Origin of the sequence: Kribbella sp. NPDC056861, assembly GCF_040687575.1 — a bacterium.
GTDB lineage: Bacteria > Actinomycetota > Actinomycetes > Propionibacteriales > Kribbellaceae > Kribbella.
Genome location: NZ_JBFBNQ010000006.1, coordinates 333,262 through 390,502, shown reverse-complemented (window position 1 = coordinate 390,502; position 57,241 = coordinate 333,262). Strand labels below are relative to the sequence as shown.

51 protein-coding genes, 1 tRNA gene and 1 other RNA gene (1 of these 53 cut by a window edge) are annotated in these 57,241 nt (G+C 68.1%); 35 read left to right on the top strand and 18 right to left on the bottom strand.

The features are described 5' to 3' along the window. The first annotated feature begins 105 nt into the window (after positions 1-105). Positions 106-429, top strand: coding sequence for a YciI family protein (locus AB0P21_RS30030; RefSeq protein WP_363700647.1), 324 nt, complete (start codon positions 106-108; stop codon positions 427-429). Then, positions 426-1,655, top strand: coding sequence for an RNA polymerase sigma factor (locus AB0P21_RS30025; protein ID WP_363700645.1), 1,230 nt, complete (start codon positions 426-428; stop codon positions 1,653-1,655). The genes AB0P21_RS30030 and AB0P21_RS30025 overlap by 4 nt, the downstream gene beginning before the upstream one ends. Positions 1,656-2,053: 398 nt before the next feature. On the opposite strand, the gene AB0P21_RS30020 is transcribed toward AB0P21_RS30025, so the two are convergent. The 5 genes from AB0P21_RS30020 to AB0P21_RS30000 form a co-directional block, all read right to left on the bottom strand. Continuing rightward, entirely contained in the window at positions 2,054-2,794 is a 741-nt protein-coding gene (locus AB0P21_RS30020) for a hypothetical protein (RefSeq protein WP_363700643.1), read from the bottom strand. Positions 2,795-2,960: 166 nt separating this feature from the next. Further along, a complete protein-coding gene (locus AB0P21_RS30015) occupies positions 2,961-3,716 on the bottom strand; it encodes a class I SAM-dependent methyltransferase (RefSeq protein ID WP_363700641.1) in 756 nt (251 codons plus the stop codon). Next, the gene (locus tag AB0P21_RS30010) at positions 3,713-3,835 is read right to left on the bottom strand and encodes a hypothetical protein (RefSeq protein ID WP_363700639.1); all 123 of its coding nucleotides are present in this window, start codon (positions 3,833-3,835) and stop codon (positions 3,713-3,715) included. The genes AB0P21_RS30015 and AB0P21_RS30010 overlap by 4 nt, the downstream gene beginning before the upstream one ends. A 62-nt stretch (positions 3,836-3,897) precedes the next feature. After that, positions 3,898-4,344 (bottom strand): hypothetical protein, encoded by a 447-nt coding sequence (locus tag AB0P21_RS30005; RefSeq protein WP_363700637.1) that lies wholly within the window; start codon positions 4,342-4,344, stop codon positions 3,898-3,900. A gap of 178 nt (positions 4,345-4,522) precedes the next feature. Next, positions 4,523-4,610 (bottom strand) — tRNA-Ser (locus tag AB0P21_RS30000). A gap of 84 nt (positions 4,611-4,694) precedes the next feature. On the opposite strand from AB0P21_RS30000, the gene AB0P21_RS29995 reads away from it, so the two are divergent. Further along, positions 4,695-5,216, top strand: a complete 522-nt coding sequence (locus AB0P21_RS29995; RefSeq protein ID WP_363700635.1) for a GNAT family N-acetyltransferase — start codon at positions 4,695-4,697, stop codon at positions 5,214-5,216. Here the strand turns inward: AB0P21_RS29995 and AB0P21_RS29990 are convergent. Beyond that, complete coding sequence (locus AB0P21_RS29990; protein ID WP_363700634.1) at positions 5,193-6,080, bottom strand: TIGR03620 family F420-dependent LLM class oxidoreductase; 888 nt, start codon at positions 6,078-6,080, stop codon at positions 5,193-5,195. The two genes, AB0P21_RS29995 and AB0P21_RS29990, sit on opposite strands and share 24 nt — an antisense overlap. 168 nt (positions 6,081-6,248) lie before the next feature. Between AB0P21_RS29990 and ffs the strand changes: the two genes are divergently transcribed. Then, positions 6,249-6,345, top strand: an RNA gene (gene ffs / locus AB0P21_RS29985) — signal recognition particle sRNA small type. A gap of 77 nt (positions 6,346-6,422) precedes the next feature. Beyond that, a complete protein-coding gene (gene nadE, locus AB0P21_RS29980; RefSeq protein WP_363700631.1) occupies positions 6,423-7,241 on the top strand; it encodes an ammonia-dependent NAD(+) synthetase in 819 nt (272 codons plus the stop codon). Here nadE and AB0P21_RS29975 read toward each other — a convergent pair whose 3' ends face one another. Further along, the gene (locus AB0P21_RS29975) at positions 7,242-8,111 is read right to left on the bottom strand and encodes an alpha/beta hydrolase (protein ID WP_363700629.1); all 870 of its coding nucleotides are present in this window, start codon (positions 8,109-8,111) and stop codon (positions 7,242-7,244) included. Between the two features lie 97 nt (positions 8,112-8,208). Between AB0P21_RS29975 and AB0P21_RS29970 the strand changes: the two genes are divergently transcribed. After that, complete coding sequence (locus AB0P21_RS29970; protein WP_363700627.1) at positions 8,209-9,381, top strand: acyl-CoA dehydrogenase family protein; 1,173 nt, start codon at positions 8,209-8,211, stop codon at positions 9,379-9,381. Here the strand turns inward: AB0P21_RS29970 and AB0P21_RS29965 are convergent, their stop codons facing one another. Then, entirely contained in the window at positions 9,382-9,690 is a 309-nt protein-coding gene (locus AB0P21_RS29965; protein ID WP_363700625.1) for a hypothetical protein, read from the bottom strand. A gap of 135 nt (positions 9,691-9,825) precedes the next feature. On the opposite strand from AB0P21_RS29965, the gene AB0P21_RS29960 reads away from it, so the two are divergent. From AB0P21_RS29960 to AB0P21_RS29950, 3 genes are all read left to right on the top strand, one after another. Beyond that, positions 9,826-11,769 (top strand): histidine kinase, encoded by a 1,944-nt coding sequence (locus tag AB0P21_RS29960; RefSeq protein WP_363700623.1) that lies wholly within the window; start codon positions 9,826-9,828, stop codon positions 11,767-11,769. After that, positions 11,757-12,395: a response regulator transcription factor gene (locus AB0P21_RS29955; RefSeq protein WP_363700620.1), complete on the top strand. Its 639-nt coding sequence runs from the start codon at positions 11,757-11,759 to the stop codon at positions 12,393-12,395. The genes AB0P21_RS29960 and AB0P21_RS29955 overlap by 13 nt, the downstream gene beginning before the upstream one ends. Positions 12,396-12,469: 74 nt before the next feature. Next, positions 12,470-14,098 carry a long-chain fatty acid--CoA ligase gene (locus tag AB0P21_RS29950; RefSeq protein ID WP_363700618.1) on the top strand — a complete coding sequence of 543 codons (1,629 nt, stop codon included), beginning with the start codon at positions 12,470-12,472 and terminating at the stop codon, positions 14,096-14,098. A gap of 962 nt (positions 14,099-15,060) precedes the next feature. Here AB0P21_RS29950 and AB0P21_RS29945 read toward each other — a convergent pair. Beyond that, the gene (locus AB0P21_RS29945) at positions 15,061-15,924 is read right to left on the bottom strand and encodes an aminoglycoside 6-adenylyltransferase (RefSeq protein ID WP_363700616.1); all 864 of its coding nucleotides are present in this window, start codon (positions 15,922-15,924) and stop codon (positions 15,061-15,063) included. A 36-nt stretch (positions 15,925-15,960) separates the two neighbouring features. Here AB0P21_RS29945 and rfbA point away from each other — a divergent pair, with 36 nt between their 5' ends. Both rfbA and AB0P21_RS29935 read left to right on the top strand, forming a co-directional pair. After that, on the top strand, positions 15,961-16,833 hold the full coding sequence (rfbA, locus tag AB0P21_RS29940; protein ID WP_363700614.1) for a glucose-1-phosphate thymidylyltransferase RfbA: 873 nt from the start codon (positions 15,961-15,963) through the stop codon (positions 16,831-16,833). 225 nt (positions 16,834-17,058) lie between these two features. After that, positions 17,059-20,202: a DNA polymerase III subunit gamma and tau gene (locus AB0P21_RS29935; RefSeq protein WP_363700612.1), complete on the top strand. Its 3,144-nt coding sequence runs from the start codon at positions 17,059-17,061 to the stop codon at positions 20,200-20,202. A gap of 13 nt (positions 20,203-20,215) precedes the next feature. Here the strand turns inward: AB0P21_RS29935 and AB0P21_RS29930 are convergent, their stop codons facing one another. Further along, on the bottom strand, positions 20,216-23,122 hold the full coding sequence (locus AB0P21_RS29930; RefSeq protein ID WP_363700610.1) for a P-loop NTPase fold protein: 2,907 nt from the start codon (positions 23,120-23,122) through the stop codon (positions 20,216-20,218). 365 nt (positions 23,123-23,487) lie between these two features. Here AB0P21_RS29930 and AB0P21_RS29925 point away from each other — a divergent pair, with 365 nt between their 5' ends. From AB0P21_RS29925 to AB0P21_RS29910, 4 genes are all read left to right on the top strand, one after another. Next, positions 23,488-23,910, top strand: a complete 423-nt coding sequence (locus AB0P21_RS29925; RefSeq protein WP_363700608.1) for a YbaB/EbfC family nucleoid-associated protein — start codon at positions 23,488-23,490, stop codon at positions 23,908-23,910. A gap of 1 nt (position 23,911) precedes the next feature. Further along, positions 23,912-24,511, top strand: a complete 600-nt coding sequence (recR, locus tag AB0P21_RS29920) for a recombination mediator RecR (RefSeq protein ID WP_363700606.1) — start codon at positions 23,912-23,914, stop codon at positions 24,509-24,511. Next, entirely contained in the window at positions 24,504-25,148 is a 645-nt protein-coding gene (locus tag AB0P21_RS29915) for a DUF5063 domain-containing protein (protein ID WP_363700604.1), read from the top strand. Before recR ends, AB0P21_RS29915 begins: the two co-directional genes overlap by 8 nt. A 199-nt stretch (positions 25,149-25,347) precedes the next feature. Further along, complete coding sequence (locus AB0P21_RS29910) at positions 25,348-26,004, top strand: hypothetical protein (protein ID WP_363700602.1); 657 nt, start codon at positions 25,348-25,350, stop codon at positions 26,002-26,004. A 15-nt stretch (positions 26,005-26,019) separates the two neighbouring features. On the opposite strand, the gene dinB is transcribed toward AB0P21_RS29910, so the two are convergent. Continuing rightward, positions 26,020-27,219 carry a DNA polymerase IV gene (gene dinB, locus AB0P21_RS29905; RefSeq protein ID WP_363700600.1) on the bottom strand — a complete coding sequence of 400 codons (1,200 nt, stop codon included), beginning with the start codon at positions 27,217-27,219 and terminating at the stop codon, positions 26,020-26,022. A gap of 80 nt (positions 27,220-27,299) precedes the next feature. Between dinB and AB0P21_RS29900 the strand changes: the two genes are divergently transcribed. After that, positions 27,300-28,523 (top strand): MFS transporter, encoded by a 1,224-nt coding sequence (locus tag AB0P21_RS29900; RefSeq protein ID WP_363700598.1) that lies wholly within the window; start codon positions 27,300-27,302, stop codon positions 28,521-28,523. Here AB0P21_RS29900 and AB0P21_RS29895 read toward each other — a convergent pair. Next, entirely contained in the window at positions 28,520-28,894 is a 375-nt protein-coding gene (locus AB0P21_RS29895) for a dihydrofolate reductase family protein (protein ID WP_363700596.1), read from the bottom strand. The two genes, AB0P21_RS29900 and AB0P21_RS29895, sit on opposite strands and share 4 nt — an antisense overlap. 115 nt (positions 28,895-29,009) lie before the next feature. Then, on the bottom strand, positions 29,010-29,339 hold the full coding sequence (locus tag AB0P21_RS29890; RefSeq protein WP_363700594.1) for a metalloregulator ArsR/SmtB family transcription factor: 330 nt from the start codon (positions 29,337-29,339) through the stop codon (positions 29,010-29,012). 259 nt (positions 29,340-29,598) lie between these two features. Between AB0P21_RS29890 and AB0P21_RS29885 the strand changes: the two genes are divergently transcribed. After that, positions 29,599-30,867, top strand: coding sequence for an aspartate kinase (locus tag AB0P21_RS29885; protein WP_363700592.1), 1,269 nt, complete (start codon positions 29,599-29,601; stop codon positions 30,865-30,867). Continuing rightward, positions 30,864-31,967 (top strand): aspartate-semialdehyde dehydrogenase, encoded by a 1,104-nt coding sequence (locus tag AB0P21_RS29880; RefSeq protein ID WP_363700590.1) that lies wholly within the window; start codon positions 30,864-30,866, stop codon positions 31,965-31,967. The genes AB0P21_RS29885 and AB0P21_RS29880 overlap by 4 nt, the downstream gene beginning before the upstream one ends. A gap of 54 nt (positions 31,968-32,021) precedes the next feature. Here AB0P21_RS29880 and AB0P21_RS29875 read toward each other — a convergent pair whose 3' ends face one another. After that, positions 32,022-33,014, bottom strand: coding sequence for a helix-turn-helix domain-containing protein (locus AB0P21_RS29875; protein ID WP_363700588.1), 993 nt, complete (start codon positions 33,012-33,014; stop codon positions 32,022-32,024). 400 nt (positions 33,015-33,414) lie between these two features. Between AB0P21_RS29875 and AB0P21_RS29870 the strand changes: the two genes are divergently transcribed. The 15 genes from AB0P21_RS29870 (at position 33,415) to AB0P21_RS29800 (ending at position 50,399) form a co-directional block, all read left to right on the top strand. Next, positions 33,415-33,771, top strand: a complete 357-nt coding sequence (locus AB0P21_RS29870; protein WP_363700586.1) for a hypothetical protein — start codon at positions 33,415-33,417, stop codon at positions 33,769-33,771. A gap of 371 nt (positions 33,772-34,142) precedes the next feature. Next, complete coding sequence (locus AB0P21_RS29865) at positions 34,143-35,009, top strand: ABC transporter permease (protein ID WP_363700584.1); 867 nt, start codon at positions 34,143-34,145, stop codon at positions 35,007-35,009. A 16-nt stretch (positions 35,010-35,025) separates the two neighbouring features. Next, positions 35,026-35,811: an ABC transporter ATP-binding protein gene (locus AB0P21_RS29860; protein ID WP_363700582.1), complete on the top strand. Its 786-nt coding sequence runs from the start codon at positions 35,026-35,028 to the stop codon at positions 35,809-35,811. 2 nt (positions 35,812-35,813) lie between these two features. Further along, the gene (locus tag AB0P21_RS29855; RefSeq protein WP_363700580.1) at positions 35,814-36,908 is read left to right on the top strand and encodes a glycosyltransferase family 4 protein; all 1,095 of its coding nucleotides are present in this window, start codon (positions 35,814-35,816) and stop codon (positions 36,906-36,908) included. Further along, on the top strand, positions 36,905-38,230 hold the full coding sequence (locus AB0P21_RS29850; protein ID WP_363700578.1) for a glycosyltransferase: 1,326 nt from the start codon (positions 36,905-36,907) through the stop codon (positions 38,228-38,230). The genes AB0P21_RS29855 and AB0P21_RS29850 overlap by 4 nt, the downstream gene beginning before the upstream one ends. Position 38,231: 1 nt before the next feature. After that, the gene (locus AB0P21_RS29845; protein ID WP_363700577.1) at positions 38,232-39,080 is read left to right on the top strand and encodes a hypothetical protein; all 849 of its coding nucleotides are present in this window, start codon (positions 38,232-38,234) and stop codon (positions 39,078-39,080) included. Positions 39,081-39,084: 4 nt separating this feature from the next. Continuing rightward, a complete protein-coding gene (locus AB0P21_RS29840) occupies positions 39,085-40,293 on the top strand; it encodes a hypothetical protein (protein WP_363700575.1) in 1,209 nt (402 codons plus the stop codon). Continuing rightward, entirely contained in the window at positions 40,290-40,901 is a 612-nt protein-coding gene (locus AB0P21_RS29835; RefSeq protein WP_363700573.1) for an acyltransferase, read from the top strand. The genes AB0P21_RS29840 and AB0P21_RS29835 overlap by 4 nt, the downstream gene beginning before the upstream one ends. Next, positions 40,898-41,989, top strand: coding sequence for a DegT/DnrJ/EryC1/StrS family aminotransferase (locus tag AB0P21_RS29830; RefSeq protein WP_363701265.1), 1,092 nt, complete (start codon positions 40,898-40,900; stop codon positions 41,987-41,989). Before AB0P21_RS29835 ends, AB0P21_RS29830 begins: the two co-directional genes overlap by 4 nt. Position 41,990: 1 nt before the next feature. Next, a complete protein-coding gene (locus AB0P21_RS29825) occupies positions 41,991-43,034 on the top strand; it encodes a Gfo/Idh/MocA family oxidoreductase (protein WP_363700572.1) in 1,044 nt (347 codons plus the stop codon). Beyond that, on the top strand, positions 43,031-44,092 hold the full coding sequence (gene wecB, locus AB0P21_RS29820) for a UDP-N-acetylglucosamine 2-epimerase (non-hydrolyzing) (RefSeq protein WP_363700570.1): 1,062 nt from the start codon (positions 43,031-43,033) through the stop codon (positions 44,090-44,092). Before AB0P21_RS29825 ends, wecB begins: the two co-directional genes overlap by 4 nt. Before the next feature lie 12 nt (positions 44,093-44,104). Next, positions 44,105-45,292, top strand: a complete 1,188-nt coding sequence (locus AB0P21_RS29815; RefSeq protein WP_363700568.1) for an acyltransferase — start codon at positions 44,105-44,107, stop codon at positions 45,290-45,292. A 25-nt stretch (positions 45,293-45,317) separates the two neighbouring features. Then, complete coding sequence (locus AB0P21_RS29810; RefSeq protein WP_363700566.1) at positions 45,318-46,619, top strand: nucleotide sugar dehydrogenase; 1,302 nt, start codon at positions 45,318-45,320, stop codon at positions 46,617-46,619. Next, positions 46,616-49,222 carry a glycosyltransferase gene (locus tag AB0P21_RS29805; RefSeq protein ID WP_363700564.1) on the top strand — a complete coding sequence of 869 codons (2,607 nt, stop codon included), beginning with the start codon at positions 46,616-46,618 and terminating at the stop codon, positions 49,220-49,222. Before AB0P21_RS29810 ends, AB0P21_RS29805 begins: the two co-directional genes overlap by 4 nt. A 1-nt stretch (position 49,223) precedes the next feature. Beyond that, a complete protein-coding gene (locus tag AB0P21_RS29800; RefSeq protein ID WP_363700562.1) occupies positions 49,224-50,399 on the top strand; it encodes a glycosyltransferase in 1,176 nt (391 codons plus the stop codon). A 39-nt stretch (positions 50,400-50,438) separates the two neighbouring features. On the opposite strand, the gene AB0P21_RS29795 is transcribed toward AB0P21_RS29800, so the two are convergent. After that, entirely contained in the window at positions 50,439-52,421 is a 1,983-nt protein-coding gene (locus tag AB0P21_RS29795; protein WP_363700560.1) for a CocE/NonD family hydrolase, read from the bottom strand. Between the two features lie 585 nt (positions 52,422-53,006). On the opposite strand from AB0P21_RS29795, the gene AB0P21_RS29790 reads away from it, so the two are divergent. Then, positions 53,007-53,621: a hypothetical protein gene (locus AB0P21_RS29790; protein WP_363700558.1), complete on the top strand. Its 615-nt coding sequence runs from the start codon at positions 53,007-53,009 to the stop codon at positions 53,619-53,621. Between the two features lie 155 nt (positions 53,622-53,776). Here the strand turns inward: AB0P21_RS29790 and AB0P21_RS29785 are convergent, their stop codons facing one another. Continuing rightward, positions 53,777-54,250: a hypothetical protein gene (locus tag AB0P21_RS29785; protein WP_363700556.1), complete on the bottom strand. Its 474-nt coding sequence runs from the start codon at positions 54,248-54,250 to the stop codon at positions 53,777-53,779. Between the two features lie 309 nt (positions 54,251-54,559). Next, positions 54,560-55,099 (bottom strand): helix-turn-helix transcriptional regulator, encoded by a 540-nt coding sequence (locus tag AB0P21_RS29780; RefSeq protein ID WP_363700554.1) that lies wholly within the window; start codon positions 55,097-55,099, stop codon positions 54,560-54,562. Positions 55,100-55,185: 86 nt separating this feature from the next. Between AB0P21_RS29780 and AB0P21_RS29775 the strand changes: the two genes are divergently transcribed. Next, the gene (locus tag AB0P21_RS29775; protein ID WP_363700552.1) at positions 55,186-57,189 is read left to right on the top strand and encodes a VWA domain-containing protein; all 2,004 of its coding nucleotides are present in this window, start codon (positions 55,186-55,188) and stop codon (positions 57,187-57,189) included. Here AB0P21_RS29775 and AB0P21_RS29770 read toward each other — a convergent pair. After that, positions 57,176-57,241, bottom strand: the 3' end of a protein-coding gene (locus AB0P21_RS29770) for a serine/threonine-protein kinase (RefSeq protein WP_363700550.1). Its footprint extends 1,278 nt past the window's final position; 66 of the gene's 1,344 nt are visible here — the last part of the coding sequence; its start codon lies beyond the right edge, outside the window — the gene reads right to left on this strand; the stop codon is at positions 57,176-57,178. The genes AB0P21_RS29775 and AB0P21_RS29770 overlap by 14 nt on opposite strands.

The window sequence follows — 57,241 nt, the reverse complement described above, 5'->3', positions numbered from 1 at the left end:
TTTATGCCCTGATTCGGGTGCTGTTGTCGGATCGGGGCGATGGGGTTCGTAGTACGGGTAACAGGCCGCCTACGAACGGGCGACCCCGGAGCACGGGAGACGAGCATGCAGTACTTGGTTTCGGTGATCGACGACAAGGTCAACCCCGGCAGCACCGACCGGCAGCCGGAGATCAGCGCGTTCAACGAGAAGCTGATCGCGGAGGGCTACTGGGTGTTCGCGGGCGGTCTGGCGGACACCAACGCGGCCACGGTGATCGACAACCGGGGCGATCAGGCGGTGTTCAGCGACGGGCCGTTCGTGGAGTCGAAGGAGTACCTGGCCGGCGTCTGGGTGTGGGAGGCCCCCGACCTGGACGTGGCGCTCAAGCTCGCCACCGAGGCGTCGAAGGCCTGCGACCGCAAGATCGAGGTGCGACCGTTCCAGTGAGCGATGTCGACGAGGCGATCATCCGGGTGCACCACGAGGAGTGGGCACGGGTGGTGGCATCCCTGACCAAGCGGTTCGGCGATCTCGACATCGCCGAGGAGGCGGCGGCCGAGGCGTTCGCGGTCGCCGTCGAGAAGTGGCCGGCGGACGGCGTACCGCCCAATCCCGGCGCCTGGCTGACCACCACCGCGAACCGCAAGGCGATCGACCGGATCCGGCGCGAGAGCAAGCGCGACGACAAGCAGAAGGAGGCTCAGATGACGTACGACGACGACCCGCCCGAGTCTCTGGGCGCCATCGACGACGAGCGGCTCCGGCTGATCTTCACTTGCTGTCACCCGGCGCTGGCGATGGAGACCCGGATGGCGCTCACGCTGCGCATGGTCGGCGGCCTGACCGTGCCCGAGATCGCCCGCGCCTTCTTGGTCCAGGAAACGGCGATGGGGCAACGAATCACCCGCGCGAAGTCGAAGATCAAGGCGGCCGGCATCCCGTACCGCGTGCCCTCCGCCGAGGACCTCCCGACCCGCGTCTCCGGCGTACTCGCCGTGCTCTTCCTTGTCTTCAACGAGGGCTACCTGGCGACCAGTGCCGACACCGACCCGGTCCGCCACGAACTGACCGCCGAAGCGATCCGCCTCACCCGCCTGATCCGCGCCCTGATGCCCGACGACGGCGAGGTGGCCGGCCTGCTGGCCCTGATGCTCCTCACCGAAGCCCGCCGTACTGCGCGCATCTCAGCCACCGGCGAACTGGTCACCCTGGTCGAGCAGGACCGCGGCTCCTGGGACACCGCCCTGATTGCCGAAGGCCACCACTTGGTCCGCGAACGCCTGGCCACCGGCGTACGCCCCGGCCGCTATCAGGTCCTTGCCGCGATCAACGCCGTCCACACCTACGCCCGCGCCGTCGCGGACACCGACTGGTCGCAGATCGTTGCCCTGTACGACCAACTGACCCGCCTCGACCCCTCACCCATCGTCGCGCTCAACCGCGCTATCGCAGTCGCCGAACTCGACGGCCCTGAGGTCGCGCTGTCTGCTGTCGACCGGCTGGACGACAAGCTCTCGACGTACCACGCCTACCACGCCACCCGCGCCGACCTCCTCCGCCGCCTGGGCCGCAGCGCGGAGTCCCGCAAGGCCTACGACCAGGCGATCTCCTTGGCCGGCAACACCGCCGAGACGGCATATTTGACCCGCCGCCGCGACCAACTGGGCTTATGATGCTCGAGATGAAGAACAACGCCTCATATGGAACGGAGGAATCGTTCGCGCAAGGTGAGTGCTGATGCACCCTTCCGCAGACACGATTTCTCCCCGCTTGTTGATGTGGCACCGCGTACGCGAGTACGCCGTGCCACCCGCCATGATCGAGACCGCGACCGCACGCCGTAAGGTGCTCCGGCTTTGCCCAGGCACTCCGATCGCGGACTCGCCCTGACGTGATCGTCGCCCTGACAGACGGTCAGACGCCTTGGCCCACCGCCCGGCCAACCTGCCGGACTGTTGTCGGTCTGTTCGCGCGCCCAGTGAGCGAGGTAGACGAGGAAGACCCGGACTATGCCCCGGACACCCCACCGCACTGGGCTCGCGTCATCACCATCAACTGAGGTCTGGTCGGATCAGGACTTCCCGCTGGCGGTGACGTTGGCGGAGAAGTTGGTGACGGCCAGCCCTGTGCCGCCGTTCCAGGGTTCGAATCCGGCTTGGATGCTGGTCAGGTACCAGGCGGTGGTGACCTGGGTCCGGGCGTCGACGTCCCGGACGAAGTCCAGCACGTTGAACGACAGACTGGCGATCGTCGAGGGTGCGACGTACGAGACGACGTCGTTGCCGCCGTTGTTGCCGCGCCAGACCTGCCACGACCTGCCCGCGATCGTGGTGGTGCCGACCGCGCTGCCGACCGGCTGGATCGGCCCTTGGCGGTTGAGCCAGATCATGATCTCCATCTGGTTGACGCCGGTCGTCTTCGGCGTCGGGTCGAGCCAGATGTCATAACTGGCGTCGTAGGTGCCGCCGACATACGTGTAGTTGATCGAGGTGTTCGCGCTGCTGATCCGGCTCACCTGCCGCGGCAGGTTGGTTCCCGGCGAGCAGTTGCCGTAGTGGCAACCGAGATAGACCGACGGGTACGACACCGGCGCGCCGTTGGTCGGCGCCGATCCCTGCTGAGACGTGATCCGGAAACCGGTCGAGGTGACGTTGATGCACTGCTCGGCGCTCGTACCCCACCGGTTGTTCTGTACGACGTACTTCCCGCCGATGGTGGTGGAGCCGTACTGCTGGCAAATGAGGGTGTCGGCCTGCGCCGGCCCGGTCGAGATCAGCGAAACGGCCACGGTCGCCGCGGCCATGAGCAACATTGCGGGCTTCTTGAACACACGCGCCTCCAGGTGAGGTCGGCCTGCCTGACCTCACCAGAGTCGCCAGGCAGCAGCCGCATCCGGACTTCCGCGGCCTCGGCCAACCTCGCACTTCACTCGATGACCGCGGCAGTGGGTGAAACGTTTAGGAAGCCATCGCCTGCGATCAGGCGGACTCGCAGACGCAGAGTTGAATCGGCGCGTCCAAGGCAAAGGGCCGACCGGACCAGTCGCCGAGGCGCTCGACCAGCCGAAGGCCGCCGAGCGAGACGAGCAGCGGCAGTTCCTGCGGGAAGATGCTCCTTATTTCGAGCGGTGCGACCACGAAGTCGGGTGCGGCATCGGTCGAGAGGTACCACGTGCCGCGGGTGACCTGCGCGGCCGCATCGTAGGTCTCGGCGACATCGACGCTGACGGTGCCGCGGTCAGGATCCAGGAACGACAACGACTCCCGGGTACGCCGTACGCCGTCCGCTTCGGCGAGGAGTCGCACGCTCGGATTGAACACGTCGAAGACGAACCGCGCGCCAGGTGCCAGGTGTCCGCGAACCGACCGGAAGCAGCTCACCAGATCCTCAGCCTCCTGGAGATGCAGGAGAGAATTGGCGGTAATGAACACAAGGCCGAAGGTGCCGTCCAGATCGAAGTCCCGCATGTCGCCCTGCGTCCACTCGACCGCTACACCGCGCTCGTCCGCCTTGCGCTGAGCCTCGGCCAGCATGTCCGCCGAGAAGTCCAGGCCGACGCTCGGATGCCCGTCGGCCGCGATCGGGATCAGCTTGTGCCCGGTACCGCACCCGAGTTCCAGTACGCGCCCACCCTGCCGATCGGCCTCGGCCCGGTAGTAGTCGACCGCCGGCCCACCACCCGGGAACATCAGGTCGTACAGCCTCGCGTGCGAGTAGAACTCCGCACTCGTCAAGCGCCCGCTCGTTCCTGCTCGGCCTTCGTCCTGGTGAGAAGGACGACCGTACTGCCGGCCTCGTCGGCCGGCACGTACGGCGTGAGCAGCAACCGCGCGGTCCGCAGCGTCGGAGTCATGCGCCGGACGCTATCCGCACCTCAACCGGCCGGCAACAGAATTCGTCCGCTGCGGACAACGGTCAGTGGTCGTTGGTGAAGCACTTTTTGGTGTCGAGAGCGATGATCACGATGTTGGACCCGTTCCGATCGACGATGCCGGCGTACATGCACACCCGCGCGCCTTCGGCGAGATCCAGGTTGCAGACTCCCGCATGCCCCTGCCCGTACGGGTTGTAGCACGCACCGGTGCGACCGTACCCGGTCTCGAAGTACGCGACCGCCGAGGAGCTGTCCTCGTGCTGGTCCACGACGAAGAAGTTGTCGCCGTACTTCTGGAAACACACGTACGCCTGGAAGTTCCCGGTACACACGTCGTTCTGAATGATGCTGACCTCGGTCGCCCGGAACATCGGCGGATTGTTGATCGTGGCCGCGGACGCGACGCCGGGGCTGAGCAGCAACAACATGAGCGCGGTGAAAAGTGTGGCGGTCACGCCGAGCAGCCGGCGGATGGGGTGGCGGTTCATGATCTCGGTCCTCACTGTGGGCGGGGACAGCAGCTTGCCACCCCACCTCCGCCCTGACCAGACGTGAAAGGTGGGCCGGCCGCAGCTGCGACCGACCCACCTTTGTGTTCATCCCCTGCAAGCTGCCACGTCCTGCGCTGACCAGCGGAAACACCGGTCGGGTGGCTACTCGTCAGAGTGGCGGAGGATACGAGATTCGAACTCGTGAGGGGTTGCCCCCAACACGCTTTCCAAGCGTGCGCCCTAGGCCACTAGGCGAATCCTCCACGCGAGAGGATACGCGAGGTGGGGGTGGGGAACGAAATCGGGGGTGAGCATGGGTGGGGAGCGTCGGAGATGGAGGTGGTGGGGTGGCTGTGTTGCGGGAGGTTGTGTCGGGTGATGTGGATGCTCTGCAGGAGCTGATCGAGTCGGATCCGGGGTATGCGGAGCGGGTGACCGGTTATCCGCCGGGTGCGGCGGATGCGCAGAGTCTGTTGATGATGCGGCCGGAGGGGTTGGCTGAAGAGGGTAAGAGGGTGCTTGGGGTTTGGGAGGAGGGGCAGTTGGTCGCGGTGGTTGATCTGCTGCGCGGGTATCCCGTGGGGCACACGGCGTTCATTGGGCTGTTGGAGGTGCACGGGGAGCATCGGGGGCGGGGTGTGGGGGCAGCGGCGTACGGGTTGGCGGAGGAGTACGTCGTACGGGAGTGGCCGGAGGTGCGGACGCTGAGGTTGGCGGTGGTGGATACCAATGCCCAGCAGGCGCAGGGGTTCTGGGAGAAGCTGGGGTTTGAGTCGACGGGTGAGTCGAAGGCTTATGAGTACGACAAGTTGGTCAGTACCTCGCGGCTGTATGAGAAGCAGTTGTTAGGTGAGGAGCGCGGGGGCTAGGGCTCGCCACTCGTTGATTGGTTGGGGGCCGGTTACGCCAGTGATCACGTTGACGGCTACGTGGTTGGCGCCGGCTTCGTGGTGTTGGTGGAGCTTTGCTGCTATCTCGGTGGGGGTGCCCCAGGCGGCGAGGCTGTCTACGAGGTGGTTGGGGAGGGTGGCTAGGTCTTTGTCGGTGAAGCCTTGGCGCTTGAGTGAGGCCGCGTAGCCGGGGATTTGGGGGAAGAAGCTGATGGTGTCTCGGGCGATGGCTCGGGCTCGGTCGGGGTCGGTCTCTAGGACGACTAGGTGAGCGACGGCTAGGAGTTTGTCGGGGCCCAGGGTTCGGCGCGCTTCGGCGGTGTAGTCGGGGGTGATGAGGAAGGGGTAGGCGCCGGAGGTGCGGTCGCGGGCCAGGTCGAGCATGCGGGGGCCTAGGGCGGCGAGGAGGCGGTGCTCAGTCGGTACGCCGGGCCGGGGGCGCTCAGCGGGTACCTCGGCCAGAGGGTGCCCGGCCGGTGCGTCGGGGGCCGGTACGCCGTCCAGTTGGTCTAGGTAGCTGTTCAGGGTGGCGAGTGGTTTGGGGCCGTGGGCGCCGCCCAGGCCGACGGTGAAGCGGCCGGGGGCGGAGGCCGCCAGGGCGGCGTACGTCGCGGTCACGTCTGCGGCGGAGTAGGTGTCGACGGCGAGGATGCCGCTGATGAACTTGATCGTGGTGGTTGCCTCGATCAGGTCGGTGATGGTCTGGAGGCCGGGGAGTGGGCCGCCGGAGAGCCAGATGGCGGGGTAGCCGAGGTCTTCCGCGGCGCGAGCTGCTGCGAGGGACTCGGGGCTGCTGGTCAGGCCGGTGGTGATGCCGAAGGGGCCGAAGTCGGGGCTCGTCATGGAGAAGAAAACCCGGTGGTTGGCGTCGGCATTCCACGGCGGAGAATCGCGGCGCCGCGGGCTGGCGCGGCTGGCCGGGGCCTCGCGTACGCAGTACCGGAGAGCCCGGCGTACGCAGTACTAGAGGGCCGGATTCTGGAGTCAGCCCCCTGATCACGTACACTTCTGGCTGGTTCCCCGCGTGGCGGTATCTCGCCCAACTCCCCCAGGGCCGGAAGGCAGCAAGGGTAAGTGAGCTCTTCCGGGTGCGCGGGGAATCCTTATGTCCGGACCCCTTCGCCGTCGCCGCTCCGGCCCGCGAAATAGGCTGTGATCCAACGATCCAGCCTACGAGGGAGTCCGATGAGCGAGCTCGACCGCCGGTACCTGCAGGAACTGATCATCGGTGAGCTGGGCGTGACGCCGTCCTTCGATGCCGACACCGAGATCGAGCGCCGGGTCGGCTTCCTGGTCGACCAGCTCCGGCTGTCCGGCACCTCGGCGTACGTGCTGGGGATCTCCGGCGGCGTCGACTCCAGTACTGCGGGACGCCTCTGCCAGCTCGCCGTCGAGCGGGTCCGCGCGGAGGGCGGCAAGGCGAGCTTCATCGCGATGCGCCTCCCGTACGGCGTACAGGCGGACGAGGACGACGCGCAGCGCGCGCTGGAGTTCATCCGGCCCGACGAGACGCTCACGGTCGACGTCAAGCCGGGGACGGATGCGCTGATCGAGTCGGTGCGGCACGCGGATCTCGGCGATCGCGCCGACTTCCACACCGGCAACGTCAAGGCCCGGCAGCGGATGGTCGCGCAGTACGCCGTCGCCGGCGCGCGCGGTGGCCTAGTGGTCGGCACGGATCACGCGGCCGAGGCGGTGATGGGGTTCTTCACGAAGTACGGCGACGGCGCCTGCGACCTGACCCCGCTCGCGGGGCTCACCAAGCGCCGGGTTCGCGTGCTGGGCGCCAAGCTGGGTGCCTCCGAGCTGATCACCGGCAAGGTACCGACCGCCGACCTGGAGACCGCCAACCCGGGTGTGCCGGACGAGCTGGTGCTGGGCGTGACCTACGACGAGATCGACGACTTCCTCGAAGGTAAGCAGGTCAGCGACAAGGCGGCGGAGACGATCATCGGCTACCACCGCCGCACCATCCACAAGCGCGCGGTACCGATCGCGCCGTAGCTACCGGCCGAGTACGAAGGACGTCACGAGTTGGGTGAAGGCGTCGGCTGCTTCCGCGTGGACGAAGTGGCCGGCGTCTTCGAAGTACCGGTAGGTGCCGCGTTCGACATCCGAGCGGAAGCGCGCGATCTCCTCAGGGCTGGTCACCGGGTCGTGCCCGCCCTTGATCAGCAGCGCGGGCTGGGTCAGCTGACCGAGCAGCGGCAGCAGCGACTCGACGAAGCCGGGCGTCTGGATGATCGTCTCGGCGAACCGCCCGGCCCTGCTCTGGATCTCCGGCAGTTCGTCCGCGGGCAGCTTCAGGCCCCTCGACGCAGGCCCGAGATAGACGTCCATCCGTCGGTCCCCGAGCCGATGCAGTACGCCGGTGCGCTCGGTCCACATCTGGGTGGTCGCCGGGCCGTGGTCGGCGAGCAGCTCGTCGACGCCTTGGTCGACGCCGAGTTCGCGGAGCAGCGGCAGGCCCGACTCGACCAGGTTGCGGGTGACCAGCTCCATGTCCCAGGGCGGGTTCTCGAAGATGACCCGCTCGACGGTCGCGGGATGCGCGACGGCGTACCGGAGGGCGAGGCGTCCGCCGTACGAGTGACCGAGGATCGACCATCGCTCGATGCCGAGCGCTTCCCGCACAGCCTCGAAGTCGGCGATCACATCGTGCTCGGTGACCGGCCTGACCAGCGGATCTGAGTGCTGTACGCCGCGCTGGTCCACGGCGATCAGGCGTAGCTCCTGCGCGAGCGCATCGCCCTGGAAGGACAGGAAGTCGTAGGTGCCCGAACCCGGCCCGCCATGCAGGAAGAGGAGCGGCGGCGCGGCGGCAGGACCACGCTGGTCGACGTACAGGCGAGTGCCTCGGATCTCCATCAACATCTGCCCAGAGTAGGGATGGAACAGGTGAATACACGCATGTCCGCGAGCGTGGATTGCGCCTACGGTGGTCGGACCACACTCAATCGTTGGAGGGCTGATGGTCGACTTCTCGCTCAGTGAGGAACAGCGGGCGATTCGCGAGACGACGCGGGAGTTCGTTCGCAAGGAGCTGATGCCGCTGGAGAACGAGGTGCTCAAGCGGGAGCGGGAAGGGTGGCGCGGGATCGAGCCGGCCGAGGTCGAGGAACTGCGGCAGAAGGCGAAGTCGTTCGGGTTCTGGGGGCTGAGCACGCCCGAGGAGTACGGCGGGATGGACCTGTCGGCGGTCGACCAGGTGCTGATCACGAGCGAGCTGGGGCGGACCTTCGTGCCGTTCTCGTTCGGCGGCGAGGCCGACAACATCCTGTACGAGTGCAACGAGGAGCAGCGCAAGGAGTACCTGCTGCCGACCATCAGCGGCGAGCGGAAGTCGTGTTTCGCGATCACCGAACCGGGCGCCGGCTCCGACACCCGGGCGATCCGGACCACCGCGCGCCGGGACGGGGACGAGTGGGTGATCCGCGGCGAGAAGACCTTCATCACCGGCGGCAACGAGGCCGATTTCGCGATCGTCATCGCCGTCACCGACGCCGACAAGGGGTCGAAGGGCGGCTTCACCGCCTTCCTGGTCGACCGGGACCGCGGCTGGACCTCCGACCCGATCCTGACGATGGGCCAGGCGGTCCCGGCGACGCTCAACTTCGACGACGTCCGGGTGCCGAACGACCACGTGCTCGGCGAGATCGGCCAGGGCTACGAGCTGGCGATGCGCTGGATCATGAAGGGCCGTTTCATCATCCCCGCCCGCGGGATCGGCGCCTGCGAACGGCTGCTGCAGCTGGCGATCGAGCACGCCACCACCCGGCAGACCTTCGGCAGCGCGATCGGCGACAACCAGGCGATCCAGTGGATGATCGCCGACTCCGAGGTGGAGCTGGAGGCCGCCCGCTGGCTCGTCCTGTACGCCGCCTGGGCGGTCGACCAAGGCCGGCCGCCGCAGCACGACAGTGCGATCGCCAAGCTCTACGGCACGAACACGGTCAACCGGGTTGCTGACCGGGTGCTGCAGATCCACGGCGGGATGGGCTACACCAAGGAGCTGCCGGTGGAGCGGTGGTTCCGCGAGGTGAGGCTGTGGCGCATCTTCGAGGGCACGGATGAGATGCAGCGGCTGATCATCTCCCGGGATCTGCTGCGGGGGTATCGCAAGCCGGGGGCCCACTTCAACTGACTAGTTGTCCAGCAGTACTGCGTCCGTCCGCGTCCGCCGGCGGTTGCGGAGCCAGTGGCCGAGGGTGATCAGCCCGAAGCCGACCGCGTAGACGGTGCTGGTGAAGGTCAGGTATCCGAGCGCGTTGCCCAGCCCGGCGTCCGCGGGGAAGGCAGCGGTGGAGCCCTTGACCCACTCCATCACCAGATGCGCGGTCTGGAAGGTGTAGATCTGTGCGAACAGGATCGCGTAGGTCAGGTAGGCGGCCATCCGGTTGCGGACCAGCAGTCCGAGCGGCAGCGCGACGAGGACGGTGAGTATGGCGATCATGGGGTCCCTCCCGAGGTTCGTTGGAGGTTCCAAGGTCGCCCGCCGCGCTGCCCCGCCGCATCGAGGTCTGCGCTGAATCCACGGTCAGTGCCTGCACTGATCCGCGGGCCGCGATTCCGGTGCACAATGCGAACCATGAGCCGCCGGTACTGGCCGATCTGGCTGGCGACCGCCCTGTGCGTCGCCGCCGGAGTAGTGCTTGCCCTGTGCGCGTTGCGGCCGGGTGGCGACGGCTGGCCGATCGCGCTATATCTGCTGGCACTCGTACCACTCGCGCTGGGGTGGCTGGTCGTAGTACGGGCTCCTGGGAGTCCGGTAGGGGCGGCAGTGGTGTGGTTGGCGGCGTCGCTGCTCGTAGTACCGGCTATGGATGGGTGGGGGCGATCACCTTGGGCCGCGGCCGACTTGGTGGCTGGGGTGGCCCATGTCGCTTGGCCCTGGCAGCTGACTGGGTTCCTGGTGCTGCTGCTGGTGTTCCCGGACGGGTTGCTGCCAGGACGCCATTGGAGGCTCATTGCGGCAGCCGTGCCGGCGTCGGCGCTCCTGGTGGGCATCTCGATGACAGTGACGATGGACTACGCCGAGCCGCGCTACTTCAAGGCGCCGGTGTCGGTCCCAGAGCCGCTGGGGATGCCGCTGATGATCAGTGCGCTCGGAGTCCTGCTGCTGGTGGTCCTTGCGTGCGGCACCGGTGTCGTACTGCGCTACCGCCGCGGTGGCGAGCGCACGAAGCAACAGCTGCGCTGGCTGATACTTGCTGCCGGCGCCGTGGTGGTCCTGATGGTCGCGAGCTGGATCGTCACCTGGCTCGAACTGATCGGTCCGGTGGCATACACGGCCTTCCTACTGGGCATTATCGTCCTCGTCCCGGCCGCTGTCGCGATCGCTGTACTGCGCCACGACCTGTTCGAGATCGACCGGATCCTGAGTGACTCGGTGGCTTGGTTCCTGACCAGCTTGATCGCCGCGGCGCTGCTTGCGGGAGGCGTCGTCCTCACCGGTTATGTGGCCGGCCGGGACTCTGCGATTGGTCTCACTGGCTCGGTCTTCGTTGTCACGCTGCTGGTTTTTCCCTTGCACAGAAGGCTTCACCGTGCGGTCGGCCGGATACTGGATCGCGACCGGACGGTCCTGATCGAGCAGATCGAGCGTTTCGTCGAGCAGGTTCGCGACGGCTCGGCCGAGCCCGAGGAGATCGAGACCGTACTACGAACCGCCCTCCGCGCGCCGTCGCTGACTCTGCTGCTGTCGGACCCGGGTGGGACGGGCCTGGTCGACCTGACCGGTACTCCGCAGTCTGTGCCGGGCGCCCTGGCTGAGGTGCCGTTGCGGACGGCGAATGCCGACATCGGTGTGATTCTGGTCCGTACTGGCTCGATGCGTCAGCTCCGGCGGGTGAGGTTGGCGGCCTCGGCCGCCCGGTTGCCGATCGAGGTCAGCCGGCTTCGGATCGGCCTGCGCCGGGCGCTGAGTGAGGTCGCGGAGAGCCGGCGACGGCTGGTCTCGGCGACCATCGACGAGCGGCGCAGGCTGGAACGCGATCTGCATGACGGGGCGCAGCAGCAGTTGGTTGCTATTGGCATGCAGTTGCGGGCGGCGCAGTACCGGCTGGGGCTGGATGATCCGGTCTACGATGAGCTCGAGGTGGCGGTCGAGCGGTTGGAGGCGACTGTCGCTGAGCTGCGCCGCTTGGCGCACGGAGTACGGCCGGCGAGCCTGGATGACGGACTGCCTGCTGCGCTCGCGCGGCTCGGGGCCGAGTGCCCGCTGCCGGTGGACTTCGCGGTGGAGGACGCGGCGAGCTCGGAGGTGGTCACGGTGACCGCGTACTTCGTTGTCGCGGAGGCGATGGCCAATGTTCTGAAGCACGCGCGGGCCTCTCGGATCGGTATCAACGTCGAGCGGCTGGGAGACGGCTTGCGGGTAGCCGTGCGGGACGACGGGATCGGCGGGGTGCCGGCTGAGACCGGGCTGACCGCCTTGAGAGACCGGGTCGGCTCCGTCGGTGGGCGGTTGACCGTGACCTGCGGACCGGCCGGCGGTACGACGGTCGAGGCGGTGCTGCCGTGCGCGTCCTGATCGCGGAGGATTCGGCGTTGTTCCGGGAGGGGCTGGCTGGGTTGCTGACCACGGCCGGTCACGAGATCTGCGCGTCGCTGGGGAGTGCGGACGGACTGGTGGAGGCTGTTGTCGAGCACGCGCCGGCGGTTGCCGTGATCGATGTCCGGATGCCGCCGACGATGACCGACGACGGCGCTGATGCGGCGCGTGAGATCCGGCTGCGCTGCCCGAATCAGCCGATCCTGCTGCTGTCGCAGCATCTGGAGACCCGGCACTCCGTCCAGCTGGTGTCGACCGGTGCCTTCGGCTACTTGTTGAAGGACCGCGTACTGCGGGTCGAGGATTTCCTGGATGCGCTGGAACGAGTCGCCGCGGGCGGTTCAGCGCTGGATCCCGCGGTCGTCTCGGCCCTACTGGCTCCTCGCCGCTCGGAGTTGGAGCCGCTGTCGCCCAGGGAGACGGAGGTCCTCGGGTTGGTTGCCGAGGGCTACTCCAACGCCGCGATCGCCGGCCGGCTCTTCGTCGCAGACCGGACGGTCGAGAGTCATCTGCGCTCGATTTTCCAGAAGTTGTCGCTGGACGAGTCGTCGGCGACGCATCGCCGGGTGCACGCGGTGCTGACCTATCTGCGCAACAGCGCGTAAATGCGTGCTCAGGTCATCGGCAGTTCAGTAAGGGGTCATGGTCAAGGTGACACCGCGACTGGCACAGTGTGTCCATGAAGGGTCTAATGCAGGATTCCCAGCTGTCCCTGGACACGATCTTCCGCCGGGCCGAGCAGTTCTTCCCGGACAAGACCGTCTACACCGGCGGCCCCGCGCCGACCACGACGACGTACGCGGAGTGGGCCGCGCGGACCAGACGGTTAGGCGGCGTCTTCGACGCCTTGGGCATCAGCGCGGACGGCCGGGTCGGCACCTTCGCGTGGAACTCCGGCCGCCACCTCGAGCTGTACTTCGCGGCGCCGTGTACCGGGCGGGTCCTGCACACGCTCAACATCCGGCTCTTCCCCGACCAAATCGTCTACATCGCGAACCACGCCGAGGACGAGGTGGTCTTCGTCGACCGGTCGCTGCTCGGGCTGTTCCTGCCGCTGCTCGACCGGCTGCCGCTGGTCCGGCACGTCGTGGTGATGAATGACCTGCCGCCGGGTGCGCCGGGAGTCGAGGTGCCGGACGACCCGCGCTTCCATGACTACGAGGAGCTGCTGGCCGCTTCCGAGCCGGTCGAGTTCCACGTCCAGGACGAGAACCAAGCCGCCGCGATGTGCTACACGAGCGGAACGACGGGGAATCCCAAGGGTGTCGTCTACTCGCACCGGTCGACCTGGCTGCACTCGATCGGGGTGCTCACCAACGCCGGGATCGGGCTGCACGAGACCGACACGGTGCTGCCGGTGGTGCCGATGTTCCACGCCAACGCGTGGGGTCTCGCGCACGCGGCGCCGATGGCCGGGGCGAGCCTCGTCTTCCCGGGGCCGGACATGACGCCGCAGGGCATCCTCAAGCTGCTGGTCGAGCAGGACGTGACGCTGGCAGCCGGCGTGCCGACGATCTGGCAAGGCCTGCTGCCGCTGCTGGACGGCGTGGAGCTGCCGAAGCTGCGGCGCATTCCGTGTGGTGGTTCCGCCGTTCCGCTGGCGCTGTCCGAGGCCTTCCGGGCGAAGCTCGGCAAGCCGATCCTGCAGGCGTGGGGTATGACCGAGACCAGCCCGGTGGCGACCGCGGCCCACGTCCCGCTGCGCTACAACGACCTGCCCGAAGACGAGCAGGCCAAGCTGCGGGCGCGCCAAGGCCTGCCGTTGCCCGGCGTCGAGGTCCGGATCGTCGAGCCCGGCTCGATCGAGCCGCTGCCCTGGGACGACGAGGCGACCGGCGAGCTGCAGGTGCGCGGCCCGTGGATCGCGGCTGAGTACTACCGGCCCGACGAAGGTGTCGAGCTGAACACCGAGGACGGCTGGATGAAGACCGGCGACGTCGCCGCGATCGACCAGTACGGCTCGGTCCGACTCGTCGACCGGACCAAGGACCTGGTGAAGTCCGGTGGCGAGTGGATCAGCTCGGTCGAGCTGGAAAACCTGCTGATGGCCCACCCCGCGATCAAGGAGGCCGCCGTCATCGGAGTACCGCACCCGAAGTGGGACGAGCGGCCGCTGGCGTGCGTAGTACTGCAGGAGGGGGAGTCCGCGACGTCGGAGGAGATCCTCGCGTATCTGCAACCCCTGGTCGCCAAGTGGTGGCTGCCGGACGCGGTCGAGTTCATCGCCGAGGTCCCGAAGACGAGTGTCGGCAAGTTCTCGAAGAAAGACCTGCGAACCCGCTTCGCGGACTACCACCTGGGCGAGTAGCCGTCTGCCGCCCCGACTGGCGGCTCTCGGCTTCCCCTTCGAGCACGGCGCGAGCAGTTGCCATGCGTGGCCCGGATCCCGACCTTCACCTCGGGATCCGGGCGTGGTACCACCGGCTCGTGGCGCTGGGCGCCACCTCGCCTGTGCCGGGATGCTGACGTCTATCTGACCCCTGATGCGGACTAGCTCAGGAGGAGTGAGGCCGGTCTGTCGTACTACCGCTGACCGTTAGCTTGGCGAGCCACCCGCCCGTCCGGAACAGCAACCGGCCCGGCGGCTTACCGCGCCCGGCTTGTGGCGCTGGGCGTCACCTCGTCTCTGCCGGGATGCTGACGTCATCTGGCCCCACTGTTGCGAACAAGGCCGTTGCCGCGAGTGCCGGCCTCATCCTGGTCCTGTCGCCACGCAGAGCCCGGCTCGTGGCGCTGGGCGCCACCTCGCCTCCCGCTGGATGCTGACGGCAACTGAACTCTCCGACGAGGAAGACCAAGTGCTGCGAGCGGGGTACCGCCGCTGCCTCTCACACAGTCGGCGAGGCATCTCACGCCAGCAGTCCGCCCGGCTGCCCGGCTCCAACGTGGCGCCGTACCGGGCTCGCGGTGGTGGGCGCCAAATGATGTCCGCTAGAACTGCCGTCAGCCGTCAGCCGTCAGCCGCCAGCCGTCAGCCGTCAGCGGCCAGCCGTCAGCCGTGAGCCGTCAGCCGTCAGCGGTCAGCCGACCCCGGCGACCTTTGTCGGGGTGGGTGTGAGCGAGGGGCTGCAGGTGAAGGTCGAACGGTGTGCCGCGATGAGGTGGAACCTGCCTTTCGTCGTGTTCGGCCCGAACACGACGACAGGCAGTAGTGCGCTTTGCTGGCTGACACAGGGCGGCTCCGAGCGCGTCAACCGATGCAAGGGGTGACTACTGCCTGTTGTTGTGTACGGACGCCAAAATCGGTAGGCAGCTGTCGAGCCAGTGCTTTCAGCCGAAGTCGACGGCGAAGTGTTCGCGCAGGCGGGCGAGAGTGGCGTCGACGAACGACTGGGGCCAAGGGTGGCCGGTGACCTCAGCTAGGGCGGTGCCTCGCCGGATGAATTCGCGGCAGAGGTATTGGTTGGCGGCGATCAGGCCGGCGGGGTCATGCCCGGCTGGTGGCAGAGCCTCAAGGCAGCGTCGTTGCTCGGGTGAGAGGAACGCGTTCAACCGTTTGGCGCCACCGGTACGGCGTACTCCGCGTTCGGCGAGCATCAGGGCGATGAGTTGGTCGCGGGTGACGCCGAGGCCCTGGTGAGCGACGATGCGCTCGTCTCGGCCGAGGACGGTGACGAGGTTGCCGAGGAAGTAGAAGAATAGGTTGACGGCGCGCTCGGGCCAGTACGGCGTACCGGGGTGGCCGCCTTCGCTCGGTTGATCGCCGTCCGGGAAGAGAGTGCCGCCGCGGTCGAAGAGGACCTGGACGCCGTCGTACTGGAGGCGGTCGAAGGTTGACTGCGGGTGGAAGAAAAGGTCGACGTGGAGCCAGGCGGGGGTGATGCCGAGGCCGCCGATGAGGCCGGGGAGGTGGTCGGTGAAGACGGTCGGGTCGGCGATGGTTGCCAGCGGCACCGTCCAGTGGTGCTCGAACCAAGGCGCGCTCTCGTCGGTGACCACGCAGTGCACGTCGACGTCACTGAACTCGTCGGCCTCGCCGGTGGCGTGGCTGCCGATCAGATAGACGGCGAGGATGCGGTCGTCCTCGGGGAGGAGCGTGCGGGCGCGCTCGATGACGAGCTGCTGACCAGTGTCTGGTGACCCAGCGTCTTGGCGGGCGTTGTCCACGGGCTGGTCGGTCGAATCGCCGCTCATCCGCGTAACAGTAGAGGCGTCGGTATCGTGGCGGGGATGCGAGGGATCATCTTGGCCGGCGGGGATGGGACCAGGCTGCAGCCGTTGACGATGGGGGTCAGCAAGCAGTTGCTGCCGGTCTACGACAAGCCGATGATCTACTACCCGCTCTCGACGCTGATCCTGGCGAACATCCGCGAGGTGCTGGTGATCACGCGGCCGGAGGACACCGGGCAGTTCCGGCGGCTGTTGGGGGACGGTTCGCAGTTCGGGATGGAGATCTCGTACGCCGAACAGCCGCGTCCCGAGGGGTTGGCGCAGGCGTTTCTGATCGGGGAGTCGTTCATCGGGTCCGAGCCGGTTGCGCTCGCGCTGGGGGACAACATTTTCTACGGGCCTGGGCTCGGTCTGCATCTGCAGCGGTTCAACGATGTGGACGGCGGGGTGGTGTTCGCGTATCGGGTCGCGGATCCGTCGGCGTACGGGGTGGTCGAGTTCGATCCGGACGGGCGGGCGCTGAGTATCGAGGAGAAGCCGGAGCGGCCGAAGAGCAAGTACGCCGTACCGGGGCTGTACTTCTACTCCAGTGACGTCGTCGAGGTCGCCAAGCAGGTCAAGCCGTCGGCGCGGGGCGAGTTGGAGATCACCGCGGTCAACGCGAGCTATCTGCAGGACAAGCGGCTGCAGGTCGAGGTGCTGCCGCGCGGTACGGCGTGGCTGGACACCGGGACCTTCGACGCGTTGATGTCGGCCGGTGAGTACGTGCGCACGGTCGAGACGCGGCAAGGACAGAAGATCAGCTGTCCGGAGGAGATCGCCTGGCGGCGCGGCTTCATCGATGACGCGGGGCTGCAGCGCTGTGCCGACGCGCTGCCGAAGTCCGGCTACGGCGACTACCTGCTGAGCCTGCTGGAGGAGGGGCTGCGCTGACCTCGGCGAGATGCTCGGCCGGGTCCCGGTCGGCCGCTGTGCATGGTCGGGGAGCACCGCCGTGCGTGGGCGGGACGCCGGCTGTGCACGGGCGGGGAGGTCAGCTGTGCACGGGCGGGGAGGTCAGCTGTGCATGGGCAGAGAGGACGGCTGTGCATGGGCAGAGAGGACGGCTGTGCATGGGCAGAGAGGACGGCTGTGCACGGTCGGCGAGGACCGCCGTGCATGGTCGGGGAGGAACTGTCGGGGCTCGGCGCTAGGGTTGCCGTCGTGGAAGCACCCCTTGCGTTGTACCGCCGGTATCGCCCGGAGACCTTCTCCGAGGTGATCGGGCAGGACCATGTCACCGTTCCGCTGCGGAACGCGCTGAGCAACAACCGGGTGAACCACGCCTATCTGTTCTCCGGTCCACGCGGCTGCGGCAAGACCACCAGTGCCCGGATCCTGGCGCGCGCGATCAACTGCGAGCAGGGTCCGATCGCCGAGCCGTGCGGGGTCTGCAAGTCCTGTACCGACCTGGCGCGTGGCGGTCCGGGCAGCATCGACGTGATCGAGATCGACGCCGCCTCGCACGGTGGTGTCGACGACGCGCGGGACCTGCGCGAGCGGGCCTTCTTCGCACCCGTCGAGAGCCGCTACAAGATCTACATCATCGACGAGGCGCACATGGTCACCACGCAGGGCTTCAACGCCCTGCTGAAGCTGGTCGAGGAGCCGCCGCCGCACCTGAAGTTCATCTTCGCGACGACCGAGCCCGAAAAGGTCATCGGCACGATCCGGTCCCGGACCCATCACTACCCGTTCCGGCTGGTCCCGCCGAAGGCGCTGTCCAACTACATGGCGACCCTGTGCGAGGCGGAGGGCGTCACCATCGAGCCGGCCGCGCTGCCGCTGGTGGTCCGTGCGGGTGCTGGTTCGGTGCGTGACTCGCTGAGCGTGCTCGACCAGCTGATCGGCGGCGCCGACGCGGAGGGCGTGACGTACCGGCTCGCCGTACAGTTGCTCGGCTTCACGCCGGACTCGCTGCTCGACGGCTGCGTCGACGGGTTCGCGGCGCACGACAGCCGGGCGGTCTTCGAGACGATCGAGAAGGTCATCGAGACCGGGCAGGACCCCAAGCGCTTCGCCGAAGACCTGCTCCGCCGGTTGCGCGACCTGGTGATCCTCTCCGCAGTACCGAACGCGGTCGCCTCCGGGCTGATCGAGGCGGCCGAGGACCAGGGCGAGCGGTTGCAGACGCAAGCCGCGGGTATCGGCCCGGCGGAGCTGACCCGGGCGGCAGACATCGTCGCGGCCGGTCTGCTGGAGATGCGCGGTGCTACTGCTCCTCGGCTGCAGTTGGAGCTGATCTGCGCCAAGGTGTTGCTGCCTGGTGCTGATGATTCCACCAATGGCATTCAGGCGCGGCTTGATCGGATGGAGCGTCGCCTCACGATCACGGGCGGTACTACGGGCGGTACTACGGCCGCTCCCGCGGCTGCGCTGCCGGTGCCGGATGCGCAGGTGACGCAGCAGCAGTACGCGGCTCCGCAGCAGCCGCCGGCGGCTGGCGGCTCGCAGCATCAGGCGGGTGCCGTGGCCGCGAACCAGGCAACGCCCCTCGCAGGTGTATCGGCGCAGGGCGCGGGGGACACCCAGGCGGGTAGCTCGGCCCATGCCGAGGGCGCTGCCCAGGCAGGTGGCCCGGGGCACGCCCAGGGAGCTTCGTCGGCGCAGACTGCGGGGGCAGCCTCGGCGCAGTCTGCAGGGCAGTCGTCCGCAGCTGCCTCGGCGCAGGATCCGGCATCGGCGCAGGGCGGGCCGCAGTCCGGTGCTGCACAGTCCGCGCCGCCGTCCGGGGCCGCTCAGTCCGTGCCGGCGGTTGATAACTCTGGGGCCAGGTCCGGTGCGTGGGGTGCAGAGCCCACGTCATCTGCTGGTCAGGGCTCGCAGGCTGCAGCGTCTGTAACTCCGCCTGTCGCAAGTGGCTCGAGTCAGGCCGCACCTGCTCAAGCTGCGCCGACCCAACCTCCTGCTCAGGCCGCGCCTGCTCAGGCGACGCCGCCTCCGCCTCCTCGTGGGGCTGGGGGGCCGGCGGTTGCCGGGACTTCGTCCGGGTCGGTTGGGCTGATTGATGTTCGGAGGTTGTGGCCGGAGATTCTTGAGGCGGTGAAGGCGAAGCGGCGGTTCGCCTGGATCATGCTCAGCCAGAACGCGCAGGTCATCGCGATTGATGAGCAGACGCTCACGCTCGGGCTGGTGAACGCTGGTGCTCGGGAGAGCTTTGCGCGGTCTGGGAGCGACGAGATTTTGCGCGAGGCGATGATCGCCACGATCGGGCTCAATCGTCGGATCGAGGCTGTTGTCGATCCGTCCAGCGATCCCGGTGCGGTTGCGCCGGCGGCTTCGGTGTCGGCGCCGCCTGCGCCGCAGGGGCCGCCGCCGTCGTCTTCGTGGGATTCGCCGTCGGCTTCGAGTGGTGGTCCGGCTGAGTATGGCGGTGCGAGTAGCTCTGGGCACTCTGCGGGCTCGCCCGGTGACTACTCAGGCGGTGGGTCGAACGCCTCCGCTGGTACTGCGAACGGTTCTGGGGCCGGTACTGCGAACGCCTCGGCTGGGGCTGGCGGTAGCGGTGTGGCTACTGCGGTACTCGCGCCGGGGGAGCAGCAGGTCTCGCGGCCCGGCGACGTTGGTCAGCAAGGCGGTCAGGCAGGTGGGTCGGCGGGTGATGCTGCAGGCGCTGCCGGTGGTTCGGGCGCCCATGGTGGGCAGTCCGGCGGATTGGCTGGCGGCACAGGTGGTGCAGGCGGTTTTGACGGTGCTGGCGGTTCGGGCGCGCAAGGTGGCCAGTCCGGGGTGCCGTCAGGTGGAGCAGGGGCCACAGGCGGTCCGGGCGCGCAAGGTGGCCAGCCCGGCGTACCGGCTGGCGGCGCAGGCTCCGCGGCAGGCGGCGCAGGCGGGGCAGGCGGGGCAGGCGCAGCAGGTGGGCAAGGCGCGGCAAGTGGGCAAGGCGCAGCAGGTGGGCAAGGCGTTCAGGCTGGCGTAGCCGCGGGCGGAGTACAGGTCGCTCCGGTGGTCAACGATCAGAGCGGGATGCAGTCGGATCAGCAAGCTGGTGGGCCGCCTGCGCCGTCGGCCAGCCCGGCGCCGCCGGTTGAGGATCGTCGGGAGCAGGCTGCGAGCAAGCGGCGTGCGGCCGAGGCGGCTGTTGCTGCTGAGCAGAGTTTGCGGGCTTCTCAGGTGCAGGTTCAGGAGGCTCCGCTGACGCCTGAGGAAGAGGCTGAGGCGATTGGTGATGACGATGTGATCCTCGCCGAGGATTCGCGGAGTCACACCGACCTGCTTGCTGAGACGCTCGGTGCTCAGATCATCAGTGAAGAGCCGAACTGATTGCTGTGAAGAACTACTGAGGTGAAGCATCACCCGGCAGCTCCACCGCCAGGTTCTCAGTACCGAGTGGCTTGCTGACCAGTTGGTCTCTCAACGCCAGCCGGGTGCTGCGGTCACCCACGCCTTTCAGCAACGCGACAAAAGCCCGGCTGGCGGCAAAACCAGGGAAGTCCGACGGAAGCCGCTTCTCCAGCTCCGCTAGCTCGGCCAGCAACTGGTCGCCGCCGATCCGTTCCGGCGCAGGCATCCCGTGGGCCCGGAAGGTTCGCCCGACGATGGACCACCAGGCGTCGTTGGACGGGGGTGGGTCGGACGCGCGGGTTCGGACGTCCGCGTAGTCGAGGAACTCGCCGATCGGATCGGCACCTGAGTCCTCCGCGGCCAGCCACTCGTAGAACGACGGGTAGAGGTGGTGCAGCAGGATCGCGGTGATCAGGTGGGCGCTGCCCAGCGGTGGACGGGTCCAGCCGGGGTTCAGATGGTGCTCCAGTACGAAGCTGTTGATGATTCGCTTGATCCGACGAGGGTTGCGGCCACTCCTCTCGGCGAGGATCTCGATCACCGTTTCGTCGATCAGCGTCGAGGTTCCCGAGGCCAGCGCGTAGCCGCGGATCAGGTCCCGGATCAGCTGCCGGTCCGGCGCCGGTACCCGGTAGGAGACCTGCACGATCTTCTCCAGGTAGGTGCGGCCCTCGCCGGCGCCGCCGCGTGCGCTCGACGACACTCCCCGGGCCAGTACCGACATGTCGCAGCCGATGATGAAGATCAGGCCAGGTGCGTCCAGGTACAGCTTGACCGCTTCGCACACCTTGACGACGACGTCGTCGGAGCAGCGGTCCAGGTCGTCGATGAAGACCACCAGGTTCCGGTCGGTACGTCGTTTGCCGTCCTTCGTGGACCAGTCCGAGAGCATGCCGTGGATGACGTCGCGCAACTCGTTGCGTCCTTGCGCGTCGACCGTCAGCCGCTTCATCAGCTCGTCGACCAGCCGGCTGACGCCGAAGAACCGGGCGATGATGCCGAAGGCGGTACCGGCGATCCCCAGTAGATGCCGGCGCTTGGACAGTTTGCGGACCCAGCGTCTGAGCAGGTTGCTGTCCAGCTCGATCAGGACCGACTTGATCAGCCCTTCGAGCGCGTTGTCGTCCTGAGCCGTCCAGGCGTTGAAGTGCACCCGCAGCGTGTTGGGCTTGCCCGGCAGCAAGTCGTCGATCTGCCGCAGGAGCGTGCTCTTGCCGACACCCCAGCCGCCGTCGATGGCCAGTACGAAAGGCGAGGCTGCCCGGGACAGGTCGATGATCGAGGCGATCCCGGCCGCGACGGCGCCGCTGCCGAGCAGATCGGTGCCGGCCTTGCCGACCGGCTGATCGTCCAGCAGCACGTAGGTCGGCAGAAGAACCTGAGCAGGATGAGGCGGGGACTGCAGAGCAGGCGGCGACTTGGCGAGTGAGGCCAGAATCCTCGCGCTCGAGGTACCTTCTGCCTCGGCCACGATGGTGACCAGCAGGTCGACATCAATCTGGGCAGTCGGCTGCAGCTCATCGGACTGCCAGGTCAGCGTCGCGTGCTGGATCTCGGCAAGCAAAGCCTTTTCGTCGTCGCGACGGCTCGCGGCCAGTTCGAAGTCCTGCTCGTTGATGGCCGCCTCCTTCGCATCCCGGGCCGCGACGAGCTGGGCGTCCAGGGCGAGCAGGTGATCCGGTCGGGCCACCCGCTGAACGGCGAGACGGGCGCCTCCTTCGTCCAGGAGATGTACGGCGCTGTCCGGGAGAAACCGGTCGCGCCGGTACCGGTGTGCCAGCTCTGCCGCGGCGACGATCGCCTCGTCGGTGATGTAGACCCGGTGATGAGCCTCGTAGCGGTCGCGGAGCCCCTTCAGGATCTCGATCGCGGCCGGGACGGACGGCTCCGCCAACGTGATCGGGTCGGAGAACCGGTCGAGCGAGCTGTCGTTGCGCAGGTACCGGTCGTACTCGTCCGGTGTCATCGCGCCGATCACGAGGATCCGCGGGTCGGTGAGGGCCGGCCGGATCAGCGCCGCCGTGTCGATTCCCGCCTTGGAGCTGTCCGGCCGGAAGAAGAGGTGCAGCGAGTTCACGAACAGGACGATGTCCTCCCGCTGGGCCGCCTCGGTGAGCGCGGCCGCGAAACGTTCCGCGGCCTCGGCGTTGGTACTCAGCCCCGGCAGCACGTACTGCGCGTCGACGGCGTACAACACCTTGTCCCGCAGCGTTTCCGGAATCTCCGCTTTGGTGATCGCCTGGGCGAGACCGTCCACCACCGTCGCCTTGTCGATTCCTGGTTCGGCGACGAGGATCGAGCAGTTCTGCTTGCGGCGCGACAGCACCTTCACCAGCTCCGCGACCTCCGCCTCCCGGCCGATGGCTGGTCCCAGCCTGGACGCGACCCCGGCGGCGGTCAGGTCGTTGCCGAACTCCGCGAGCTTCGGCACCTGCCCAGGGTTCGGCGATGCGGGTTGCCGGGCGAGCTCCTGTTGGATCTGGCCTTGGACCCGGGCGTAGTCCAGGCCCAGCTTCGTCAACACCTGGGCCGCGACGCCGTGCTCCTCGCGGATCAGGCCGAGCAGGATGTGCTCCACGCCGATGTAGTCGTGGCCGAGTTGCAGAGACTCCCGCAGCGCGAGCTCGAGGGCCTTCTTGACGGCCGGCGTGAACGGGATGTGGCCGACGATCTCGTCCGGTGCTTGCCCGCCGGCCGCGTTGATGGTGGCGAGTACCTCGGCTCGGACAGCCTCCGGACTCGTCTCCAGCGCCCTCAGGGCGTCGACCGCCAGGCCCTCGACCTGGACCAGGGCGATCAGCGCGTGCTCGGTACCGACGTACGAATGATGCAGCGTCCGAGCAGCATCTTGAGCCAGTACTACGACCCGCCGCGCGCCCTCGGTGAATCTCTCGAACATCTCTCCCCTAGCTGAGCCCTGCGCGGTGTGCGCCCCCCGGCTCAGCTCCAAAGTGCCTGCAGAACCGGCGCGGCGCCACTCCTTCCGGGCGTTTTCTGAATTCACAGTTCCACCGGTGTTCATCCACAAGGCCGAAACCGGTGCCAGGCGGCGGGTGATCGACCATCCACAGCCTGTGGATAAAGGTGTCCACAACTTGTGGAGAAGGCTTGGGAGACTCATCGGTTTCCGGTTCGGCGCTCCCGGCGGACGGAGTTGTCCGGCCGACCGGCTAGGCTCGGGGAGCAAGTGGAACTGGGAAGCAGTTCGGACGGGAGATCGCGGTGTTCGACGGTGGCGGTTCGCAGGGCGCTGGTGGCTTCGACATGTCCAATCTGTTGGCCCAGGCGCAGGCGATGCAGAGCCAGTTGATGGAGGCCCAGGCCAACCTGGAGAGCCAGGAGATCGAGGGCAGCGCCGGCGGTGGGCTGGTGACCGCGCTGGTCTCCGGCACCGGTGAGCTGCTCAGCCTGACCATCAAGCCGCAGGCTGTCGATCCCGACGACACCGAGACGCTGGCCGACCTGGTCGTCGCCGCTGTCCGGGACGCCTCGGAGAACGCCAAGCAGGTGGCGGCCAGCGCGATGGGCCCGCTGGCCGGTGGCCTCGGCGGCGGCATGCCCGATCTCGGCGACATGTTCGGCGGCGGCGCGAGCCAGGACGCCGAAGAGGACGACGACGTGAGCCGGCCCAGCATCGGCTTCGGCAAGCCGGACGCGACCGGTTCACCCGGTCAGATCCAGGGCTGACGTGTACGAAGGCGCCGTCCAGGACCTCATCGACGAGCTCGGCAGGCTCCCCGGGGTCGGCCCGAAGTCCGCGCAACGGATCGCCTTCCACCTGTTGTCGACCGACGAGACCGATGTCCGCCGGCTGGCGCACGTGCTCGTACAGGTGAAGGAGAAGGTCAAGTTCTGCGAGATCTGCGGCAACGTCTCCGAGCAGGAGCAGTGCCGGATCTGCCGCGACCCGCGTCGCGACCTCGCGCTGATCTGCGTGGTCGAAGAGGCGAAGGACGTCGTGGCGATCGAACGGACCCGTGAGTTCCGGGGCCGCTATCACGTCCTCGGCGGCGCCATCTCGCCGATCGAGGGGATCGGGCCGGACGAGCTGCGGATCAGGGAACTGATGCAGCGGCTGGCCAGCGGAGAGGTGACCGAGATCATTCTGGCCACCGATCCCAACCTGGAGGGTGAAGCGACAGCCACCTACCTGAGCCGGTTGCTCCGGCCCATGGGGTTGCGCGTCACCCGTTTGGCTAGTGGACTTCCAGTAGGCGGTGACCTCGAGTACGCCGACGAGGTCACACTCGGACGGGCGTTTGAAGGGCGACGATCGATCGATGACTGAATCAACCGATATTGCTGAGCGCGCGTTGGCGACGGACTCCGAGGACCTGCTGGAGTTCGCCGAACAGATCTCCGACCAGGTGCAGAGCTTCCTCATCTCCGTGCGCGACATCGCCGCACAGCCCGATGAGGACGGCGTCGACGAGGGACTCGCCTCGTTGCCGTACCTGCTGCTCGAGGTCAGCCAGCTGCTGCTGGCCGGCGGCCGGCTGGGCGCCTTCGAGGACTTCGTCCCCGAGGAGCGGTTCGAGAGCGACGCGGGCCCGGATCCGGACCTAGACGCGATGCGCGACCGGCTGGCGATCCTGTTCGAGGGCCTGGACGAGTACGCCGAGGTCTTCGACCCGTACGCCGCTCCGCCGGAGATCACCGTCAACCGGCTCTCCGACGACCTGACGGCGATCGCCACCGACCTGGTGCACGGACTCGCGCACTACGAAGAGGGCCGGATCGTCGAGGCGCTGTGGTGGTGGCAGTTCTCCTACGTCTCCACCTGGGGCGCGGCGGCGAGCGCAGTACTGCGGGCCATCCAGTCGCTGATCGCGCACGACCGGCTCGAGCCGGCCCACGACCCGGAGACCGAGGCGAACGACCGCGAGCTGGTCGAGGTCGCCGAGGAAGCCGTCCAGCGCCGCTGACTCTCGCCAGCGCCCCACCACCGGCTCAGCGATGGGCCGGTGGTTTGTTGGCGATCGCCCACACCTTGTCCAGCGGCGCCGCGGTCGCGAAGTGCAGCTTGTGCTCACTTCCTGAGGGTGGTTGACCGCAGAGCCGGGTTTTCCACAGGTCTCGGCGACCGGGCTCGCGGCCGTGGGTGCGAGCAGGTTGAATGTCGGGGTGTCCGTTTACGAACTGCTCGGCCGGCTGCCTGAGGTGGACAAGCTCCGCCGGACCAGTCGCGCTCTCGCGATGCTCGACGCCGTGCTCAGTCCGGCGCCGGAGTACCGGGTCTACTCGTTCGACGCGCGCTGGTCGCCTACCGACGAGGTGGCGTTGATGCGGAGCGGTACGGGTGACGACTACTCGATCGTGTTCTCGCCGGACGGCGTCATCGGTCAGGGGTTCGATCACGAGTCGCCGATCTCGCCTTGGGGGCACCCGAGCCGCGCGACCTGGCCCGGGCTCTTCATTGGGGTGCCCGATGAGCTCGCGCCGGCGCTGGACGAGCCCGCGTTCACCGATGACGAGGGGCGTCGGTCGGTGACCGTGTGCTTCTGGCGTACTCCGGAGGACTCTCGGTGGCAGTGTGGGCCGGTCGAAGGGGTGGAGAAGGATGGCGCGGACTGGTTGTTCAACCTGCTCGCCGACGGGCGTCCAGAGGCGTATCTGACGTTTGCCGAGAATTATCACGAGGTCCCGTTGGAGCTCTCCGCTGTTCAGCATGTCTACGCGCTGATGCCGCTGACCGAGGAGATCGTCACCGCGCTCAACCCGGAGGTGATGCTCAGGGATCTGAAGGACGACATCACCGAGATCGGCTACCCACGCTCGTAGACCGCGGAGTACGGCTCAGTCCGGGAGCATCGGCACCGTGAGGCCCTGGTCGCGGCCGAGCAGCACGCCACGCGTGATGGCGTTGCTGCCGAACTTGTCCCGGACGCCGTCCAGCGCCGAGTCGAGCTCGTTGTTCGCCGCTTTGTCGAACGGCAACGCCAGCTGGACGGACGCCTCGTTCTCCAGATTCCCGACCGAGATGCCGACCAGCGTGATGCCCTGCTTCTCGATCAGCGGTCGCGCGGTCGCCATCAGGGAGCGGGCGGTGACCAGGATCGCCCGCGTCTGACCTGTTGCCTGAGGCAACGTATGCGACCGGGTCGCCCGGCTGAAGTCGTCGAACCGCAGCCGCAGGGTGACGGTCCGCCCGGACCGACCGGCCGAGCGCATCCGCCGGGTGACCCGGTCGACCAGCCCGGCCAGGATCGCGTCCAGCGTCTCCGCGGACTTCGGCGAGCGGCCGAGCGCGCGTTGCGACCCGATCGAGTGACGCCGTACGCCGACCTCGATCGGCCGCGGGTCCCGGTTGTGCGCCAGGGCGTGCAGGTGCCGCCCCGAGGCCCGGCCGAGCATCGCGACCAGCGCCGCCTCGGGCAGGATCGCGACATCGCCGACCGTGGTCAGCCCGCGGCTGCGCAGCTTCTCGGCCGTCACCTCGCCGACGCCCCAGAGTCGCTCCACCGCCAGTGGATGAAGGAACTCCAACTCCTGCTCGGGTGGCACCAGCAACAACCCGTCCGGTTTGGCGACCCCGCTGGCGACCTTCGCCAGGAACTTCGTCCGGGCCACCCCGACGGTGATCGGCAGCCCGACCTTGGCCAGTACTTCGGCGCGCAGTCGCCGCGCGATCTCGATCGGTGTGCCGGCGATCTTGCGCAGGCCGCCGACGTCGAGGAACGCCTCGTCGATCGACAGCCCCTCCACCAGCGGCGTGGTGTCGTTGAAGACGGCGAAGACGGCTTTGCTCGCCTCGGAGTACGCCGACATCCGGGGCTGGACCACGATCGCCTGCGGGCAGCGGCGAAAGGCCTCTCCACCGTTCATCGCGGTCCGGACCCCGAGCGCCTTGGCCTCGTAGCTACAGGCCAGTACGACTCCGGCGCCGACGATCACCGGGCGGCCGCGCAGGCGTGGGTCGTCCCGCTGCTCGACCGACGCGTAGAAAGCGTCCAGGTCGGCATGCAGGATGGTCGCTTCGCCGTCGGGCACGAACATATGTTCGCATACTCTCGACTCTAGCGAATAGGGAGAATTCCCGAGGCGCTCAGCCGGTCCGACAGGACAGAATGATGGTTATGGACCTGTCGGCATATCGTGCGCTCTGGCGAACGCAGGGCGTCTTCGTCCTGCTGACCTCCGCGGTCCTGGCCCGGATTCCGGTGATCGCCGCGCTGGTGCCGGTCTCGTTCCTGGCGAAGGATGCTTCGGGCAACTTCGGTTTCGCCGGTGTGGTGGCTGGCGCATACTCCGTCGGGATGGCCCTCGGTGGGCCGATCTGGGCGCGAATGGCCGACCGTCGCGGCGGCCGGGGTGTCGTGATCGGCACCGGCATGGCGTGGGGTGTGGCGATGGCCGTGCTCGCGCTGCTGCCGTCGGACATGTATCGGCTGATGCCGGTGCTGTCCGCAGTGGCCGGGGCGTTCGTTGCACCGGTCACGGCGACTCTGCGCGCCGCTTGGCCACGCATCGTCCGGGGCTCACGGTTGCGTGCGGTCTACGCGCTCGATGCCACGGCGCAGGAGGTGCTGTTCGCGATCGGGCCGATGCTGGGCGCACTGATGGTCAGCTTCATCAGCCCACGGGCCGGCGTACTGGGGGCTGCGGTGGCGGCCTCGCTCTCGATCTGGTGGTTCGGTCTGCGGCAGTTGCCGGCCGTCGCGCACGACGAGTCGAAGGGTGCACGGCTGACTGCGGCACAGTTGCTGTGGCACCGGTACCGACTGCCGATGATCCTCGCTTTCGCCTTCTGTGTAACGGCCTTCGCCTCGGTCTCACTCGGGATCGTTGCCTTCGCCGATGCCCATGGCAACCGTCTGATCGCCGGCGTGCTGGAGACGCTCTGGGCGATCGGCAGCCTGCTGGGCGGAGTACTGGTCGGTGCGCTGCCTGGTCGGCGCAAGTCGTACGTCTGGCGCCGGGCGCTGCTCGTCTCGGCCGGCATGGTGCTCTGTGCGTGCGCGACCTGGTCGCCGGTGTCGCTGGGCGTGGCGTCGCTGCTGGCCGGTCTCGCGCTGGCCCCGATGGTCGGCGCGCTGTACGAGCGGCTCGGCGCGATGACCCCGGACTCGGTCAAGACCGAGGTGTTCGGCTGGATGGGTAGTGCCGGGATGACCGGTGGTGCGATCGGTTCAGCGCTCGCGGGCCTGGTCGTCGAGGCCTTCGGTGTCCGCTACGTCTGGGTAATGGCCGCGGTGCTCACGCTGGCCGCGGCCTTGGCGCTGCTGCACATCCCGCCGCACCGCCCAGCCGACCACATGGACTCCACTGAACTGGAGCCGGTCGGTCAGGAGATCGGCTAGCCGGCCGGCGTCAACAGCTGCAGCTCGTCCAGCAACCCCGCCTGGAAGAGCGACTGCAACAGAGCCGCGCTGCCGAGCACGACGAGGTCCTTGCCCGGGACCTTCTTCAGCGCGGCGAGGATGCGCAGCGGCTGATCGCCCTGGATCACCTCGGAGTTCTCCATCGCGTCGGCGCTGGTCAGCGTGCTGGAGACCACCAGCTTGCGGATGCACTTCAGCCGGGGCGCTCCGGCGGCGATCGCCTCGAAGGTCGGGCGATCGACCAGCGCGGTGTCCGAGATCGCCAGCGCCGCGTCGACGGCCGCGTCGGTGACCTGCCAGTTGTCCGGCCCCTCGGCCGCACCGTCCAGCACGGCGATGATCTTCCTCATCCTGCTGCTCCCCACCCACGACCGAGAAAAGCCCTGTCAGTAGGTAATGTCCGAAAGCACCTCGAAGGTTGCACATTCGAGATAACTGATAGCGACTGATCCGGTACTGCGCTGCTCAGCCCGGCCGCCGGCGGCCACGGCGCAGCTCGGTGTCCAGGGCGTCGAGGCGGTTGTTCCAGAACTTGCGGTAGCGGTCGAGCCAGGCGTCGATCTCACGCAGCGGACCGGGGTCGACCGCGTAGAGCCGGCGGGTGCCGTCGACGGTGACGGTGGCGAAGCCGTTATCGCGCAGTACCCGCAGGTGCTGGGAGACGGCCGGCTGGCTGATCCCGAACTCGGCGCCGATGGTGGCCGCGATCTGGCCGGCCGGCTGCTCGCCGTCGTCGGCGAGCAGCTCCAGGATCCGTCGCCGGACCGGATCGCCGAGGATGTCGAAGGCGTGCATGGCATCGAGTATTTCAGGCGTGACTTATATAAGCAAGCGGTCGGTTCGGCGGCAAGGTCTGCGGCGGGGGATCGGCTCGGCTGGTGATCCTGCGGGCCTCCGGCCGCGCCGCCGAACGGCTGGACCAGTCGGTGGTCGGGCCGTAGCTAACGAGAAGATCACGGCTAGAATGAGCCCGAACGACTACGCCCGGTGCAGCGCCGCACGGCGTACCGCAACCAGTGCTCGCTGCTGGGGATTCAAGCTATGAGGAGACTCTGTGGGACGCGTCGTGCACAAGTACGGCGGCTCTTCGGTCGCCGACGCCGATTGCATCAAGCGGGTAGCCCAACGGATCGTCGCGACGAAAAAGGCCGGGAACGACGTCGTGGTGGTGATCTCCGCGATGGGCGACACCACCGACGAGCTGATGGATCTGGCCAAACAGGTCTCGCCGCTGCCGCCGCCGCGTGAGCTGGACATGCTGCTCACCTCGGGTGAGCGGATCTCCGCGGCCCTGCTGGCGATGGCGATCGCGAACCTGGGCTACGAGGCCCGGTCGTTCACCGGCTCGCAGGCCGGGGTGATCACCACCTCCCGGCACGGCAACGCCCGGATCATCGACATCACCCCGGGCCGCCTCGAGGAGGCCCTGGCCGAGGGTCACGTCGCGATCGTGGCCGGCTTCCAGGGCGTCGCGCAGGACACCAAGGACGTCACCACGATGGGCCGCGGCGCGTCCGACACCACCGCGGTCGCGCTGGCGGCCGCGCTGAACGCGGACTACTGCGAGATCTACACCGACGTGGACGGCATCTTCACCGCGGACCCGCGGATCGTGCCGGCCGCGCAGCAGATCCCGAAGATCTCCTACGAGGAGATGCTCGAGATGGCCGCCTGCGGCGCCAAGGTCCTGCACCTGCGTTGCGTCGAGTACGCGCGGCGCTACAACGTCCCCGTCCACGTGCGTTCCTCCTTCTCGCAGAAGGAAGGCACCTGGGTCGTCGATGCGAAGGAAATTCAGAACATGGAACAGGCGATCATCTCCGGCGTGGCCCACGATCGGAGCGAGGCCAAGATCACCGTGGTCGGCGTGCCGGACAAGCCCGGCGAGGCGGCCCGGATCTTCGAGACGGTGGCCGGCGCCGAGACCAACATCGACATGATCGTGCAGAACGTCTCCGCGGTCGCCACCAACCGGACCGATATCTCCTTCACGCTGCCGCGCAGCGACGGCTCCCGGGCGATGTCCGCGCTGGCCCGGATGAAGGACGAGGTCGGCTACGAGCAGCTGCTGTACGACGACCAGATCGGCAAGGTCTCGGTGATCGGCGTCGGGATGCGGTCGCACCCGGGCGTCTCGGCGAAATTCTTCTCCGCGCTGGCCGACGCCGGCGTCAACATCGAGATGATCTCGACATCCGAAATCCGGATCTCGGTGGTTGTCGACGAGAACGCAGTGGACGCGGCCGTGACGGCGGCGCACACTGCATTCGACCTGGACGACGAGCACACCCAAGCTGTCGTGTACGGAGGAACTGGACGGTGACCCCTGTGAGCGCTTCTTTCGATCAGACCGAAGACCGGACGGGCCTGCCAACACTCGCGGTCGTCGGCGCCACCGGCGCCGTCGGCACGGTGATGCTGACCCTGCTGTCCACACGGGAGAACGTGTGGGGCGAGATCCGGCTGATCGCATCCGAGCGCTCGGCAGGCAAACGGCTGAAGGTCCGCGGCGAGGAGGTCGAGGTCGTCGCGATCAGCGCCGAGGCCTTCGACGGCATCGACGTGGCGATGTTCGACGTACCGGATGAGGTGTCCGCGCACTGGGCGCCGATCGCGGCCTCGAAGGGCGCGGTCGTGGTGGACAACTCCGGCGCGTTCCGGATGGATCCGCAGGTGCCGCTGGTGGTGCCCGAGGTGAACCCCGAGGCGGTCCGTAACCGGCCGAAGGGGATCATCTCCAACCCCAACTGCACCACGCTGTCGATGATCGTCGCGATGGGTGCGTTGCACCACCGCTACGAGCTCGAGCAGCTTGTCGTCTCGTCGTACCAGGCAGCCTCCGGAGCGGGTCAGGAAGGCATCGACGCCCTCTACGACCAGCTGATGAAGGTGGCCGGCAACCGCGAGCTCGGCACGACGCCGGGCGACGTCCGCCGGGTGATCGGCAACGCGCTCGGTCCGTTCCCGGCGCCGCTGGCGATGAACGTCGTGCCGTGGGCCGGCTCGCTCAAGGACGACGGCTGGTCGTCGGAGGAGCTCAAGGTCCGCAACGAGTCCCGCAAGATCCTCAACCTGCCCGACCTGAAGGTCTCCGCGACCTGTGTCCGGGTGCCGGTCGTCACCACCCACTCGTTGTCGGTGCACGCCCGCTTCGCCCAGGAGGTCGACGTCGACGAGGCCCGGGACGTACTGCGGGACGCGCCGGGTGTGCTGGTCTTCGACAACCCGGCCGAGGCGGAGTTCCCGACCCCGGCCGACGTGGTCGGCACCGACCCGACCTGGGTCGGCCGGATCCGCCGTTCGCTGGACGACCCGCAGGCGCTCGAGCTCTTCGTCTGCGGCGACAACCTGCGCAAAGGCGCGGCGCTGAACACCGCTCAGATCGCCGAGGTCGTCGCCAAGGAACTCACCGCGGCGCACTGACCCCGAACACACCAAGGGCCCTGGACAACGCGTCCAGGGCCCTTGTGCGTGCTGTCAGAGCCAGTTCTCGCGGGCGGCGTGCAACGCCAGCTGGAACCGGGTGGTGGCGCCGGTGCGGTTCATCAGGCGTTCGAGGTACCGGAAGAAGGTCCGGCGGCTGATCCCCAGCGTCCGGGCGATCGTGTCGTCCGCTGCCCCTGTCGCCAGCAGGGCCAGCAGCCGGCGCTCGATCGGCTCCAGCCGGTCGTCCTCGGCGCCGACCGACGCGTGTAGCGGCAGCGCGTTGCGCCAGCACAGCTCGAACATCCCGATCAGCGCGGTGAGCAGACTGCTCGGCCGGATGATCAGCAGCGACCGGTTCACATCGGTGTCGCGCACCGACATCGACACGAACGCGATCGAGCCGTCGATGATGGTCAGCTTCGCCGGTACGTCGGGCAGCACCCGGGCCTGCTCGCCGGCCTCCACGCAGGGCAGGATGTTCTCGGTCAGGTAGCCGGGCACCTCGACGGACTCCGGCGAGTAGACGATCCGGTACGAGACGCCGCGCCGGAGCTGCTCGATCTCCTCCTGGTTCGGGCCCGCGCCCAGGTAGTACGGCGGGGTGTCGATGGCCAGGATCTCGCGTTGCGCGCTGCCCTTGATCTGGTGGATCCGCTCGACGATCGCGCTGCCGGTGACCACTTCGATCAGGTGCGTGGTCGACTCGTTGTGCACCGTCCGGCGGAACTCGTCGTACGCGTTCAGCACCTCGATCCGGGCCTGCTTGAGCTCCGACTCGCGGCGCAGGGTGAGCGCCTCCAGGCCGGCGTCCGGGGGTACTGGGAGGAATCTGGCGTGGTCCGATCCCGAGCGCCGGGCCAGCCCCGCCTGGACCAGGCCACCGAGGGTCGCGTCGATGCCCGCGGCCCGGTCGGTGACCGCTGAGTCCAGCTCCTCGATCGAGGCCGGACCGGTTCGCAACAGGTGCTGGTACACCCGGATCTCGTCGTCGCTGAGGCCGAGCACCTTCAGGTGTTCGCCACGCTCCGTGTCGGTCGAGCTCACAACTCTCCCCTCCCTCCCATGCGCGCTCACTGTGCGCTACCGCCGCTCCAGCCTAGAACGAACCGTGAAAACGTCCAGGCACTGTCCGTATCGCGGCAACTGCACCGAGCAATAATTGTTGAACTGTCAGCATTCTTGTGCCGTGTCACCATCTGGCCACCATTTCCGCGCAGTTGTGAGCGAGAATTGAGGTCCAGCAGCCCGGCGACGGACCACCTGAGCGCCGCCGGGCTGCTGTTCCAATTCTGGCCCCAGTTCGCTTTCCCGTCAGCGAACGCCGTTTCGGTTGGGTCTCGATCCCGGCGTATCGGTGCCCTCGCACTCCCGTGCCATCACCGGCTGTGCCGGAGGGTGTACAAACTGTGCAACTCCATCGTGAGGCCGATGAGGAGGAGACCCCATGTCGCAGCAACTGCGTGAGGTTCTGCCCAGGCATCATCGCCGGGCCTTCGGTCGTGGTGCGATGACCGCCGCCCTGGTCATCGTGCCGGTGCACTCGGCGCGCGCCCGGGCACGTCTTGGCAGCGACTCCGTCGCCCAAGGCAGCCAGGGCCCCCGGGGCGCCGGTGGGATCCATGCAGTGCCAGGCGAGCTTCCGTGGATGGTGAGGCTGTCCACGGGCGGCGGTACCGAGGCCGGTACCGCTCAGCGACCGCTGACCGTCGAGCCCTGGGTGGATCCCGCCGGCACTGCTCGGCCCGGACTGCGGCTGCGGGCGTCGGTGCCGTCGTACCGGATCGCCTGTCACGTCTTCTGAGCGTCGTATCTCTGAGCGACGTTAAATCTCCTGCGGCGAGCACGCCTCGCAGCCGGGCCGAGGTACGTTGATTGGCTTCGTGTGAGGTGTCAAATGTATATTCCAGATAACGACCGGCAGGGGTAACTCCGCCGGTCCGCCGCGACGTTCGGTAGCCGTCTGTGCGTCGCTGCTCACCCAGGAGGCACGCTGTGTCGTCGGTCCCGACGCCAATCCGCTACTCTGCTTCCGGTTTGCGTGGCCCCGTCGCCGTGGACCGTGGCCACCATTCTTCGAACAAAATCGAGCGAGCGGTGGTCGGACCTGTTGAGGCGAACGGACCCCGTTCGGATTTCGATGACTACGACCGTCCCCAGAGAGGCGTCGCCTGAATGAACGCGACTAGCGTCGACGAGGAGTTCAACCCGTCGGTGCATGTGTACGAACCGCACAAGGTGGGCCTACCGCCCCTCCGCCCGTACTTCAAGGCGTTGTGGGACCGGCGGGAGTTCGCGGCCGAGATGTCCCGGACCGGCATCCGGGCGGCCAACACCAACACCTTCTTCGGTCAGGTGTGGCTGGTCCTGAACCCGCTGCTGCTGGCGGGTGTGTACTACCTGCTGGTCGACATCATCGCGGGTGGCAGCGCCAAGGACGACGGATCGGCACGCTTCGCTCACATGTGCGGTGGGCTGTTCGCCTTCTACTACTTCTCCGGTGCGATGACCGCCGGAGCGGCCAGCGTCGTCGGCGGCGGCAAGCTGCTGATGAACATGTCGTTCCCGCGGATGCTGCTGCCGCTGGCCGCGCTCCGGACGTCGTTCTTCCGGTTCCTGCCGACGATGGGCGTGTACCTGGCGATCCACCTGCTGATGCGCCAGCCGCTGCACTGGGCGATGCTGCTCGCGCCGGTCTTCCTGATCCTGCTGACCGTGTTCGCGGCCGGGATGGGAATGATCTTCGCGGCCCTGCAGGTGTACTTCCGCGACACCACCAGCTTCCTGCCGTACTTCGTCCGGATCTGGCTCTACCTGTCGCCCGTGCTCTGGTTCGCCGAGCAGGCGCCGGCCAAGTTCAAGAGCTTCATCCAGTTCAACCCGCTGTACTCCTTGATCGGCGGCTGGACCGACCTGCTGGTCCGCGGGCACGTCCCGGATCTGAAGATGTGGATCGCGGCCGCGGCCTGGGCACTGGTGGCGGCGTTGATCGGCGCGTTGTTCTTCATGTCGAGGGAGCGTGAGTTCGTTGTCCGTCTCTGAGGCCGAGAAGAAGTCGATGTCAAACAAATCAGCCACACCGGCCGTCAAGGTCCAGGACGTCTCGATCACCTACCGGACCACGTTCGAGCGGGTGCCGACCTTCAAGAGCGCCTTGGTCCGGCTCGGCCGCGGTGAGCGTGCGGTCCGCGAGGTCAAGGCGGTCCAGAACGTCTCCTTCGACGTCGACCACGGCACCACGATCGGCATCATCGGCGCGAACGGCGCCGGCAAGTCGACGCTGATGCGGGCCCTGGCCGGCATCCTGCCGCCGACCACCGGCCGGATCGAGGTGCACGGCCGGGTCAGCACCCTGCTGTCGCTGGGCGTCGGCTTCAATGCCGCCCTGTCCGGCAAGGAGAACGTGGTCCTGGGCGGCCTGGCCGCCGGTCTGAGCCGCAAGGCGATCCAGGAGCGGTACGAGGAGATCGCCGCGTTCGCCGAGCTGGGCGACTTCATGGAGATGCCGATGCGGACGTACTCGTCCGGCATGTTCAGCCGGCTCGCGTTCTCGGTCGCCGTGCACATGGACCCCGACATCCTGCTGATCGACGAGGCGCTGTCCGCCGGTGACGCGTCCTTCAAGCAGAAGGCCGCGGACAAGATGAAGGAGCTCGTCACCAACAGCCGGACGATGTTCCTGGTCAGCCACGCGATGAGCAGCGTGCGCGACCTGTGCAACGACGCCATCTGGCTGAACAAGGGCGAGCTGATGATGCGCGGCACCCCGGACGAGGTGATCGCCGCCTACACGAAGTTCCTGCAGGTGAGTGCGAAGAGCGCTGCCACCCTCGAGGACTTCTGACGATGCGATCCACCCCCGTGCCGGACGTGGGCATCATCACGTCCGGCCACGACGTCGCTGACGCACGGCTGCACAAGATCACCGCAGCCCTGCAGAAGCGGGGTCTGAACGTCGAGCTGTGGGGTCTGGGTGACCCCGCCGGAGGTCCAGCCGGGGCCTCCGTGCACGCTCGCGATCGGGGCAGCCTGGTCCAGCGACTGGCCCGGACCGCAGTACTGCCCTGGCGCACCAGCGCCAAGGTGGTGGTGACCGTCGATCCGGACATGATCCCGATCACCCGGCTGGTGACCGCGTTGCGGCGCCGCAGGATGGTGGCCGACGTACACGAGGACTACGGCCGGCTGCTGCGCGACCGGGCCTGGGCCAGAGGTCCGGTGGGGCTGCCCGCCCGGCTGATGGTGGCCCTGAGCACCCGGCTGGCCGCCGGGGCCGACCTGACGGTCGTCGCCGACTCCCACCTCTCGCCACACCACGCCAAGCACCGGATGGTTGTCACCAACCAGCCGGTCGCGGCTTTTCTGGCCCCGGCGCCGCCGGCGGGTGAGCCGCGGGTGGTCTACGTCGGCGACCTGCGGGTCAGCCGCGGACTGTTCGACATGGTCGAGACCATCGCGGCCGCGCCGGGCTGGTCGCTCGACCTGATCGGCCCGGTGGCGGGCGCCGATCGCGACGAGCTGGAACGCCGGATCGAGCAGCCCGATGTCGCGGGCCGGATCCGGTTGCACGGCCGGCAGCCACCGGCCGACGCCTGGCGGATCGCCGAGGGAGCCTGGGCCAGCCTCGCGCTGCTGCAGCCGACCCCGGCCTTCATCGAGGCGATGCCGTCCAAGATCTACGAGTACCTCGCGAGCGGACTGCCGGTGCTTTCCACCCGGCTGCCCCGGCAGACGAGGATCATCGAGGAATCCGGTGGTGGTGTGCTGATCGACACCGTCGCCGAAGCCGCGGAGACGTTGCGCGGTTGGTCCGACAACCCTGGGGAGCTGGAGAAGCTGCGCGACTGCGCGCTCCAGTGGGCCGCCGACCATCTGCCGGCGACGACGCCGTACGACGAAATGGCTGAAGCCATCCAAGACCTGCTGCGAGGAAGTGCATGAACCAGGCCCGCCCACACATGCTGTACGTCTGCTGGGGCTACCCACCCTGCCGCGGGGGCGGCGTCTACCGCGCGCTCGCCACGGCGAACCGGTTCGCCGAACAGGGCTGGAAGGTCACCGTGCTGACCGCGGACCGGGAGACCTTCCACCGGTTCACCGGCGCCGACCTGACCCTGGAGGAGCGGATCCACCCCGACGTCGAGGTGGTCCGGGTCCCGTTCGAGTGGCCGATCCTGGAGGCCGACCTGCGCAACTGGTCGAAGTCCCGGGCGTCGAACCCGAAGCTGTGGGCGAAGTGGCGCACCAAGCGCGACCAGATCCCCTTCCCGGAAACGGGTTACGGCCCGTGGCGCAGCACCATCGAGAAGGCCGCCGAGCAGATCCACCAGGCGAACAAGGTGGACCTGACGGTCGCGACCGCGAACCCGCACGTGACGTTCGCGGCGGCGTACCACCTGTTCAAGAAGTTCGACGTGCCGTACGTGATGGACTACCGCGACGCCTGGCTGCTGGACGTCTTCAGCGGTGACCGGCTGCACGAGCCGAACAGCCGCGCCGCCCGCTGGGAGCGCAAGCTGGTGAACAGCGCGCAGGAGGTCTGGTTCGTCAACGACCCGATCCTCGACTGGCACAAGGACCTCTACCCCGAGCACGCCGGCAAGATGCACACGGTCGCGAACGGGTTCGACCCCGACCTGGTGCCGTCGACGCACGACCGCGGCGCGGTCACCGATCGCCCGCTGGTGTTCGGCTACGTCGGCACCGTCTCGCCGAAGGTCCCGCTGGCCGACTTCGTCAAGGGCTGGCAGCTGGCCAAGGAGCGCTCCGAGGACCTGCGCGACGCCAAGGTGAAGATCCACGGCTACCTCGGGTACTACGCCCAGCCGCGCGCCGACATGCTCGGCATCCTGCAGGCGGCGGCCGCCGACGGCGTCAGCTACGAAGGCCCGGTCGGCAAGGCGGAGATCGCCAAGGCGTACGACGAGTTCGACGTCCAGCTGCTGATGCTGGGCAAGGGACGCTACGTGACCAGCGGCAAGGTCTTCGAGTACCTCGCCACCGGCCTGCCGATCGTCTCGGTGCACGACCCGATGAACGCGGCGTCCGACGTACTGCGTGGGCATCCGCTGTGGTTCCCGGTCAAGGACGTGGAAGACCCCGAGACGATCGCGGAAGCACTCGTCGAGGCGGCCCGCGCGGCCCGTACCGCGGACGAGGGCATCCGGGCGAAGGCGCGCGAGTTCGGCGCCAGCTACCGGCGCGACCTGCAGATGGATCCGCGAATCAAGGCATTGGCCGAGCGCGTTGGGGCGGTGGTCTGACATGAAGGTCGTACTCCTGAGCACCCGGCGGCTTCCCCCGTCGTACTTCGACACCGTCCGCGCCGACCTCGGCGGCCGCGACGACCTGGCCCTCGACGTCGTCGCCTGGGTCCCCCCGGCCGGCCCGGTCGACGGCCTGGTCAACAGCTTCACACTGATCGGCCCGGGCAAGATGCCGGTCGAGGCAGCACCGGTCGTGCAGGCAGTTCCGGTAGTAGACGCAGAGGAGGTGCCGGTCGCCGTCGCTGAGTCGGCCAAGGCACCTGCCCCCGAGGCTGTCGTCGACGAGAGCGCTGCTGAGTCCACTGCCACGGAGGCTGACGAGGTCGCTGAGGCGACGGCAGCGGCCGAAGGCGCGCTAGCCGACGATGCCGCTGCAGGCGGCGAGTCCGGCGGCACCACCGATGGCGAGGCTTCGGCTCCCTCCGCAGTTGCTCCCGCCGAGGTCGCCGGAGGCGACGAGGCGGCTCCGGCTGCTCCCAAGCCGGCCCCGAAGCCGCGGCCTACCGGGGCCAAGCGGGTAGTGAAGGCTGCTCAGTGGCGGGCGCGGAAGCTCCGCCGGGCCGGCGGAAAAATGTTGCCTACGGCAATCAAGAAGTCCGGCCCGGTGAAGAAGCTGACCCAGAACCGGAAGGCCGACAACCTGGCCAAGACGTACTGGGACCGCGTACTCGGCCGCGCCGACGTGATGACCAGGATCGAGCAGGCCGACGTGGTGATCGCGCTGGACGGCGGTTCGGTCTGGGCCGGCTGGCAGGTCGGTCAGCGCAAGCCGCAGACGCCCGTGGTGCTCGGTGTGCCGGCGGCCCGCCGGGAGCTCGACCGGCTGGTCGGAGCGGGGCAGGAGTGACGCCATGCCGGACCGGGGTGGAGTGGGCGTGGTGACCTCCGCGCGAACTCTTCGTGACCACCTGCCGACGCCGATCGCCAGGACCGCGGGTGCGGTCCGGCGGCGGTTGAAGGGGCTGCGCTACAGCTACGCGCAGCTACCCGGCTTCCCGCAGGTGGCCGATACCCCGGTCCGGTTGTTCATCGGCCCGACCAACAGCGCCGGCCAGGGCTACGCCTGGGCCCGCGCCGCGGACAGCATCGAAGGCGTCTCCGCGACCGCCTTCTCGGTGCACCGCAAGGGCCAGTTCCAGTTCGCCGAGGACTACGGCGTACCGCTGACCTGGTTCGGTCAGCCGCGCTGGCAGCGAGCCCAGGAGCAGCACGTCCTGGGCTCCTACACGCATGTCCTGATGGAGTCGCTGCGCCCGCTGTTCGGCGCCCGCGGCCTGAAGGACGGCTCATCCGAGCTGACTCAGCTCAAAGCGGCCGGGATCAAGCCGGCACTGCTCTTCCACGGCTCCGACATCCGCCTCCCGAGCCGGCACGCCAAGCGGGAGAAGTGGTCCCCGTTCACACCGGGTGACCCGCTGACCGACCGGCTCGAGACCCAGGCCGCCCGCTTCGCAGAACTGGTCGCAGCAGCCGACGTCTTCGTCTCCACGGTCGACCTGCTGGACGACGTACCGAACGCCACCTGGTTGCCGGTCGCGATCGACCCGGCCCCGTGGGCACAGGCCGCACGGCCACTGTTCTCCACCGACCTGCCGGTCGTCGTGCACGTCCCGTCCAGCGCGCAGCTCAAGGGCAGCGACCGGATCGACGAAGTGCTGACCGACCTGGCGAGTCGCGGGCTGGTCGAGTACCGCCGGATCAGCGGCGTCACGCACAGTGAGATGCCGGCCGTGATCGGCGACGCGGACATCGTCGTGGACCAGCTCCGGATCGGTCTGTACGGCGTGGCCGCGGTCGAGGCGCTGGCCGCCGGACGTTTGTGCGTTTCTTACGTCGGTTCGGCGGTTCGCGATCGGATGCGTAGTCTGGCTGGGCGCGAGGTGCCCATCGTCGAGGCGGATCCCGATTCGCTCGGCGCTGTTCTCACCGACCTGCTCTCCGACCGTACGGCGGCCGCCGAGCAGGCCACCGCGGGCCCCGCCTTCGTGGCGGAGCTGCACGACGGGCGGCGTTCCGCCCAAGCACTCACCGAATGGCTTGACCCGAAGGAGATCTTGTGACGGCCCGGATCGCAGCGTCGGCAGACGTCGACGCAAGCGCACAGATCGGCGAGGGATCGTCCGTCTGGAACCTGTCCCAGATCCGCGAGAACGCGGTCCTGGGCAAGAACTGCATCATCGGCCGCGGCGCCTACATCGGCACCGGCGTGACGATGGGCGACAACTGCAAGGTCCAGAACGACGCCCTGGTCTACGAGCCGGCCGTGCTCGAGGACGGCGTCTTCATCGGCCCGGCCGTGGTGCTGACCAACGATCACTTCCCGCGCGCGATCAACCCGGACGGCACGCTGAAGAGCGCGTCCGACTGGGACGCCGTCGGTGTGACGCTGCGCACTGGCAGCGCGGTGGGCGCCCGTTCGGTCTGCGTGGCGCCGGTCACCATCGGCCGCTGGGCCACCGTCGCCGCGGGTGCAGTGGTGACCAAGGACGTGCCAGACTTCGCGCTGGTCGCGGGGGTCCCGGCCCGCCGGATCAAGTGGGTCGGCAAGGCAGGCGTTCCGTTGCAGGAGATCGGCAACGGCGACTGGAAGTGCCCGACGACGGGCGAGATGTACATCGAAACCGACGGACGGCTGCGGCCGGCCGACGAAAACCAGGAGGAGAACTGATGGTGCAGCCGATTCCGGCCGCGAAGCCGATCATCGGGCAGGAGGAGCGGGAGGCAGTCGACCGTGTGATGCGCAGCGGAATGCTCGCCCAGGGTCCTGAGGTCGCTGCCTTCGAGCAGGAGTTCGGCGCAGCGCTGGTCTCCGGCCGAGCCTGCGTCGCGACGAACTCGGGCACCTCGGGTCTGCACCTCGGCCTGCTGGCCGCGGGCGTCGGTCCGGGCGACGAGGTCATCGTCCCTTCCTTCACCTTCGCCGCCACGGCGAACAGCGTCGCGCTCACCGGCGCGACCCCGGTCTTCGTCGACATCGAGCCGACGTACTACGGGCTGAGCCCGGCCGCCGTCGAGGCCGCGATCACCGACAAGACCAAGGCGATCATGCCGGTGCACCTGTTCGGGCACCCGGCGAACATGACCGAGCTGGGCGCGATCGCGGCCAAGCACGGCATCGAGCTGTACGAGGACGCCGCACAGGCCCACGGCGCCACCTGGAACGGCGCCCCGGTCGGCACCTTCGGCGAGTTCGCCATGTTCAGCCTCTACCCGACCAAGAACATGACGTCCGGCGAGGGCGGCATGAACTCGGTCGCGAACGCCGACCTCGAGCGCCGGATGCGGCTGTTCCGCAACCAGGGCATGCTCAAGCAGTACGAGAACGAGGTCGTCGGCCTGAACAACCGGATGACCGACCTGCACGCCGCCATCGGCCGCGTCCAGCTCACCAAGGTCGGCGGCTGGACCAAGCAGCGCCAGGAGAACGCGTCCTTCCTGGACGCGAACCTGCAGGGCGTGGCGATCCCGACCGTCGCCCCCGAGGCGACGCACGTCTACCACCAGTACACGGTCCGGGTGACCGAGGACCGCGACGGCTTCGCAGACGCGCTGCGCAACGAGCACGGTGTCGGCTGCGGCGTCTACTACCCGATCCCGAACCACCGGTTGCCCTCGTTCCAGCGTGAGCTGGACCTGCCGGAGACCGAGAAGGCCGCCGCCGAGGTGCTCTCGCTGCCGGTGCACCCCTCGCTGTCCGAAGAAGACCTGCACCGGATCGTGACCGCGGTCGCGACCGTCGCGAAGGCAGGTGCCTGAGATGGCGAACCTTCGTGCCGGACTGATCGGCCTGGGCATGATGGGCCGTCACCACGCCCGCGTGCTGGGATCCCTCGAGGGCGTCGACCTGGTCGCCGTCGCCGACCCGGGTGGCGACAAGCACGGCGTGGCCAACGGCCTGCCGGTGTTCGAGAACGTCGAGCAGCTGATCGCCGCCGGGATCGACTACTGCATGGTGGCCGTCCCGACGCAGTACCACACCGAGATCGCCAAGGCGCTGGCCGAGGCCGGCGTGCACGCGATGATCGAGAAGCCGCTGGCCGGCTCCTCGGCCGAGGCCGCGGAGATCGCCAAGGCCTTCGAGGCCGCCGGCGTGATCGGCGCCGTCGGTCACATCGAGCGCTACAACCCGTCGCTGCAGGCGCTGCGGGTTCGCCTCGAGGCCGGCGAGCTGGGTGACATCTACCAGATCACCACCCGTCGGCAGGGCCCGTTCCCGGCCCGGATCGCCGATGTCGGCGTGGTGCTCGACCTGGCCACCCACGACATCGACCTGACCGCCTGGGTGACCCAGTCGCCGTTCGCCTCGGTGTCCGCGCAGAGCGCGCACAAGAGCGGCCGGCAGTACGAGGACCTGATCGCCGTCACCGGCAAGCTGCAGGACGGCACCGTGACCAGCCACCTGGTCAACTGGCTGTCCCCGATGAAGGAGCGGCTGACCGTCGTCACCGGTGAGCGCGGCGCGTTCATCGCCGACACCCTGACGGCCGACCTGTCCTTCCACGCCAACGGCACCGTGCAGACCGCCTGGGACGACGTCGCGCACTTCCGCGGTGTCTCCGAGGGCGACATGATCCGCTACGCGATCGCCAAGCCCGAGCCGCTGAAGGCCGAGCACGAGGCGTTCCGCGACGCGATCCTGGGCAAGGAGACCGACATCGTCACCCTGCAGCAGGGGCTGGCCACCGTCGTCGTCGCCGAGGCCGTCATCGCCTCCGCCGCCGAGGACGGCAAGTCCGTCCGGCTGACCGACGCGCTCACCGGTGTGCTGGTCTCCGAGAGTGCTGGAGCCGCCCGGTCATGAAGGTCCTCAGCGTCGTCGGGGCTCGCCCGCAGTTCGTCAAGCTCGCCCCGATTGCGGAGGCGTTCGCCGCCACCGAGCACGAGCACGTGATCGTGCACACGGGCCAGCACTACGACAAGAACATGTCCGACGTGTTCTTCGCCGACCTGAAGATCCCGGCCCCCGACGTCCACCTGGGCGTCGGGTCGGGCAGCCACGGAGTCCAGACCGGCGCGATGCTGTCGGCGATGGACGCCGTGCTGGACGAGCACCGCCCGGACTGGGTGCTGGTCTACGGCGACACCAACTCGACCCTGGCCGGCACCCTGTCGGCCGTGAAGATGCACCTGCCGGTCGCGCACCTCGAGGCCGGCCTGCGCTCCTTCAACCGGTCGATGCCGGAGGAGCACAACCGGGTGCTCACCGACCACGCGGCCGACATCCTGCTGGCACCGACCGAGGTGGCCATGGGCCACCTGGCCAACGAGGGTCTGAAGGACCGCTCGCGGCTGGTCGGCGACGTCATGACGGATGTCTGCTTCCGGGTCCGGGACGCGGTCAAGGGTCAGCCCCTGGACCTGCCCGACGGCCTGAAGCAGGGCGAGTACCTGGTCTCTACGATCCACCGCGCCGACAACACCGACGACCCGGAGCAGCTGGCCGCGATCGTCGACGGCCTGGCGTCGCTGGACACCCCGGTGCTGCTGCTCGCGCACCCGCGCCTGGTCGCGCGCTGTGCCGAGTTCGGCATCAAGCTGGAGCGTCCGGGTGGTTCGCTGCACACCGCCGAGCCGCTGGCCTACCCGCAGATGGTTGCGGCGGTCCTCGGATCGGTCGGCGTCGTGACGGACTCCGGCGGCCTGCAGAAGGAGGCCTTCCTGCTCGGCACCCCGTGCACCACGCTGCGCACTGAGACCGAGTGGACCGAGACGATCGAAGACGGCTGGAACGTGCTCACCACGGACCTGTCGAAGCTGCCCGAGCTGGCCGTCCGGCCGGTTCCGACCGCAGCACAGGCCGCGCCGTACGGCGACGGCCAGGCCGCTGGTCGCGTCGTCGCTGCTCTCGCCGCGGGATAGCGGGACAGCGAGATGACGAAGGCCGCCGAGGAGAAGTCACAGGGGCAAGAAGAGGTCGCGCCCGCGCCGTTGGCTCATGACGAGCCACCGGCGCCGGTGCCGGCCGATCCTTCCGCCGCGCCGCCCAAGAAGCGGCTGCCGCGCGTCGAGTCGCTCACCGGTCTGCGCTGGTGGGCGGCGTTCTTCGTGTTCACCCACCACATGACGAACCTGGCGCCGCTGCCGATCTACAAGTTCCTCAAGTTCGGCACCTCCGGGGTCACGTTCTTCTTCGTGCTGTCCGGTTTCGTACTGACCTGGTCGGCCCAGCCGCACACCAAGGTCGGCACCTTCTACCGGCGCCGGTTCGCCCGGATCTGGCCGGCCCACGCGGTCGCGCTGCTGCTGGCGGTCTTCGTCTTCTACCGGATCAACCCGGACCCGACGATGAGCTGGATCAAGCCGTTCGACATCGGCGTACTGCTGCTGTCACTGGTCCTGCTGCACGGCTGGTCCAACGACCCGACCGTCCTGTACGCCGGTAACCCGGCCTCCTGGACGCTGTCGGTGGAGATGTTCTTCTACGCGTACTTCCCGTTCGTCTGGCGCGCGACCCAACGGCTGAAGCTGGCCGGCGGGTTGATCCTGTGCGTGGCCGTCGTGGTGGTCGGAGCGGCGTACAAGCTGCTGCTGTTCCACTACCCCGACACGTTGCCGATCCTGCCGCAGCCGGTGTTCCACTCGGTCGCGTTCCTGTTCGGCATCGGCCTGGCGATCGCGCTGCGGTCGGGCTGGCGGCCGTGGATCCCGTTCCCGGTGGCGTTCGCCGTCTTCGCGGTCGGCATCTACACGCTGTACTACTCCGGGATCCACGCCAAGACGTTCCCGCTCGCGACCACGATGGGGCTCACCCAGAAGGAGATCCTCACCGTCCTGTACGGCCTGCTGATCCTGGCGGTCGCCTCCCGGGACATGCGGGGCGGCCGGTCCCTGCTGCGCAGCAAGCCGCTGGTCGCACTCGGCCAGTGGTCGTACTCCTTCTACCTGGTGCACGCCACCATCCTTTACGCGATCCGTGAGTTCCACGGCGTGGCCGGACCGATCGGCTGGTCGAACCTGACCTGGTACGCCGGCGTGCTGGCACTCTCGATCGCCGCCTCCGCGCTGCTCTACAAGTGTGTCGAACACCCACTAGAGAAGCGCCTGCGAGGTCCCCGATGAATGATTCATACCCAGTGGAGTTTTCGTGCGGATAGCAGTAGTTGCCCTAGGCAAGATCGGCCTGCCGTTGGCGGTCCAGTTCGCGACCAAGGGACACCAGGTCGTCGGTGTCGACATCAACCAGGCCTTCGTCGACCTGGTCAACGCGGGCAAGGAGCCGTTCCCGGGTGAGGCTCACCTGGGCGAGCTGCTGGCCGAGACGGTGGCCGACGGCCGCCTGCGCGCGACCAGCGACTACGCCGACGCCATCCCCGGCGCCGACGCCGTGGTCATCGTCGTCCCGTTGTTCGTGGACGAGAAGACCGGCGAGCCGGAGTTCGGCTGGATGGAGAGCGCGACTCGTTCGCTGGCCGAGCACCTGTCCCCGGGCACCCTGGTCAGCTACGAGACCACCCTGCCGGTCGGCACCACCCGGAGCCGCTGGAAGCCGCTGATCGAGGAGGTCTCCGGCCTCACCGAGGGCACCGACTTCCACCTGGTCTTCTCCCCGGAGCGGGTGCTCACCGGCCGCGTCTTCGCGGACCTGCGCAAGTACCCGAAGCTGGTCGGCGGACTGTCCGAGGAAGGCGCCAAGCGCGCCATCTCGTTCTACGAGGCCGTGCTGGACTTCGACGAGCGCGCCGACCTGCCGCGGGGCAACGGCGTCTGGGACCTCGGTTCGGCCGAGGCCTCCGAGCTGGCGAAGCTGGCCGAGACCACCTACCGCGACGTTAACATCGGCCTGGCGAACCAGTTCGCCCGGTTCGCCGCCCAGAACGGCATCGACGTGCACCAGGTGATCGAGGCGTCGAACTCGCAGCCGTACAGCCACATCCACCGTCCCGGTATCGCTGTCGGCGGTCACTGCATCCCGGTCTACCCGCGGCTGTACCTGTGGACCGACCCGGCGGCGACCGTCGTCCGCGCGGCCCGCGAGGCCAACCTGGACATGCCCGAGTACACCATCGGCCTGCTCGAAGGCGCCTACGGCGACCTGACCGGCGCGAAGGTCGTCGTGCTGGGCGCGTCCTACCGCGGCGCGGTCAAGGAGACCGCCTTCTCCGGCGTCTTCCCGGCCGTCGAGGCGCTGAAGTCCCGCGGCGCCGAGGTGTTCGTGCACGACCCGATGTACTCCGACGAGGAGCTGCAGGGCCTGGGCTTCACCGCGTACCACCTCGGTGACGCCGTCGACGCGGCCGTGCTGCAGGCCGACCACCCGGAGTACAACGTGCTGACCCCGGCCGAGCTGCCGGGCGTGCAGGTGCTGGTCGACGGTCGCGACGCGACCGACGCGGCTCGCTGGGCGGGTGTCCGTCGGATCGTGATCGGAAGGTCGGTGCGTCAGTGACGCGTTCCCCGGAAGAACTTCGGGTGGTGATGCTCGTTGCGAACGAGGTCACCAACGACAGCCGGGTCCGTAAAGAGGCAGCAGCGCTGGCCGAGGCCGGAGTACAGGTCACTGTGCTCGGGGTCTCGGCCAACGGCCAGCAGTCGCGGGAGATGCTCGACGGCGCGATGGTCGTGCGGGTGGCAGTTCCGTTCATCCTGCGGGAGGAGCGGAAGGCCGGCCGCAAGGCCCGCCGCGACTGGCGTCCGCCGCTGATCGGGTATCCGACCAAGCGCGCGTACCTGGCTCGTAGTCACCGGGTCTCGGCCGGGCTCAAGGAGCTCAAGGCCGACTCGGGTCACGCGATGAAGGCCAAGAAGGGCGGGCCGGCGGGTCAGCTCGCCTTCAAGGCCGGCGTGCTCACCCGACTGGTACGCCGGGTCGGCTGGCAGGCCGCCCGCCGGGGGATCTGGCTGCGCAAGGGGCTCGGCAACGGGCTGAACCAGCCGTTCAAGTCGGCTTGGCGCGCCTACGACGGCGTCAACCACCGGATCACCTGGCCGGCTCGCTGGCGCCGGGTGCACCCGGAGGCGATCGACCTCGAGCTCGCGTTCGGCGACCTGATCGACCGGCTCGAGCCCGATGTCGTGCACGCGCACGACATGCACGTGATCGGCGTGGCCGCCCGCGCGGCCGGCCGGGCCAAGCTGCGCGGCAAGGACCTCAAGGTCGTGTACGACGCGCACGAGTACGTCCCCGGCATCGCCCGGTACGGCTCGCGCACCCGGAAGTACATCGCCGCCTGGGCCAACCACGAGAAGGAGTACATCGGCGCCGCCGACCGGATCGTCACGGTCAGCTCCGCGATCGCCGACCGGCTGGAGAAGGAGCACAAGCTCCCGCTCAAGCCGACCGTCATCCTGAACACCCCGGACATCCCCGAGTCGATCGAGATCGAGCGGGACATCCGGGCCAAGCTGCGGCTGCCGGTCGAGGTTCCGTTGCTGGTCTACAGCGGCGGCATCACGGCGGTGCGGGGCATCGAGACCGCGATCGAGGCGCTGCCGAGCATGCCCGGCGTGCACCTCGCGGTGGTCGCCGTGCCGTCGCCGAAGCAGCCCGCGGTCGACGTACTGCGCAAGCTGGCCGACAAGCTCGGTGTCGACGACCGGATGCACTACCTGCACCCGGTCGCACCGGCCGAGGTGACGGCCTTCCTGGCGACGGCGGACGCGGGCATCATTCCGATGCTGCGAGCGCCGAACCACGAGATGGCGATGCCGAACAAGCTGTTCGAGTACAGCCTGGGTGGGCTTCCGGTGCTGGTCAGCGACATGGCCAGCATGAAGGAGTTCGTCACGCGGACTGGGATCGGGGAGGTCTTCCAGGCCGCGAACAGCGCCGATCTGGCGGAGAAGGCGAAGCTGCTGCTGAGCCGGACCGACACCTACCGCGAGCGGCTGGCGGACCCGGCGTACAAGCTGGAAGCGGCGTGGAGTGGGCAGGCCGAGCGGCTGCGCGCGCTCTACACCGAGATGCTCGGCCGGACGCAGCTGGAGCCGGTGCTGGACGCCAACTCCGAGGCGCCCGGACGGCGGCTGCTGGTCGGACCGGTCAACAGCGCCGGCCAGGCCTACCTGTGGACGAGCGCGGTGGTTCGCGAGGTCCCGTCGATCGCTGCCGAGTCGCTGACCACCGGGAGCGGCAAGTTCGACTTCAAGGTGCACCGCACCGGCACGTACGAGCAGTACCGCGAGGACCTGCGCTGGCAGCTCGAGCTGACCGCGTGGGCCCTGCAGAACGTCACCCACGTGCTGTTCGAGGCAGGCCGGCCGATGTTCGGCCAGATGCCCGGGCAGATGTGGGACCAGGACGTTCCGATGCTCGACGCGGCCGGGATCCGGCACGGTCTGGTCTTCCACGGTTCCGAGGTGCGTGACCCGGCCCGGCACCGCGCGAAGTACCAGTTCTCGCCGTTCGCGGATCGCACCGACGAGCTGACCATGCGGCTGCAGGCGGCCAACGACCTGCTCCGCGAGCACCTGGTCCGCTACGAGGGTCCGCGCTTCGTCACTACGCCCGACCTGCTCGAGTACGTCGAGGAGTCGGAGTGGCTGCCGGTGGTGGTGAACCCGGACGAGCTGGCCTCCAGCGTGCCGGTGATGGACCGTGAGGTGCCGGTGGTGCTGCACGCGCCGTCGGCGAGCGCGCTGAAGGGTTCGGTCTTCGTCGACCCGGTGCTGACCGCGCTGGACGCCAAGGGCCTGATCAAGTACCAGCGGGTCCAGGGTGTTCCGCACCCGGAGCTGATGGCGATGGTCAAGGACGCGGACATCGTCGTCGACCAGATGCTGCTCGGCTCGTACGGCGTCTTCGCCTGTGAGGCGATGGCGGCCGGCCGGACCACCGTCGGGCACGTCGCGGATCACGTCCGCGATCTGCTGCCGACCGATCTGCCGATCGTGGAGGCGACGCCGGACGACCTGACCGAGGTGATCGAGCGGCTGGTCGCCGAGCGCGAGGAAGCTCGCAAGATCGCCGACGCCGGTCCGCGGTACGTGCGGGAGCTGCACGACGGCCGCAAGTCGGTAGAGGTTCTGCTGCCGTTCCTCGGCGGACGGTGACATGCGGGTACTGATGGTTGCGCAGTCCCCGATCGCCGGGGACTCGCGCATCCTGCGCGAGGCCGCGGCGCTGACTGCGGCCGGCCACACGGTTCACGTGGTCGGCCGGGATGTGCCGGAAGGCTTCACGCTCGAAGGTGGCGCGACGGTCGAGTCGGTGTCACGCTCCGCTGGTCTGCGCGGCGGGAGTGGGCCTTCGGTCGGCCACGGGCAGCGCGGTGCGAAGGTGCTGGTCCAGCGGTTCGGCCGGTGGTTGTTGCTGCCGGAGCACCGGCTGCGGACCGAGAAGCAGTGGCGTTCTGCGGCTGCTGCTCGGCTGGCTGCGCTGGATCCCTTCGAGGTGGTGCATGCGCACGACTTCAACACTCTCGAACTGGCCGCGACGTTCGCCACCCAGTGGTCGGCGAAGCTGGTCTACGACAGCCATGAATTGTGGTTCGACCGGGCGCTGCCGGGTCGGCCGACACCGTTGTGGCGGATCCGTGGGCGTCGTTTCGAGCTCGGTCTCGCTCGTCAGGCGGCTGTGGTTTTCACGGTCAGCGATGGGATCGCGGAGCGGTTGCGCTCGCGTGGGTTGACGGATGTGCGCGTTATCCGCAACACCTTCCCGCGCGCTGACGTCGCTCCGGTCCTGCCTGCATCACCGACCGGTCTGCTGTACGCCGGTCGCGTGGGTGCGGGTCGCGATCTGCCGGCTGTGGTCGGCGCTGCCCGTGAGCTGGCGCCGTTCCCGACGCTGCTGATGGGATCGGTCGACCCGAACTACCGACTCGATCTGGGCCTGGTGCAGAAGGTGCCGGAGACCTCGATCGACGAGGTCGACCGGGTGCTGCAGGAGTCGGGGATTTCCCTTGTCACGTTGACGAACACGTGTGAGAACCACCGGCTGGCCTTGCCGAACAAGCTGTTCCACGCGGTGCGCGCCGGAGTACCGGTGGTTGCCGCGGATCTGCCTGAGCTGCGGGCTGTTATTACGAAGTACAGGCTCGGGACTTTGTACGAGCCGGGGAACGCTTCGTCGCTCGCGGCGGCGGTGCGCGCGTTGATCGCGGACTACGCCGGCTATGTCGACGGAGTACGGGCTGCTGGTGCGGAGCTGAACTGGGAACACGACGCCGAGTTGCTGGTGTCGGCGTACTCGTCGCTGGCCAGACCTCCTGCGAACGCTGCCAACTGAGAAAGGCCCCGGCATCTCTGCCGGGGCCCTTCCTTTGTCTTAGCGGGAAGCTTCGACGAACTGCTCCATCAGCTTGACCGGGTCCTTCTCCGGCTCAGGCTGCGCGAGCTGTGTGGACTGCACGCGGGCCGTGGACTTCTCCGGGGCGGTCAGGCTGGCCGTGGCGCCGGTGAGCGGCAGGGTCAGCGAGGACTTGACCGGGTCCAGCGTGATCGTCGCGCCGGTGAACGGCACCGAGGGGTTGTCGGGCTCGACGGTCAGCACCAGGCCGAGGCGGTGACCGGCGGCGAAGACGACGTCGTCCGCGTTCAGCTCGAAGGTCAGGTCGTACCACTTGCCGGACTGCAGCGAGACCTTCTCCTCCAGCTTCTTGTAGTGGCCGACGTCGGCCAGCGTGCGAACCACGACGGCGGTGTTCGAGACGGCCGTGTTCACCTTGGTGTCAGCGAAGCAGCCGGTGTCGAGGGCGTTGCCGTCACCCCAGCAGGTGCGGGTGTTCGGAACGTTGGTGACGTTGGTGTAGCGGGTCGCCGTGCCGTAGTCGACCAGGCGAGCCTTGATGCCGGCGGCAACCTTGTCGACCTTGACCCGGACCTCGACCTTGCCGGTGCCGGACAGCCGGACCGCCTGCTCGAGATCGTTGCTGACGAACACCGCGCGATCCGTGCGGGCCGCGGACGGGTCGAGTACGACGCTGTCGGTCGACTCGGCGCTGGTGCCGGTGAAGCTGATCGGGTCGCTGGTCGGCGCGGCGATCGACAGGCCACCGGTCTGGCCGGCCGGCTTGCTCAGCCCCAGCTTGGTGTTCTTCGCTCCGGCGGCAGGCCAGCGGGTTTCGGTGGTGAAGCTGCCGTCCTCGCGCTGGATCGTTGCCTGCGGCGCCTTTGTCACGCCGTTCTGCAGGCCCTGCAGGTAGTAGTCGAACCACGGGTGCAGCTGGTTCACGTAGGTGTCGCGGAAGCTGAACCCGTCCAGGTGCACGCCCTGGTGCAGGAAGATCTTGCGCTGGACGCCGTTCTTCTCCAGCTCGTCCCACCACTCGCCGAACTGCCGGGTCTTCACGTTTTCGTCGTCGAGGCCGTGCACGACGAACACCGAAGCCTTGACCTTCTTGGCGTCCAGCCGGTAGTTCCGCTTGTCCCACCAGCGGCTGTAGCTGCCGGTACGGGTGTCGGAGTCCTGCTCGATCTCGCCGGTCATCGCCACACAGCGGGGGCTCGCGTCGTTGCTGACGTAGTCGTGCAGGAAGCCCATGTACTCGTCGTAGTACGGGACGCCGTTGCTGCGGGTGTAGTCGTACCAGCTGGAGATCGCGGCGATCGGGACGATCGTCTCGAGCCCCTTCACGCCGGTGCTGGCGACCGAGTTGGCGATCGTGCCGTTCCACGACGTACCGATCATGCCGGCCTTGCCGGTGGACCAGTCCGCCTTGACCGGAGCGCCGGCCGGCGTGTGCGCGGCGACGCGGTTGTTCAGCCAGTCGATCACGGCCTTGGTGCCGCGTACTTCGAAGTCGGCGCCGACATCGCTGCACCCGGTCGAGCGGAACGTGCCCGGCATGTCCACGTACGCGAACGCATAACCGCGCGGTACGAAGTAGTTGTCCAGCCAGGTCGAGAACACCTGACGGGTGCCGTTGGCATCGAAGTTCGACTTCGGGTCGCCCGCGTAGTACGGGGACGCCTGGATGATCACCGGAACGTCGATCCCCGCCGCGGCGGCTTCACCCGGCCGGACGATGTCCACGGTGATCTGGTCGGTGATCCCGTTCTGATCCCCGTCGACCCCGGGTACGTCGACCTGGACCCGTTCGTGGATCGCGTTGTCGTAGTCGTACGCGGCAACCGTCTGAGTCCCCTGCACGAACGGCTTCACCGGCGCCGCCGGCTTGGCAGCAGCCGCAGGTGCGGCAGCGGGCCGGGCGGTCGCGGTCAGCGACGCCATCGGCACCAGCGCGGCAGCAGCCAACAGGCCGACCCCGCTCCGGAACGCTGTTCTCGATCGGTTTCGAGCTGAGCGCATGCGTGTCTCTCCCCTTTGGGCGGTGGGTAAAGGCACCACAGCCCTCCCTCGCAGGGCCGTTGTGGTAAACGCACCTTAGGCTGATGTTGACACCGTTGTCTCCACGGATCTCACCTGGCTGATCACTTTCGGTGGAAAGCACGGGAAATACTTCGTGTTCTGCTGGGGTACTGCGATCCCGCGCACCCGGCGCTTCCGCTCCTGCGTCGCTCCAGCTCTGGGTGCTCCCACCCGCCCTTCGTGAAAGCCGCTCCTTCGTCGCGTGAGTGCCTCACGGTGCTCTCACCCGTGTTGCGCCCGGCACCGCCGGCACCTTCGCTCCTACGTCGCTGCGGTTCTGGCTGCTCCCACCCACCCGGCCCTGTGATGCTTCGCGCTCCTGCATCACGCGCCAGGCAGATGGCCTCTGCCTGGCCCGATCCTGTGTTGCTACTTGCGCTGCGCCAGCCCTCGGGATGGGGCCGACCAAGACCGCGGGCGCGACCTCATCGTGCTGATGAAGCCGGGCGGCAGGGCGCCGCAGTACAGGAATGTCGGTGGACGCGGCTAACTTCAACGGACATGAGCGCACCGTGGAGGACCACCTTGGCGGACGTCGCCGAGCGGTTGAACGCCAGCGGCATCGAGTGGATGCTCGTCGGCTCCGCGGCGACCGCGCTCCGCGGCGCAGCGATCGTTCCGGCTGATATCGACATCGCCGTTCATACAGCCGCTGAAGTCAGCGACGCCGCGACAGTTCTACCGACGCCGGCCGGACCGCCAGCTAGGCCTGATGACCCAGCCGGCTGGTTCAGCACCGCGGCAGAGCCGTCGATTCGCTTCGATCATGCGGGCGAGCACTGGACCTTCGGCAAATGGATCATCGACGAGGTCAAGGTCGAGCTGGCACACATCGACGCGCCTGCCGCGGCTGCTCTGATGATGGAGACTCGCTCAACGCTGGTGTGGAACGAGCGAGAGACCTTGACCTGCCTCGGGCAACCAATCCCGACCGTCCCGATCGAGGCGCAGCTCGCCACGATGATCGCCCGGCAACAGGACAGCCGGATCCGGGCGGCCATCGCTGCCATCGACCCGGCCCAGCTCGACGTGACGCTCCTGCGGCGGGCGATTTCGGACAGGCGGTCAGAAGTTCCTGGCCTGGCAATTCCTCTATCGATCCAGCACCTTCTCGCGGAAGGTCAAGCGGCAATCGACTGAGTCCTACAGAGGCCCCGGGTGCACCCGGGGCCTCTGAATCCATGGTCCTGCAAAATGCTTTGCCAATCGGTCATCGACAAGGTAATGCAATTACCTCAGTCGACCGCAAAGACCTCCGCCCGGACACCTGAACAATGTGCCTTGGGCATCATGCCTCAGCAGATATCGAGGCGGTTGAAGTCGTACGTCAAAGAGTCCGCGACCACATAGATCGTGTTGCTCGGCGGGAGGTTGATTCCGCCCTTGGGTCCCCAGAAGTGGACTTTGGCTCCGCCGGTCTGGTTGTTGCGGACAGCCAGCGCGTCGATGAAGTTCGAGAGCGATCGCGTATCGCACTTGAACAGGTGGAAGATGCTGTGCCTGCCATCGCCTTGACCGACCGAAACACAGGCGATCCCGCTGGCCAACGAGCACGCGACCAGCTTGCTGTTCCGATCCGCGCTGGTCACGTCCCGCCAGACGAACTCACCTGAGAACAGCGGGTAGATCTGAGGCGTCCACGCGGTCGGTCCGGCCACGATGTTCGGCGCTGCGTGTGCCGGCGCCTGCGCCGCGAGTGGAACGAGAACCGCGGCGATCATCATGACGACCGTCGTGGCCGCACGTTTTCCGATACTTCTCAATCTCATTTGTTCTCCTAGTCGTTCCCGACCGGGTCGAAGTGTGTATTCGTCAGCCACGTTAATTAGCAGCGCAGGTGGAGTCCACGTGTTCGATCAGGATTAAAACCGAAATCAGGAGTAGACCGGTCTGGCGCGAAAATCAGACGCTGAGTGATGCATTGGCGAGCGGACCGTGACGACTGCATAAATGGTGACACGGTTTGCGATGGGGTGATTACCGCATGACGTAAACGCGTCGCATCACAGGGGCGGTGGGAGCAGCCGGAACTGCAGCGACGCAGGAGCGAAGGTGGAGGCGGCGACGGGCGCGAAACCCTAGCGCTGCCCAGCAATCCTCGCGTAGTACGCCCGAGCATCCTGGGTACGCCCAGCCCCCAACACCCGGAGAGCCTCAGCCAGTTCTGGGTACTGGCTGTCCAGCAGAGCCGCCGCACCCTGGAGATCACCGGCGGAGGCGATATCGCGGAGTAGGGACTGGATGGCAACGACTGGATCAGCAGCCGGCGCAGGCGCAGCAACGGGCTCCTTGGCGTGGTCGACGGTCAGGGTCGACCGCTGGGCGCCGCGGATCTCCTCCAGTCGGCGGGCCTGCTCGCCTGCAGGCAGTGAGGTCCAGCCTGGCTCGTCTACTGTCGCTTCCAGTTGGAGCAGGCGGGACAGGACGGCCGGGTTGCTGATCTTGGCGCGCTGGCCGGACATCAGTTGCGACAGCATCGGCGCGGACAGGCCGAGGAGGCCGGCGAGTTGCGCCTGGGAGAGGGCGAGGCGGTCGAGCAGGCGGCGGAAGCGGTCGCCGAGCGGTTCGCCGTACCACTCCAGCTGGAGCTTGAGGTTGCGGCCGTACAGGTCGGTCACCGGCTACTCCGAGTTGCCATTTGCAAATTGCAAATGCAAATGATAGGTTTCTGCATGTTCGCCCCTCAAAAGCCTCTGGAGATGCCATGGTACGCCGCCTCGCAGGCCTGGTAGTGATCCCCGTTCTGGCCGTGACGTTCGCGTTCGGCAACGCTTCGACGGCCGCCGCCGAGGCCGAGTTGTCGCCCGTGATGGTGGTGCTGGACTCGTCCGGCTCGATGACCGCGAGAGACGTCGGCGGCACCGGCACCCGGATGGACGCGGCCAAGCGCGCGGTCGGGTCGATGGTCGACGGGTTGCCGGACCAGGCGCCGGTCGGGCTCGCGATCTACGGCGCGGGCACCGGTTCGAGCGGGGCGGAGAAGGCCGCGGGCTGCCGTGATGTCCGGGTCGTTCAACCGGTCAAGCTGGTCGTGAAGGCCGCACTCAAGCAAGCGGTGAACGCGACCAAGGCCAGCGGTTACACCCCGATCGGCCAGTCGCTGCGCGTCGCCGCCGCCCAACTGCCGAAGGAGGGGCAGCGCTCGATCGTGCTGGTCTCCGACGGCGAGGACACCTGCGCGCCGCCGCAGCCTTGTGAGGTGGCGAAGGAGCTCAACAAGCAGGGCGTCGATCTGCACGTCCACGCGATCGGTTTCCGAGTCGACGCGAAGGCGCGGGCCCAGCTCGCCTGCATCGCGCAGAGCACCGGCGGGACGTACCACGATGCGGCCGACGCCAACTCGCTGCAGGGCGTACTAGGCCGGGTCACCGACCGCGCGCTGCGGCACTACGAGCCGACCGGTCAGCCGGTCACCGGTACTGCGGATCCGTTCACGGCGCCGACGGTCACGCCCGGCCAGTACCTCGACACCTTGAACCCGGTCGAAGAGCGCTTCTACGCCGCCGAGGTGAAGGCAGGCGAGACCGTGTACTTCGCCGCAACGGCGGTCTTCCCGCGCGGCAACCCCCGCGGGCTCGAGGTTCTGGACATCAGGATCACCGGCCCGGGTGGAGCGGATTGCTACAAGTCCGAGCGTCAGCTGAACACCCGCGCGAAGAGCGACGGCGGCACGCTGACCACGGCCCTGAGCTGGGACGGCACCGTCCCCGGGGCGTCGAGGACCAAGGCCTGCAGTGTCCCCGGCAAGTACGTCTTCAGGGTCACCCGCAACGCGAAGGACGGCACCGACCGGGTGCCGCTCGAGCTGCAACTGCGGATCGAGCCGCCGGTGAGCGGCAGTCTTGGTGAGCCCGCGCAGGCTGGTCTCGTCGACTTCGCCCAGCAGCCCGCCGGTGCTGTCCGGCCGGTGCGTGGTGGCGGTTCGTTCAACGAGGCAACGATTCTGGCGGGTGGCGGTCGTTTCGGCGAGACGATCTACAACGGCGAAGAGCTGTTCTACCGGGTGAAGCTCGACTGGGGTCAGGGACTGGCGTACCGAGTGACGTACGGCGCTGTTCCCGATGGGTCAACGTCCAACATCCGCACCGCCCTGTTCAGCCCGGTGCGTGCGGAGATGAAGTCCGACACCACGGCCTACACCGGATCGACAAGCATCATGCCGTCGAACGGCAAGGCGATCGCCACACCGCGGACGGCGTACCTGAACCGCAACGCCGGCGACGCGCTGCTCCGCAAGGCGAGCGTCGATGGTTGGTACTACATCGTGGTCAAGCTGGGCGCTCCCTCCGGCGACGACCAACCGGGCGGCGTACCGGTAACGATCGACGTGGCTGTCGCGGGTGACAAGGCCGCTGGTCCGGAGTACGGCGTGTCAACGGGCGAGACCCCGAGCACGTCATCGCCGTCGCCGTCGCAGACACCGTCAGCCGGTCAGAGCGAGCCGACCCCGTCCGGATCCGGTACTACGGCGGACCAAGGCTCGGGCGGTGACACCAAGCCGGTGGCCGATGAGAGCAACTCGATGCTGCCGTGGATCATCCTTGGCGGCGTGCTGGTACTGGCGGCCGCGGCCGTGATCGCCGCGTTGGCACTTCGCAACCGCAAGCCTGCGATGCCTCCGACCTACCCGAATGCTCCCGGGCAATACCCGAACGGTCCGGGACAAGGCCCGAACAACCCGGGTCAGGGATGGACTAACCGGCCTTGACCCAGCGATAGGACGAACCTTGCTGACGGCACGCAACCCGCGTGCCGTCAGC

Coding starts and splice junctions, on each gene's coding strand:
- AB0P21_RS29890 (WP_363700594.1), bottom strand. CDS start 29,339: ATGCACGCCTTCGACATCCTCGGCGATCCGGTCCGGCGACGGATCCTG.
- AB0P21_RS29915 (WP_363700604.1), top strand. CDS start 24,504: ATGACTGAATCAACCGATATTGCTGAGCGCGCGTTGGCGACGGACTCC.
- AB0P21_RS30020 (WP_363700643.1), bottom strand. CDS start 2,794: ATGTTGCTCATGGCCGCGGCGACCGTGGCCGTTTCGCTGATCTCGACC.
- AB0P21_RS29975 (WP_363700629.1), bottom strand. CDS start 8,111: ATGTTGATGGAGATCCGAGGCACTCGCCTGTACGTCGACCAGCGTGGT.
- AB0P21_RS29960 (WP_363700623.1), top strand. CDS start 9,826: ATGAGCCGCCGGTACTGGCCGATCTGGCTGGCGACCGCCCTGTGCGTC.
- AB0P21_RS29970 (WP_363700627.1), top strand. CDS start 8,209: ATGGTCGACTTCTCGCTCAGTGAGGAACAGCGGGCGATTCGCGAGACG.
- AB0P21_RS29860 (WP_363700582.1), top strand. CDS start 35,026: ATGTCAAACAAATCAGCCACACCGGCCGTCAAGGTCCAGGACGTCTCG.
- AB0P21_RS30010 (WP_363700639.1), bottom strand. CDS start 3,835: ATGACTCCGACGCTGCGGACCGCGCGGTTGCTGCTCACGCCGTACGTG.
- AB0P21_RS29815 (WP_363700568.1), top strand. CDS start 44,105: ATGACGAAGGCCGCCGAGGAGAAGTCACAGGGGCAAGAAGAGGTCGCG.
- rfbA (WP_363700614.1), top strand. CDS start 15,961: ATGCGAGGGATCATCTTGGCCGGCGGGGATGGGACCAGGCTGCAGCCG.
- AB0P21_RS29900 (WP_363700598.1), top strand. CDS start 27,300: ATGGACCTGTCGGCATATCGTGCGCTCTGGCGAACGCAGGGCGTCTTC.
- AB0P21_RS29935 (WP_363700612.1), top strand. CDS start 17,059: ATGGTCGGGGAGGAACTGTCGGGGCTCGGCGCTAGGGTTGCCGTCGTG.
- AB0P21_RS30030 (WP_363700647.1), top strand. CDS start 106: ATGCAGTACTTGGTTTCGGTGATCGACGACAAGGTCAACCCCGGCAGC.
- AB0P21_RS29950 (WP_363700618.1), top strand. CDS start 12,470: ATGAAGGGTCTAATGCAGGATTCCCAGCTGTCCCTGGACACGATCTTC.
- AB0P21_RS29825 (WP_363700572.1), top strand. CDS start 41,991: ATGGCGAACCTTCGTGCCGGACTGATCGGCCTGGGCATGATGGGCCGT.
- AB0P21_RS29775 (WP_363700552.1), top strand. CDS start 55,186: ATGGTACGCCGCCTCGCAGGCCTGGTAGTGATCCCCGTTCTGGCCGTG.
- AB0P21_RS29840 (WP_363700575.1), top strand. CDS start 39,085: ATGCCGGACCGGGGTGGAGTGGGCGTGGTGACCTCCGCGCGAACTCTT.
- wecB (WP_363700570.1), top strand. CDS start 43,031: ATGAAGGTCCTCAGCGTCGTCGGGGCTCGCCCGCAGTTCGTCAAGCTC.
- AB0P21_RS29800 (WP_363700562.1), top strand. CDS start 49,224: ATGCGGGTACTGATGGTTGCGCAGTCCCCGATCGCCGGGGACTCGCGC.
- AB0P21_RS29930 (WP_363700610.1), bottom strand. CDS start 23,122: ATGTTCGAGAGATTCACCGAGGGCGCGCGGCGGGTCGTAGTACTGGCT.
- AB0P21_RS29785 (WP_363700556.1), bottom strand. CDS start 54,250: ATGAGATTGAGAAGTATCGGAAAACGTGCGGCCACGACGGTCGTCATG.
- AB0P21_RS29850 (WP_363700578.1), top strand. CDS start 36,905: ATGAACCAGGCCCGCCCACACATGCTGTACGTCTGCTGGGGCTACCCA.
- AB0P21_RS29865 (WP_363700584.1), top strand. CDS start 34,143: ATGAACGCGACTAGCGTCGACGAGGAGTTCAACCCGTCGGTGCATGTG.
- AB0P21_RS29990 (WP_363700634.1), bottom strand. CDS start 6,080: ATGACGAGCCCCGACTTCGGCCCCTTCGGCATCACCACCGGCCTGACC.
- AB0P21_RS29945 (WP_363700616.1), bottom strand. CDS start 15,924: ATGAGCGGCGATTCGACCGACCAGCCCGTGGACAACGCCCGCCAAGAC.
- AB0P21_RS29795 (WP_363700560.1), bottom strand. CDS start 52,421: ATGCGCTCAGCTCGAAACCGATCGAGAACAGCGTTCCGGAGCGGGGTC.
- AB0P21_RS29925 (WP_363700608.1), top strand. CDS start 23,488: ATGTCCAATCTGTTGGCCCAGGCGCAGGCGATGCAGAGCCAGTTGATG.
- AB0P21_RS29895 (WP_363700596.1), bottom strand. CDS start 28,894: ATGAGGAAGATCATCGCCGTGCTGGACGGTGCGGCCGAGGGGCCGGAC.
- AB0P21_RS29845 (WP_363700577.1), top strand. CDS start 38,232: ATGAAGGTCGTACTCCTGAGCACCCGGCGGCTTCCCCCGTCGTACTTC.
- AB0P21_RS30005 (WP_363700637.1), bottom strand. CDS start 4,344: ATGAACCGCCACCCCATCCGCCGGCTGCTCGGCGTGACCGCCACACTT.
- nadE (WP_363700631.1), top strand. CDS start 6,423: ATGAGCGAGCTCGACCGCCGGTACCTGCAGGAACTGATCATCGGTGAG.
- AB0P21_RS29870 (WP_363700586.1), top strand. CDS start 33,415: ATGTCGCAGCAACTGCGTGAGGTTCTGCCCAGGCATCATCGCCGGGCC.
- dinB (WP_363700600.1), bottom strand. CDS start 27,219: ATGTTCGTGCCCGACGGCGAAGCGACCATCCTGCATGCCGACCTGGAC.
- AB0P21_RS29965 (WP_363700625.1), bottom strand. CDS start 9,690: ATGATCGCCATACTCACCGTCCTCGTCGCGCTGCCGCTCGGACTGCTG.
- AB0P21_RS29855 (WP_363700580.1), top strand. CDS start 35,814: ATGCGATCCACCCCCGTGCCGGACGTGGGCATCATCACGTCCGGCCAC.